The sequence below is a fragment of the Streptomyces sp. f51 genome (assembly GCF_037940415.1).
In the GTDB taxonomy this organism is placed as follows: Bacteria; Actinomycetota; Actinomycetes; order Streptomycetales; family Streptomycetaceae; genus Streptomyces.
The window spans coordinates 7,035,772-7,093,442 of the sequence record NZ_CP149798.1 but is presented as its reverse complement, the minus strand read 5'-3'; the positions used below and the strand labels follow the sequence as shown (position 1 = coordinate 7,093,442).

36 protein-coding genes (2 of these 36 only partly in view) are annotated in these 57,671 nt (G+C 72.4%); 15 read left to right on the top strand and 21 right to left on the bottom strand.

The window, feature by feature from the left end:
* Positions 1 to 8: the end of a hypothetical protein gene (locus WJM95_RS30695; protein WP_339135960.1), read on the top strand. 1,222 nt of this gene lie to the left of the window's left edge; the window shows 8 of its 1,230 coding nt (coding positions 1,223–1,230); its start codon lies beyond the left edge, outside the window; it ends in the stop codon at positions 6 to 8.
* A gap of 57 nt (positions 9 to 65) precedes the next feature.
* Here WJM95_RS30695 and WJM95_RS30690 read toward each other — a convergent pair whose 3' ends face one another.
* From WJM95_RS30690 to WJM95_RS30680, 3 genes are all read right to left on the bottom strand, one after another.
* Positions 66 to 383, bottom strand: coding sequence for an antibiotic biosynthesis monooxygenase (locus tag WJM95_RS30690; protein WP_339133632.1), 318 nt, complete (start codon positions 381 to 383; stop codon positions 66 to 68).
* 48 nt (positions 384 to 431) lie between these two features.
* Positions 432 to 1,430: a type I glyceraldehyde-3-phosphate dehydrogenase gene (gene gap / locus WJM95_RS30685; protein WP_339133630.1), complete on the bottom strand. Its 999-nt coding sequence runs from the start codon at positions 1,428 to 1,430 to the stop codon at positions 432 to 434.
* A 107-nt stretch (positions 1,431 to 1,537) separates the two neighbouring features.
* A complete protein-coding gene (locus WJM95_RS30680) occupies positions 1,538 to 2,524 on the bottom strand; it encodes a helix-turn-helix domain-containing protein (protein ID WP_339133628.1) in 987 nt (328 codons plus the stop codon).
* Positions 2,525 to 2,601: 77 nt separating this feature from the next.
* Between WJM95_RS30680 and WJM95_RS30675 the strand changes: the two genes are divergently transcribed.
* The 5 genes from WJM95_RS30675 to WJM95_RS30655 all read left to right on the top strand — a co-directional run bounded on the left by WJM95_RS30675 (position 2,602) and on the right by WJM95_RS30655 (position 12,065).
* Complete coding sequence (locus WJM95_RS30675; RefSeq protein WP_339133626.1) at positions 2,602 to 3,777, top strand: epoxide hydrolase; 1,176 nt, start codon at positions 2,602 to 2,604, stop codon at positions 3,775 to 3,777.
* Positions 3,778 to 3,862: 85 nt separating this feature from the next.
* Complete coding sequence (locus tag WJM95_RS30670) at positions 3,863 to 7,366, top strand: AAA family ATPase (protein WP_339133624.1); 3,504 nt, start codon at positions 3,863 to 3,865, stop codon at positions 7,364 to 7,366.
* Between the two features lie 109 nt (positions 7,367 to 7,475).
* Positions 7,476 to 7,979, top strand: a complete 504-nt coding sequence (locus tag WJM95_RS30665) for a hypothetical protein (protein ID WP_339133622.1) — start codon at positions 7,476 to 7,478, stop codon at positions 7,977 to 7,979.
* Positions 7,980 to 8,397: 418 nt separating this feature from the next.
* Complete coding sequence (locus WJM95_RS30660; protein WP_339133620.1) at positions 8,398 to 11,304, top strand: hypothetical protein; 2,907 nt, start codon at positions 8,398 to 8,400, stop codon at positions 11,302 to 11,304.
* A gap of 200 nt (positions 11,305 to 11,504) precedes the next feature.
* Positions 11,505 to 12,065 carry a potassium channel family protein gene (locus WJM95_RS30655; RefSeq protein ID WP_339133618.1) on the top strand — a complete coding sequence of 187 codons (561 nt, stop codon included), beginning with the start codon at positions 11,505 to 11,507 and terminating at the stop codon, positions 12,063 to 12,065.
* Between the two features lie 79 nt (positions 12,066 to 12,144).
* Here WJM95_RS30655 and WJM95_RS30650 read toward each other — a convergent pair whose 3' ends face one another.
* Positions 12,145 to 12,471, bottom strand: coding sequence for a carboxymuconolactone decarboxylase (locus WJM95_RS30650; protein WP_339133616.1), 327 nt, complete (start codon positions 12,469 to 12,471; stop codon positions 12,145 to 12,147).
* Between the two features lie 233 nt (positions 12,472 to 12,704).
* Complete coding sequence (locus tag WJM95_RS30645) at positions 12,705 to 15,092, bottom strand: excinuclease ABC subunit UvrA (RefSeq protein ID WP_339133614.1); 2,388 nt, start codon at positions 15,090 to 15,092, stop codon at positions 12,705 to 12,707.
* A 238-nt stretch (positions 15,093 to 15,330) separates the two neighbouring features.
* On the opposite strand from WJM95_RS30645, the gene nhaA reads away from it, so the two are divergent.
* Complete coding sequence (gene nhaA / locus WJM95_RS30640; RefSeq protein WP_339135958.1) at positions 15,331 to 17,232, top strand: Na+/H+ antiporter NhaA; 1,902 nt, start codon at positions 15,331 to 15,333, stop codon at positions 17,230 to 17,232.
* A 2-nt stretch (positions 17,233 to 17,234) separates the two neighbouring features.
* Here nhaA and WJM95_RS30635 read toward each other — a convergent pair whose 3' ends face one another.
* The 4 genes from WJM95_RS30635 to WJM95_RS30620 form a co-directional block, all read right to left on the bottom strand.
* On the bottom strand, positions 17,235 to 18,146 hold the full coding sequence (locus WJM95_RS30635; RefSeq protein WP_339133612.1) for a DJ-1/PfpI family protein: 912 nt from the start codon (positions 18,144 to 18,146) through the stop codon (positions 17,235 to 17,237).
* Positions 18,147 to 18,156: 10 nt separating this feature from the next.
* Positions 18,157 to 18,756 carry an isochorismatase family protein gene (locus tag WJM95_RS30630; protein WP_339133610.1) on the bottom strand — a complete coding sequence of 200 codons (600 nt, stop codon included), beginning with the start codon at positions 18,754 to 18,756 and terminating at the stop codon, positions 18,157 to 18,159.
* 240 nt (positions 18,757 to 18,996) lie between these two features.
* Complete coding sequence (locus tag WJM95_RS30625) at positions 18,997 to 19,344, bottom strand: metalloregulator ArsR/SmtB family transcription factor (protein ID WP_339133608.1); 348 nt, start codon at positions 19,342 to 19,344, stop codon at positions 18,997 to 18,999.
* Entirely contained in the window at positions 19,341 to 19,787 is a 447-nt protein-coding gene (locus tag WJM95_RS30620) for an SRPBCC domain-containing protein (RefSeq protein WP_339133607.1), read from the bottom strand. The genes WJM95_RS30625 and WJM95_RS30620 overlap by 4 nt, the downstream gene beginning before the upstream one ends.
* A gap of 279 nt (positions 19,788 to 20,066) precedes the next feature.
* Between WJM95_RS30620 and WJM95_RS30615 the strand changes: the two genes are divergently transcribed.
* The 5 genes from WJM95_RS30615 to sulP all read left to right on the top strand — a co-directional run bounded on the left by WJM95_RS30615 (position 20,067) and on the right by sulP (position 26,984).
* Complete coding sequence (locus tag WJM95_RS30615) at positions 20,067 to 20,519, top strand: phospholipase (protein ID WP_339133605.1); 453 nt, start codon at positions 20,067 to 20,069, stop codon at positions 20,517 to 20,519.
* Between the two features lie 455 nt (positions 20,520 to 20,974).
* Entirely contained in the window at positions 20,975 to 21,478 is a 504-nt protein-coding gene (locus tag WJM95_RS30610) for a hypothetical protein (protein ID WP_339133603.1), read from the top strand.
* Positions 21,479 to 21,520: 42 nt separating this feature from the next.
* Positions 21,521 to 22,486 (top strand): polyphosphate kinase 2 family protein, encoded by a 966-nt coding sequence (locus tag WJM95_RS30605; RefSeq protein ID WP_339133601.1) that lies wholly within the window; start codon positions 21,521 to 21,523, stop codon positions 22,484 to 22,486.
* A gap of 1 nt (position 22,487) precedes the next feature.
* Complete coding sequence (locus WJM95_RS30600; RefSeq protein WP_339133599.1) at positions 22,488 to 25,211, top strand: HAD-IC family P-type ATPase; 2,724 nt, start codon at positions 22,488 to 22,490, stop codon at positions 25,209 to 25,211.
* Between the two features lie 96 nt (positions 25,212 to 25,307).
* On the top strand, positions 25,308 to 26,984 hold the full coding sequence (sulP, locus tag WJM95_RS30595) for a sulfate permease (RefSeq protein ID WP_339135956.1): 1,677 nt from the start codon (positions 25,308 to 25,310) through the stop codon (positions 26,982 to 26,984).
* A 91-nt stretch (positions 26,985 to 27,075) separates the two neighbouring features.
* Here sulP and WJM95_RS30590 read toward each other — a convergent pair whose 3' ends face one another.
* Positions 27,076 to 29,595: a SpoIIE family protein phosphatase gene (locus WJM95_RS30590; RefSeq protein WP_339133597.1), complete on the bottom strand. Its 2,520-nt coding sequence runs from the start codon at positions 29,593 to 29,595 to the stop codon at positions 27,076 to 27,078.
* Between the two features lie 247 nt (positions 29,596 to 29,842).
* On the opposite strand from WJM95_RS30590, the gene WJM95_RS30585 reads away from it, so the two are divergent.
* Entirely contained in the window at positions 29,843 to 31,912 is a 2,070-nt protein-coding gene (locus tag WJM95_RS30585) for a SpoIIE family protein phosphatase (RefSeq protein WP_339133596.1), read from the top strand.
* 2 nt (positions 31,913 to 31,914) lie between these two features.
* Here the strand turns inward: WJM95_RS30585 and WJM95_RS30580 are convergent, their stop codons facing one another.
* The 10 genes from WJM95_RS30580 to WJM95_RS30535 form a co-directional block, all read right to left on the bottom strand.
* Complete coding sequence (locus WJM95_RS30580; protein ID WP_339133595.1) at positions 31,915 to 32,790, bottom strand: YhjD/YihY/BrkB family envelope integrity protein; 876 nt, start codon at positions 32,788 to 32,790, stop codon at positions 31,915 to 31,917.
* A gap of 294 nt (positions 32,791 to 33,084) precedes the next feature.
* Positions 33,085 to 35,178, bottom strand: a complete 2,094-nt coding sequence (locus WJM95_RS30575) for a SpoIIE family protein phosphatase (protein WP_339133593.1) — start codon at positions 35,176 to 35,178, stop codon at positions 33,085 to 33,087.
* 178 nt (positions 35,179 to 35,356) lie between these two features.
* Positions 35,357 to 36,556, bottom strand: coding sequence for a beta-1,3-glucanase family protein (locus WJM95_RS30570; RefSeq protein WP_339133592.1), 1,200 nt, complete (start codon positions 36,554 to 36,556; stop codon positions 35,357 to 35,359).
* A gap of 126 nt (positions 36,557 to 36,682) precedes the next feature.
* Positions 36,683 to 37,960 carry a family 16 glycosylhydrolase gene (locus WJM95_RS30565; protein WP_339133590.1) on the bottom strand — a complete coding sequence of 426 codons (1,278 nt, stop codon included), beginning with the start codon at positions 37,958 to 37,960 and terminating at the stop codon, positions 36,683 to 36,685.
* Between the two features lie 331 nt (positions 37,961 to 38,291).
* Entirely contained in the window at positions 38,292 to 40,046 is a 1,755-nt protein-coding gene (locus WJM95_RS30560) for a hypothetical protein (protein WP_339133588.1), read from the bottom strand.
* A 216-nt stretch (positions 40,047 to 40,262) separates the two neighbouring features.
* Positions 40,263 to 44,087 carry a S8 family serine peptidase gene (locus WJM95_RS30555; protein WP_339133586.1) on the bottom strand — a complete coding sequence of 1,275 codons (3,825 nt, stop codon included), beginning with the start codon at positions 44,085 to 44,087 and terminating at the stop codon, positions 40,263 to 40,265.
* 206 nt (positions 44,088 to 44,293) lie between these two features.
* On the bottom strand, positions 44,294 to 45,457 hold the full coding sequence (locus tag WJM95_RS30550; protein WP_339133584.1) for a serine/threonine-protein kinase: 1,164 nt from the start codon (positions 45,455 to 45,457) through the stop codon (positions 44,294 to 44,296).
* A gap of 276 nt (positions 45,458 to 45,733) precedes the next feature.
* Positions 45,734 to 48,550: a hypothetical protein gene (locus tag WJM95_RS30545; RefSeq protein WP_339133582.1), complete on the bottom strand. Its 2,817-nt coding sequence runs from the start codon at positions 48,548 to 48,550 to the stop codon at positions 45,734 to 45,736.
* Positions 48,551 to 48,694: 144 nt separating this feature from the next.
* The gene (locus WJM95_RS30540; protein ID WP_339133580.1) at positions 48,695 to 51,646 is read right to left on the bottom strand and encodes a hypothetical protein; all 2,952 of its coding nucleotides are present in this window, start codon (positions 51,644 to 51,646) and stop codon (positions 48,695 to 48,697) included.
* 181 nt (positions 51,647 to 51,827) lie between these two features.
* The gene (locus WJM95_RS30535) at positions 51,828 to 53,285 is read right to left on the bottom strand and encodes a lipase family protein (RefSeq protein ID WP_339133578.1); all 1,458 of its coding nucleotides are present in this window, start codon (positions 53,283 to 53,285) and stop codon (positions 51,828 to 51,830) included.
* 689 nt (positions 53,286 to 53,974) lie between these two features.
* On the opposite strand from WJM95_RS30535, the gene WJM95_RS30530 reads away from it, so the two are divergent.
* Positions 53,975 to 55,195, top strand: a complete 1,221-nt coding sequence (locus WJM95_RS30530) for a carbohydrate-binding protein (RefSeq protein WP_339133577.1) — start codon at positions 53,975 to 53,977, stop codon at positions 55,193 to 55,195.
* A 268-nt stretch (positions 55,196 to 55,463) separates the two neighbouring features.
* Positions 55,464 to 56,285: a maleylpyruvate isomerase family mycothiol-dependent enzyme gene (locus tag WJM95_RS30525; RefSeq protein WP_339133576.1), complete on the top strand. Its 822-nt coding sequence runs from the start codon at positions 55,464 to 55,466 to the stop codon at positions 56,283 to 56,285.
* 28 nt (positions 56,286 to 56,313) lie between these two features.
* Here WJM95_RS30525 and WJM95_RS30520 read toward each other — a convergent pair whose 3' ends face one another.
* On the bottom strand, positions 56,314 to 57,671 hold the 3' portion of the coding sequence (locus WJM95_RS30520; protein WP_339133575.1) for a glycoside hydrolase family 15 protein. The gene runs 535 nt beyond the window's last position; only the last 1,358 of its 1,893 coding nucleotides appear in the window; the start codon falls outside the window, past its right edge; its stop codon occupies positions 56,314 to 56,316.

Below are 57,671 nucleotides of genomic sequence, written 5' to 3'. Positions count from 1 at the left end.
TCCCGTGACGGAACCCGCCCCGCACCTGACCTACGGTGCGGGGCGGGTTCCGTTCCCTGCGGGTGTCACACGTTCTTCGGCGCCGCCTGCTGCACGACCTCGAACGACCAGACGGAGGATCCACTGGCGGCGGGCTTGGGACGGTCGCCGCCGCCCTGGTGGGCCGACTTCATCGGACCCTCCATCCACGCCTGGAACGACTCCTCGTCACGCCAGCGCGTGTACACGAGATAGTCGTCGGTCCCCTCGACGGGACGGAGAAGCTCGAACCACTCGAAGCCGTCCGAACTCTCCACGGCACCGGCACGCGAGGCGAAGCGCTTCTCGAGGGTCTCCCGCTGCTCGGCGGGCACGGTCAGGACGTTGATCTTGACTACGCTCATGAGTCCATCCTGCCGCACCGCCGCCGGCGCCGGGCCCGGGCCCCTGGTTCAGCCCGTGGTCAGAAGCTGGAGTGTGTCGATGACGCGGTTGGAGAAGCCCCACTCGTTGTCGTACCAGGCGACCACCTTGATGTGGCGGCCGTCGACGCGGGTGAGGGCCGAGTCGAAGATCGACGAGGCCGGGTTGCCCGTGATGTCGGAGGAGACGAGCGCGTCCTCCGAGTATTCGAGGACGCCCGCGAGCGGGCCCTCGGCCGCGGCGCGGTAGGCCGCGAGGACCTCGTCGCGGGTCACGTCACGGGCCACGGTGGTGTTGAGCTCCACGATCGAGCCCACCGGGACCGGCACCCGGATCGAGTCGCCCGACAGCTTGCCGTCGAGGTTCGGCAGCACCAGACCGATCGCCTTGGCGGCACCGGTCGTGGTCGGCACGATGTTGACGGCGGCGGCACGGGCCCGGCGGGCGTCACGGTGCGGGCCGTCCTGGAGGTTCTGCTCCTGGGTGTAGGCGTGGACCGTCGTCATGAAGCCGTGCTCGATCCCGGCGAGCTCGTCGAGCACCGCGGCCAGCGGGGCGAGCGCGTTGGTCGTGCACGACGCGTTCGAGACGATCGTGTGCAGGGCCGGGTCGTAGGCGTCGTTGTTGACACCGAACGCCAGCGTCACGTCGGCGCCGTCCGCCGGGGCACTGACGAGCACCTTCCGGGCGCCGGCGTCCAGGTGCGCTCCGGCCGCCTTGGCCGAGGTGAAACGGCCGGTGGCCTCCAGTACGACGTCCACGTCGAGCTCGGCCCAGGGCAGCTGCCCCGGTTCACGCTCGGCAAGCACCTTGATGCGCCTGCCGTCCACGACCAGGGTGTCGCCGTCGACGGTCACCGGGCGGCCGAGCCGGCCGGACGTCGAGTCGTAGGCGAGCAGCCGCGCGAGGGCGGCGGGCTCGGTCAGATCGTTGACGGCGACGACCTCGAGGTCCGTGTCGCGTTCCAGCAGGGCGCGCAGAACGTTGCGTCCGATGCGGCCAAATCCATTGATGGCGATACGTGTCATGAGTGATGTCCCTTCGGCTCCCTCCCAGACTCGCGCGCGGCGCCGGGCGGTGACAGCGGCGAGATCGCCATGGTCCGCAAGGATCGCGCCAGCCGGTGGCGGGCCGTCTACTCGCCCTGGGTGAAGGTGCGCCGGTATTCGCTCGGGGAGGTGCCGAGGATCCGGTGGAAGTGCAGCCGCAGATTGGCGCCGGTGCCGAGGCCGACACCCGCGGCGATCTGCTCGACGCTCCACTGCGAGCGCTCCAGGAGCTCGCGGGCCATGTCGATGCGGGCCCGCATGACCCACTGCATGGGCGTGTACCCGGTGTCCTGCGCGAAGCGGCGCGAGAAGGTGCGCGGTGACACGGCCGCGTGCTGGGCGAGTGCCTCCAGGGAGAGGGGTTCGCCCAGCCGGTGCAGGGCCCATTCGCGGGTGGCGGCGAACCGTTCGCCCAGTGGTTCGGGCACGCTGCGCGGCACGTACTGCGCCTGGCCGCCGCTGCGGTAGGGGGCCGCGACCAGACGGCGGGCGGCATGGTTCGAGGCGGCGACTCCGAGGTCGCCGCGCAGGATGTGGAGACACAGGTCGATGCCGGAGGCGGCGCCGGCCGAGGTCAGCACGCTCCCCTCGTCGACGAACAGGACGTTCTCGTCGACGTCGACGAGCGGGTGCTTCACGGCGAGCGCCCGTGTGTAGTGCCAGTGCGTCGTGGCGCGCTTCCCGTCGAGCAGTCCCGTGGCGGCGAGCGCGAACGCGCCCGTGGAGATGGCCGCGAGCCGCGCGCCGCGCTCATGGGCCCCGATCAGCGCGTCGACGACGGCGGACGGCGGGTCCTCACGGTCCGGGTGCCGGTAGCCGGGGACGAAGACCAGTTCGGCCCAGGCGAGTTGGTCGAGGCCGTGGGCCACGTGGTACGAGAGCCCGTCGCCGCCGGTGACGAGACCGGGTTCCGCGCCGCACACCCTCACCTCGTACGGCATGCTCGCCCGGGTGGTGAACACCTGCGCGGCGATGCCGACATCGAGGGGCTTGGCGCCTTCGAGCACGAGAACGGCGACGCGGTGCAGGGGAGATGGCGGCACGTTCCGAGGGTACGCGGAGGAGCGGGCCATGATCGATCGACGTGCTCGCACGGACACCGGGCGCCGCTTCCGCCGGGCCGCCCGGCCGGCTCCCTAGGATGCGGGGCATGTCCGACGTCCCGCCCCGCCCCACGCCGTTCATCGCGCGGACCGACCCGGCCGCGCTCGACGACCTCCGCTCACGGCTGCGCGCCACACGCTGGCCGGACGCCCCCGAGGACGCCGGGTGGTCGCTGGGGACCGACGTCGGGTATCTGCGCGAGCTCGTCGCCCACTGGGCCGACGGGTTCGACTGGCCGCAGCGGGAGGCGGAGCTGGCCCGGCTCCCCCGCTTCCGCGTCCGGCTCAACGGTCTGGGCATCCACTACGTGCACGCACGGGCCGTCGCGCCGACCGGCCCGGTCCTGCCGCTGGTGCTCAGCCACGGCTGGCCGGACTCGTTCTGGCGCTACACGAAGGTGATCCCGCTGCTCACCGATCCGGGCGCGCACGGCGGCGATCCGGCCGACGCCTTCGACGTGATCGTGCCCGACATGCCCGGCTACGGACACTCCGACCGCCCCGCGGGACCTCCGCTCGACTCGATCGCCGTCGCCGGCCTCTGGGCCGGGCTCATGGACGTGCTCGGGTACGAGCGGTTCGGCGCGGCCGGCGGTGACATCGGCAGCCACGTCAGCCGCTATCTCGCGCTGGACCACCCCGACCGCGTCGTGGCCGTCCACCGCATGGACGGGGGCCTGCCCGTCTTCGGCGGGGACCCGGCCGACCTCACGCCCGAGGAACGCGCGTGGATGCGGGGCGCGGCGGCCTGGGGCGCCACCGAGGGCGCGTACGCCGCGATGCACCGCACCAAGCCGCAGACGGCCGCCGTGGGCCTCAACGACTCACCGGCCGCGCTCGCCGCCTGGATCGTGGAGAAGCTCCGGGCCTGGAGCGACTGCGACGGAGACGTCGAACGGGCCTTCACGAAGGACGAGATCCTCACGAACGTGACGCTCTACTGGCTCACGGGGACGATCGGCTCGTCGATGCGCATGTACCGGGCGAACGGAGCGATCCCGCCGGCGCAGCTGGCCCGCCGGGTCGAGGTGCCCTCCGGATTCTCGCTGTTCCCGGGCGACCTGGTGCGTCCGCCGAGGGCGTGGCTCGAACGCACGACGAACCTCGCGTACGTCTCCGAGCCTCCCCGCGGCGGGCACTTCGCCCCGTTCGAGGAGCCCGGGCTCTACGCGGAGGAACTGCGCGCGTTCTTCCGCCCGTACCGGTCGGCCGGGGCGGACTGACACCGTTCGCGGCGCGGCCTCCGCGCGCCCTGCCTACGCTCTACAGGAGGGCGCTGCGGAGAAGGTACCGACAAGGACGGCTGCCATGGCGACGGGCTTCCCGTTCGTGGGACGCGAGGACGTACTCGGTGAGCTCCTGGAGGCACGGGAGCGCGCCGCCGCGGGCCGGGGCGGACTCGTCACCCTGACGGGGGCGGCGGGGGCGGGCAAGACCCGCCTCGCGGAGGAGGCCGCCGCCCGCGCCGAGGGCTTTCGCACGGTCTGGACCTGGTGCCCGCCCGACGCCGTCGAGCACGCGCTCAGACCCTGGTCACGGCTGCTGCGCGACCTCGTCGTGGGCGATGAGCGCTGCGGCCGGCTGGTCGCCGCCTCGCCCTGCCTGAACGCCGTGCTGGACGGGTCGGCGAGCGGCGGGCTGCCCGGGACGGACCCGGGGGCGGCGCGGCTGCGGCTGGCGGGGGACGTCTCCGAGATCCTCGCGACGGTGGCACGGCGGCGGCCGCTGCTTCTGGTCCTCGACGACGTCCACGCGGCCGACGCCTCCTCGCTGCGGCTGCTCCTGGAGGCCGCGGACGCCGTACGCGGGGCCCGGGTCCTGCTGCTCGCCACGGCCCGCGACGACGACAGCGCCTGGCAGGACCGCGTCTGGGCCCGTGCCCAGCTGTCGCGCCGCGGGAGCGCGCTGCCGGTGGGACCGCTCCGGGACGAGGACGTGGCGGCCCTGCTCGACGCCGCCACGGGCGGCACGCCCACGCCCTCGGCCGTGCGGGCCCTGGCCCGGTACACGGGCGGTGACGCGTTCTTCGTGACGGAGCTGCTGCGGTCAGGCGGCCGTCTCGACGGGACCCGGTCCGGGGCGACGGAGGTCTCCGTCCGGGTCAGGGACGCGGTCCGTGCCCGTACCGCCGGACTGTCGCCCCGCGCCGCGCGGTTGCTGGACCTCGCCTCCCTGCTGGGAACACGGTTCCGTCTCGACGTGCTCGCGGAGGCGGCCGCCGAGCCGCTGGACCAGGTGCGCGCCCTGCTCGGGGAGGCGGAGGGGGCCGGACTGCTGACGGAGGCCGGGGCGGACGAGGGACGGTTCCGGCACGATCTCCTGCGCGAGGCCCTGTCCGGAAGGCCGGCACCCGCCGAGCGGGCCGGCCTGCACCGCACGCTCGCGGCCGTTCTGGCCGAGCGCGCCGGGCGCGGCCGTGCCACGGGCCCCGCCGAGATCGCGCACCACCTCCTGCTCTCCGGCCCGGAACACGCGCGCGAGGCCGCCATGTACTGCCGGGAGGCCGCCGAGGGCGCCGCCGCGCTCCTCGCGTTCGAGGAGGCGGCCCGCTGGTACGAGAGAGCCGTGGGGGCGTACGGGGCCGCCGGTGCCGACCCGGCGGACGATCCGGGAAACGGTGATGGGGGCGAGGCGGCCGGCCGGGGGCCCGGTGTCGCCGGGGAACTCGTCGAGGCGCTGCTCGGGCTCGGGGCCGCGCGGTTCGGGTCCGGGGACTGGGCGGCGGCCCGTACGACGCTGCTGCGCGCCGCCGCGCTCGCCCGCCGGGCGGGCCGGCCCGATCTGCTGGCGCGGGCCGCGCTGGGCCTCGGCACGGGTCCCGTCGGCTTCGAGGTCGACGTGGCCGACCGCGAGCAGGCCGACCTGCTCGGCGAGGCACGGTCCGCTCTCGCGGGCGATCCCGGGCACGCCGGGCTGCGCGCTGCCGTCACCGCGAGGCTGTCCCTCGCGGCGGCGCTCCTCGCATCCGAGGAACAGCGCGTCGCCCTCGCCACCGAGGCGGTGGCCACGGCACGCGAGGTCGGTGACCCGGCGACCCTCGGTCCGGCACTCGCGGCCCTGTGCGACGCCCGGCCAGGTCCCGACCACTGCCGGGAACGCCTCGACCGGTCCCGGGAGATCATCGCCCTGGCGCGCGCCGGGCGCGACCTCCCGCTCGAACTCCTCGGCCGACGGCTGCGGTTGGTCGCGCTGATGGAGACGGGCTCGTTCGCCGGGGCAGACTCCGAGGCGACGGCGTACGACACCGCGGCGCGGCCGCTGCGACAGCCGCTGTACGCGTGGTACGTGCCCCTGTGGCGCGGCACCCGGGCACTGATGGAGGGTCGCTACGGCGACTGTGCCGCCGCTCTCGACGAGGTGGAGGCACTGGGCGTCGCCGCGGGCAGCCCCAACGCCGCCCTGCTCGCCCAGACACAACGCTGGTGCCTGCTCGCGGAGACCGGCGACATGGCCGGCCTCCAACTGCTGCGCGAACGGGCGCCGTTGGAGCGGATGCCGGGGGTGTGGCCGCGCGTCACCCTGGCGCTCATCGCGGCGCAGCTGGGACATCAGGAGGAGGCGTCCCGCCGCCTGGCCGGGGTGCTGCCCTCGGTCGTCCGGGCTCCGCGGGACAGCGAGTGGCTGCCGATGACGGCGCAGGCCGCGGAGACCGTCGGCGCGGTGGGCGCCCATCCCGCCGCGTCCCGGCTCTACGACGCCCTGGCTCCGTACGCGGGCCTGTTCGTGGTGGAGGGCATCGGCGCGGCGATCCGGGGCCCGGTCGACCGCCATCTGGCGCTGCTGGCACGGTCGTCGGGCGACGACGCTGCGGCTCGCCGACACCGCGAGCGCGCGGTACGGGCCGCCGCGGAAGCCGGAGCGATGGCCCTCGCGGAGCGGATCGCGGAGGAGACGCCGGGGACGGCGGGGACGGCGGGGACCGCCTCGAAGGCCGGGGTGCCGGAATCGGCAGGGGCGCCAGGGGTGCCGGGGACGGGAAGGGCAGCGGCAGCGGGGGCGCCGGGGACGGGAAGAGCAGGGGCTGACGGGATGGGAGCGGCCGGGGCAGCCGGGGCTGACGAGACAGGAGCGGTCGGAGCAGCGCGGACCGCCGGGACGGGAGCGGCCGGGGCCGTGGGGACCGCCGGGACGGAAGCAGCCGGGGCCGTGGGGACCGCCGGGGTGGGAGCGACCGGGGCCGTGGGGACCGCCGAGGCGGGAGCGGCGGGGCCCGCCGCACCCGGGCGCCGGTCTGAACCTCCCCCGCCCGCACCGGAGTTCCGCCGCGAGGGGCCGTTGTGGCATCTGGTGTACGCGGGCCGGGAGGCCCGCCTCCCCGACAGCAAGGGCCTGCGCGACATCGCGGTGCTCCTCGGCCGCCCGGGCATCCCGGTCCCCGCGACCGACCTGGCCGCACCCGGCGGTACCGCCGGGGACGTCGGTACGAGCGCGGGCGACCTGCACGCTCCCGGCGATCTGGGCGAGGTCATCGACGCCACCGCGCGTGCCGCGTACCGGCGGCGGCTGCGGGAGCTGGAGGGAGAGGCCGAGGCCGCCGACGCGAGCGGCGACGCGGTGCGGTCGCGCCGGATCGCGGAGGAGCGGGACGCGCTCGTCCGTCAGCTGTCCGCCGCCTACGGCATCGGCGGCCGCGTCCGCCGCGCCGGTTCCCCCGCGGAACGCGCCCGTACTGCCGTGACCGCCCGCGTCCGCGCCGCCGTCCGCCGTGTCGCGGCGGCGCACCCGCAGCTGGGACGCCACCTGGAGACCGCCGTACGCACGGGCACCCTCTGCGTCTACGAACCGGAGACCCCGCCCGCCTGGCGCCTGTGAGCCGGGGCGGGGTGAGCCGTGGGCTCACATCGTGCCGTCCGGTCTCACGCCTCAGGAGAAGAGGCGCCGTACGGAACCGGGTACGGCCGGAGTACGAAGGGTGGACGTCATGCCGCACACAGCCGAAGCGGAGACCGAGCAGAGGGTGATCGAGGGCCGGTACACGGAGGCCGGGCCCGGCGCCGTCCCCGACGGGACCAGGAGCACTCCCGACGCCCTCCGGGCCGAGCAACTCGCCGATCTCTTCGTGGAGTTCCTGCAAACCAACAGTGCTCCTGAAGGGCTGTTCACGGACGACGTGTTCGTGGACCTGACCCTGCCGCAGTGGCGGCTCCAGACGGTCGGCCGCGACAACCTCGTGGCCCTGCGCCGCGGCAGCCATCCCGCCCTCGGGACGGTTCCGCGCCACCGCGTGGACGTCACCCCGACAGGCATGGTCATCGAGTTCGAGGAGCGCTGGGAGGACGCCGATGGCAGCTGGTACTGCCGCGAGATGGTGCGGGCCGAGGTGCGCGACGGCTCGATGAGCGAGGTGTCCGTCTACTGCACCGGCGACTGGTCCCCCGAGGTCCAGAAGGCGCACCGCCGCGAGGTGAAGCTGATCCGGCGGTGAGAGTGAGGACGAGGGGCCGAGCGGCGGGAACCGGGCGGCACGGGGCGCTCCGACCGGCCCCGGCCCCAGTTCCAAGCCTCCCGGCCCCTCAGCTCCCCAGCCCCTCAGCCCCTCACCCCTCAGCTCCCCAGCTCCCCAGCTCCCCAGCTCTCCACAAAGATGCCTCAGGCGACTCATGCGACCTACAACCAGTCGCCCCTCGCCTCTTGATCATGATGTCTCGCCCTGATATTCATGATCACACCTTGATCACATGATCTTCACATGCAGGTGACTTGAGAGAGCCCTTGAAGCCCCGTCCTTCCCCCGCGAAACGGTGAGCACCGCCCGCTCCCCACGCGACACCCACCTTCACATCTGCTCGCCTGTTTCCACCGAGGAATCGATGCCTGCCTTCTGCCCGCATTGCGGCGGCTCCGTGACCGACGAAGCGCGCCACTGCGCTTCGTGCGGCCGGCCCACGGCCGCTCCGGCACCCGCTCCGTCCCCGGCGACGCCGCCGCCCCTTCCTTCCTCGCCGCCCGCCGTGCCGGGCACCGCGCAGGCTCCGGGAGCCGCGAGCGCGGCACTGACGCGCCTGCTGAAAGGCGACTGGATCGGGCCCGCCCGCATAGCCGCCCTGCCGACGGCCCTCCTTCTGCTGCTGTCCCTGGTCCTGGCGTCGACCACGGAGGACATCCCCTTCGGCAGCGCCTTCCCCACCGCGCTCGCCGTCGTCCTGTCCGCCCTCGGCGGCCACCCGGGACTGAACCTGTCGGAGCGGGGCTCGACGCCGCTGGCGTCACTGGAACTCTCCTTCATGCCGCTCGGAGTGACGCTCCTGTGGGCGGTGGCCCTCTGGTTCGGTGCCCGGCTGTACCTCCGGGGAGCGGCCGCCGCCGGACGGCACTTCGACACCGCGGAATCCCTGCTGCTCGGCGTGCGCGGTGTGCTGTCGGCCGTACTCGGATCCCTCCTGCTGGCCTGGGCCGCCGGTACCTCGGTCGACCTTCCGCCGTCGGACTCGTCCGACGCGTCGGCGGCCTACCTGATGCGCTTTCTCGACCTTCCGGACGTCACGCTGTCCGTGACCAACTCCCCACTGCGCGCGGCCTGGTGGACCTTCGTGCTGGCATCCGTGGTGCTCCTTCCCACCCTGTGCCGGACGGCGAGAGCGGTCTGGACCGCCCGTCGGCCGGTCCTGGGCCACTGGCTCCGCGCCGCACGCGGGGCGGCAATCGCGCTCGCCGTGCCGCTCGCCCTGGGCGGCCTCTTCTCGGTCGTGTTCCTGGTCTCCGAGGACGGCTTCTCCGTACTCGTACCCGCGCTGCTTCTCGCCCCGAACCTCGCCGCGACCCTTCTGGCCCTGGGCTCCGGAGCGTCGGTGGACTTCGCCGACACCCTCGTCCTCACGGACTCCTCGTCCTCGTCCTCGTCCCTTTCCCTGTTCGCGCTCCACGACCTCAGCGGGTGGGTCTGGCTGTCCATGCTGCTCGCCGTGGTGGCCGCGGTGGTACTGGGCGGGGGTGTCCTTCGTGAGGCGGAGCGCCCCGCCGCCGCCCTGCGCGCCATGGTGTGCTTCGTGGCGGGGTTCCTGCTGCTGGCCCTGATGGCGGGCGTCTCGGTCGAGTTGTCGTCCGAGGTCGACGATTCGTCGTTCCTGGCCGCGGCGTTCGGTGAACTGAACCTCTCGTCGGCGGACGGCGGCACGCTGTCGCTCGGGCTCGGCATCCCCACCGTCCTGCTCGCGGCGGCGATATGGGCCGCGCTCGGCGCGTTCGGTGTACCGGCGGTGGCCGACCGCCTCGGCATCACGCGCCTGGACGTGTCCGCGCTCTCGGCTCTTCGTGAGCGCCTGAGCGCTCGGCCCGGACACGCTCCGGCCGCCGTGACCACGGTCCCCGCCCCGGTGTCCGTGCCGGTGCCCGTTCCCGTCGCCGTCACTGCCGCTGTCGCCGCCGCTCCGGCCGGCGCCGTGGAGGAAGTGGCGCGCGAGGCCGTGCCCCCGCAGCCGGAATCCGCCCCGGCCCAAGCCCCGGCCCAGCCCGCCACCGCCGAGGACCCGACCGAGCGGACCGAACCGGCCGAACCGGCCGAACCGAGCGATTCGGTGGACGAGCCCGCCGAACCCGACGCCGAGCCGACCCAACCGGCGGACGAACCGACTCAACCGGGGGACGAGCCCGCCGCACCGACGGACCAGCCGACCGACTCGACGGACGAGCCCGCCCCACCGGCGGAGAAGCCGATCGAGCCAGGAGCCGTACCGACCGACGCGACGGACGCAACGGACGCGACCGACTCCACGGACGAGCCCGCCGGACCCGAAGCCGAACCCGCCCACCCGGCAGAGGCGGCAGAGGCGGCAGAGGCGGCCGCCGAGCCGACCCCCACCACGGTCGACCTGCCCGTCGACGCCCCCGCGGCACCGCCCGCCGAGGCACAGGACCACCCCGTGGAGAACGCCGCTCCCCGGCCCGTGGCTCCCCCGGCGCAGGCACCCCCTGCCGCCGCCTTCGCCCACCTGCCGACCGGCAGCATGGCGTACCCCGCCGCCGGGCAGCAGGCCGTTCACGCCCCGGTGCCCCAGATCCCGCACGCCCCCGCGCCGCAGCCCGGGCGGCGCAGAATCGGCTGGGGTGTCGTCGCGGTGACCCTGGTGACGAGCGCGGTCCTCGCCGGAGGCCTGACGGCGGCCGGGATATGGCTGACCTCCGACCGGTCGGCCTCCCCGGCGCACACGACGCGCGCGACCGGCGACGCCGTGCCCCCGGCGGCCGGCGCTCCTTCCTCGTCGTCGGCGCCGGCCCCGGTCGATCCCTCCGCACCGTCCGGCTCCGAAGTGTCGCCCTCCGCCTCGCAGTTGTCGCCGAAGGACATCGCCAGGCAGGTGGACGGTCTGCTGGAGGAGAACGCCCCTCAGCTCGGACGCGTGGGGAACGCCATCACCGCGGGCAGCAGTTGCTCGCACGGCGCGAAGCCCGTCGAGGACGCGCGGGAGGAACTGCTGGAAGTGGCGGTGAAGCGCGACGACCTCGCCCGGCGGGTCGACCTGCTGGCACCGCAGGCCGACGGCGAGCTGGCCGAGGCTCTGGGCGACCTGTCGACGGCCTGGACCGCGTCGGCGAAGGCCGACCGGGGCTACGCGTCCTGGGTGTCGCAAACCGTCGACTACATCAACGAGTTCGGCATCATCGGATGCGGGCACAGCGAAACGCGCAACCTCGGCGACCTGCCCACGACCCACGATGCCGAGGCGACCGCGGCCAAGCGCGACTTCGCGGCCCTGTGGAATCCCATCGCCCGGCAGTACGGCCTGACGGAGAGGGACCCCGGCAGCATCTAGGGAACCGACCCCGGTCGGACGGCGGCGCATCGCCCACACACCCGTGGGCGATGCGCCGCCGTCCTCGTCCCGGGCCATGACACCGCCATCCCGGTGACCACGTGGTGCGCCTGCGGCCCGAGGCTCCCGTTAGCGGCAAGGCTGGAGCCACGAGCCGGCACGGTCGCTCGGGTGGTGGCAGAAGGCGGCGGGGCGGAACGGTGGGCAGGAGTTTCTGGAGGAACCATCGCGAGGCGATCCGCTCGACCCTGCGATCGCTGCTGACCTCGGCCGTCCTCGTGACCCTCTATTACCTGCTCCCGCTCGACAAGGCATTCACCCCGACCACCGTCGTCGCCCTCGTCGGCGGCATCGCGGCGGTGGCCCTGCTGCTGGCCTGGCAGATCAGGGAGATCACCCGGGCGGCGCGGCCCGAACTGCGCGCCATGGAGGCGCTGGCGACGAGCGCGCCGCTCTACATGCTCCTGTTCGCGACGGTGTACTACGTGATGGAGCGCAGTGCGCCGGGCAGCTTCAGCGAGACACTGACACGCACCGACGCCCTGTACTTCACCGTGACGGTCTTCAGCACGGTCGGATTCGGGGACATCACCGCGCGCAGCGAGACGGCCCGGGCGCTGGTCACGGGGCAGATGGCGGTGAACGTCCTGCTGATCGGTGTGGCCGCCCGGCTCCTCGTGTCGGCGGTCCAGCAGGGCAGACAGCAGCAGGGCGCGGTGGAGCCCGGCGCGCGGGGCGACGGGCTCCCGTTCGAGAAATGATCGAAGGCCGGTCGGGGCTCTCGGCGGGTGAGGCGCAGGTCCGGCCGTCACATCCCCGCCTGCCCGGCGACGAGTGGGCCTAGCCCTCGGCCTCCAGCTCCTGCTCGGCCACCGCGATCGCGATGCCGAAGGCCGTGGCGATGTTGCCGGCCGCCGTCATGACACGGGCCGTGCCGACGATGGGGGCGATGGCCACCAGGACGTCCTGGACCTGAGCCATGGTCAGATCGGCCTTGATGGCGGGGTCGATGTGCGCGAGGTAGGAGATGGGGGGCGCGTCGGAGGCCGCGAGCGCGGCGATGCGCGTGAGGAGAAGCTGGTCAGGGGGCAGTTCGCAGCGCTCGACTGAGTCGACGGTCATGGCGGCGATGGTGTCGAGAACAGGGGTGTCGGATGCTGTGGTCATGATGGCCGGCCTCCTGATGCGATGACGGGCGCCGAGGGCCGAGGAAGGCGCTGTCCGCGGACGCCACTGTGTGCGTCAACCGTAGGTGCGATTCGGACGGGGCGCGCGCGGAGCCGCCGGGGGCAGGAGCACCCGGGTCCGCGCACGTCGGCCGGGCCTTCGGTGTCCGTGCCCGGGGTCGCAGGGGCGGGTTCCGGTCGCTGCCGGAACCCGCCCCGCGTCACGCGGTCCCGTCAGGCGCCGACGTACGTCGCCAGGTGTTCGCCGGTGAGGGTGGAGCGGGCGGCGACGAGGTCCGCCGGGGTGCCCTCGAACACGAGCCGGCCGCCGTCGTGGCCGGCTCCGGGGCCGAGGTCGATGATCCAGTCGGCGTGGGCCATGACCGCCTGGTGGTGCTCGACGACGATGACGGACTTGCCGGAGTCGACGAGCCGGTCGAGGAGTCCGAGCAACTGCTCGACGTCGGCGAGGTGCAGGCCGGTGGTCGGCTCGTCGAGGACGTACACACCGCCCTTGTCCGCCATGTGCGTGGCGAGCTTGAGCCGCTGGCGCTCGCCGCCGGACAGCGTGGTGAGCGGCTGCCCGAGGGTGAGATAGCCGAGTCCGACGTCGGCGAGGCGGGCGAGGATGCGCTGCGCGGCGGGCGTGTGCGCCTCGCCTTCGCCGAAGAACTCCGCCGCCTCGTCCACCGACATCGCGAGGACCTCGCTGATGTCACGGCCGCCGAGGTGGTACTCCAGGACGGAGGCGTCGAACCGCTTGCCCTCGCAGTCCTCACAGGTGGTGGCGACACCGGCCATCATGGCGAGGTCTGTGTAGATGACGCCGGCGCCGTTGCAGGTGGGGCAGGCACCCTCGGAGTTGGCGCTGAACAGCGCGGGCTTGACGTCGTTGGCCTTCGCGAAGGCCTTGCGGATCGGGTCGAGCAGACCGGTGTACGTCGCCGGGTTGCTGCGCCGCGAACCGCGGATCGGGGCCTGGTCGACCGACACCACGCCCTCGTCGGTGGGGATGGACCCGTGGACCAGCGAGCTCTTCCCCGAGCCCGCGACACCGGTGACGACGACCAGCACCCCGAGCGGGATGTCGACGTCCACGTCCCGCAGGTTGTTCGCGGACGCGCCGCGGATCTCCAGCGTGCCGGTGGGCTCGCGCGGTGTCTCCTTGACCTTGGCCCGGTCGTCGAAGTGGCGGCCGGTGACGGTGTCGCCCTTGCGCAGTTCCTCGACCGTGCCCTCGAAGCAGACGGAGCCGCCGCCCGTACCCGCGCCGGGGCCGAGGTCGACGACATGGTCGGCGATCACGATGGTCTCGGGCTTGTGCTCCACGACCAGCACCGTGTTGCCCTTGTCCCGCAGCCGCAGCAGCAGGTCGTTCATCCGCTGGATGTCGTGCGGGTGCAGACCGGCCGTGGGCTCGTCGAAGACGTACGTGACGTCAGTGAGCGAGGAGCCGAGGTGGCGGATCATCTTGACGCGCTGTGCCTCGCCGCCGGACAGCGTGCCCGCGGGGCGGTCCAGGGCGAGGTAGCCGAGGCCGATCTCCACGAACGAGTCGAGGGTCTGGCGGAGCGCGTCGAGCAGCGGCGCGACCGAGGGCTCGTCGAGGCCGCGGACCCATGCGGCCAGGTCGCTGATCTGCATGGCGCAGGCGTCGGCGATGCTGACGCGCTTGATCTTCGACGCACGGGCGCCCTCGCTGAGCCGGGTGCCCTCGCACTCGGGGCAGGTGGCGAAGGTGACGGCGCGGTCCACGAACGCGCGGATGTGCGGCTGCATCGCCTCCTTGTCCTTGGAGAGCATCGACTTCTGGATCCGCGGGACGAGCCCCTCGTACGTCATGTTGATGCCCGCGATCTTCATGCGGGTCGGCTCGTGGTGGAGGAAGTCGTGCAGCTCCCGCTTGGTGTACTTGCGGATCGGCTTGTCCGGGTCGACGAAGCCCGACTCCTTGTAGAGCCGCATGTTCCAGCCGTCGGAGCCGTACCCGGGGATCGTGATCGCGCCGTCGTTGAGCGACTTGGAGTCGTCGTAGAGCTGGGTGAGGTCGATGTCGGAGACGGTGCCCCGGCCCTCGCAGCGCACGCACATGCCGCCGGTGCGGTTGAAGGTCGCCTTCACGGCCTTCTTGGCGCCGCGCTCCACGGTGATGGCGCCGCTCGCGCTGACCGAGGGAACGTTGAACGCGTACGCGCTGGGCGGCCCGATGTGCGGCTTGCCGAGCCTGCTGAACAGGATGCGCAGCATCGCGTTGGCGTCGGTGGCGGTGCCGACGGTGGAGCGGGGGTCGGCGCCCATCCGCTGCTGGTCGACGATGATCGCGGTGGTCAGTCCCTCCAGGACGTCGACCTCGGGCCGCGAGAGCGTGGGCATGAACCCCTGCACGAAGCTGCTGTAGGTCTCGTTGATCAGCCGCTGCGACTCGGCGGCGATCGTGTTGAACACCAGCGAGCTCTTGCCCGAGCCGGACACCCCGGTGAACACCGTCAGCCGGCGCTTCGGGATGTCGATGCTGACGTCCTTGAGGTTGTTCTCGCGCGCGCCGAGCACCCGGATCAGATCGTGGCTGTCGGCACCGTGCGGCGCGGACGACCGCGGGTCCGTCCTCGTGGCCTTGCTCATCGTCTCTCCATCTGTCGGGCGGGGCCGCCTTCGCGGGCCCCGCCGGCATCGCCTGCCCCGATCCAACCAGCTTCGCCCGGCGCGCCGGGGGCACCTTGCGCCACGCTAGGCGAGACAGGGCCGTCGGCGCTTCTCCCATCCTGACCGGTCCGGGTGCCCGTCAGCCGCCCGGCCGCGGACAGCCGACCGCGGTCGCGTGGGGAAGTGCCGGATCCGGGGCGAGAATCGGAGAGTGACCATGCCTTCCGACGCCTCGCCCCTGTCCGGCAGGACCCAGTGCGGCAACCGTGCCCGCAGCCCGTTGCACGCGTTCCTGCGGACGGAGACGGGCAGCGCCGCCGTGCTGCTGGCCGCCGCGCTGCTGGCGCTGGCCTGGGCCAACATCGGTCCCGGCACGTACGAGAAGGTGTGGAGCACCGAGCTGTCGGTCCGTGTCGGGTCGGGCGGGGTGTCGATGGACCTGCGCGCGTGGGTGAACAGCGGACTGATGACGCTGTTCTTCTTCGTCGTCGGTCTTGAGGCGCGGCGCGAGTTCGACCTGGGCGAGCTGCGGGAGCGGCGCCGGGTCACTCTGCCGCTGCTGGCGGGGCTCTGCGGCATGGTCGTCCCCGTCGTCGTGTACCTGGCCATCACCGCGGGGCACGGCTCGGCGGCGCACGGCTGGGGTGCCGCCATGTCGACGGACACCGCCTTCGCCCTGGGCATGCTGGCCGTCTTCGGATCCCGGTTGCCCGGCAGCCTGCGGGTCTTCATGCTCACCATCGCCGTCGTCGACGACTTCCTGGCCCTGGCCGTCGTCGTCTTCGCCTACAGCGACACCATCGCGCTGCCCGCCCTGCTGACGGCGCTCGGTCTGTTCGTGGTCGTCCTGGTGCTGCGGCGCACGATCGGCGCGCGCTTTCCATCCTTGTACGGCGTGCTTGGCGTGGCGATCTGGGTGGCGCTCCTGAAGTCGGGTGTCGACCCCGTGGTGACGGGCCTGGCGATGGGCATGCTGACCTACGCGTACGCGGCCGACCGCGGCGATCTGGAGCACGCCAGCCGGCTCTTCCGGCGTTTTCGCGAGCAGCCGACGCCGGAGCTGGAGCGCACGGTACGGCGTGGTCTGGCCTCGACGCTCTCCCCGAACGAGCGGCTCCAGCAGATGTTCCATCCCTGGACCAGTTACGTGATCGTGCCGCTGTTCGCGCTGGCCAACGCCGGGATCACCCTGAGCGCGGGTCAGCTGGCGCACGCCTTCACCTCCCCCGTCACCCTCGGCATCCTCTTCGGCTATCTGCTCGGCAAGCCCGTCGGCGTCATCGGCGGCACCTGGCTGACCACGCGCGCCGGCCGGGGACGGCTGCACCCGCCGGTGGGCTGGGGCGCCATCACCGCGGGTGGCACGCTGGCCGGAGTGGGCTTCACGGTGGCTCTGCTGATCGCGTCGCTGGCCTTCGACGGTGACCGGCTGGCGCAGGCGAAGATCGGCATTCTGACGGCGGTCGCGGGCTCGTTCCTGCTCACCTGGGTCGTCACCCTGGTGCTCGGTGCCCTCTCCGGGCGCTCCCGGGCGCTGGCGCTCCTCGGCACCGCCCGGGCGATCGTCGATCTGAGCGAACCCGTCGACGTGGAACGCGACCATGTGCGCGGGCCGCTGGACGCCCCGGTGACCCTCGTCGAGTACGGGGACTTCGAGTGTCCGTACTGCGGTCTGGCCGAGTCCGTGGTCCGTGAACTGCTCGCCGACTTCGGTGACGTCCGCTATGTGTGGCGCCATCTGCCGCTCACCGATGTGCACCCCAACGCCCAGCTCGCCGCGCAGGCCGCCGAGGCCGCGGCACGGCAGGACCGTTACTGGGAGATGCACGACCTGCTCATGGGGCACCAGGGCGATCTTGGGCCCAAGGACCTGTTCCGGTACGCGGCCGCGCTGGGCCTTGACAGCGGCCGTTTCCGCGAGGATCTGCGGGGCGGGGCGGCAGCGGCCCGGATCGCGATGGACGTCGAGTCGGCCGACCTCAGCGGTGTGTCGGGCACGCCGACGTTCTTCGTCGACGGCCGCCGTCACTACGGCGCCTACGACATCGCCTCCCTGACCGCGGCCGTGCGGGCCGCGCGCCAGCGGTCGACGCTCACGGGGGCGGGACAGGAGCCCTGAGTTCAGGCGGCGCGCGCTCGCAGGCGGCGCAGCATACGGGCGTCCTCGAAGCCCACCGCGCGGGCGGCGGCGTCGACGGTGACACCGTGGCTGATGAGGTGCTCGGCCCGCTCCAGACGCAGGGACTGCTGGTAGCGCAGCGGTGTGAGGCCGCCGGTGGCGCGGGCGAAGAGGCGGGTGAGGGTGCGTTCGCTCACGCCCACGGCCGTGGCCAGTTCCGGCAGGGGCAGCGGGCGGTCGAAGCGGGCGTCGAGCAGGTCCTGGGCGCGGTGCACGGTGTCGTCCAGGTGGGACCGGTGCCGGAGCATCGCGCTGGCCTGGGGTTCGTGGCCGTTGCGCCGTGCGTAGACCACCATGTCCCGGGCGACCTGCGCGGCCACCGCCGGGCCGTGCCGGGTGGCGATCAGGTGCAGGGCCAGATCGATCCCGCTGGCGATGCCCGCCGAGGTGACCACCCGGTCGTCCTCGGTGTACAGGACGTCGCGGATCACGGTCGCCTTCGGATGGCGGCGGGCGAGTTCGTCCTGGACGTCGTGGTGGGTGGTGCACCGGCGGCCGTCGAGCAGCCCGGCCCGGCCGAGCGCGTCGGCTCCCGCGCAGACGCTGGCGACGGTGCCGCCGCGGGCGTGGTGCTCGCGGAGGACCCGCAGGCTCTCCTCGCCGACGGGAGGCCCGTCGGCGAGGGTGGGCGCGCGCCAGCCGGGTACGACGATCAGGTCCTCGGGGCCGAGGTCGGGCCAGTCGGTCCCGGCCAGCAGGGGCAGTCCCTGGGCGGTCGTGATCCGGGGCCGCTCGGCGACGTAGTCGAGGGTGTAGGGGTGCCCGAAGTCTGTGGCCGTGGAGAAGACCTGCGCGGGTCCTGCCAGGTCCAGCAGATGGACTCCGGGCACCAGGAGGAAGACGATGTGGCTCACGATCCGGTCATCATGCCCGAGAGGCGGCTGAGGTCTCCAGCTCTGCGACCGTGGCGATGGTGGCGAAGCGTCCGGCCAGGGCGTACTCGGTGCGCCTGATGATGTCTTCGGCGCTCAGGGTGCGGGGGTCGGCCAGCAGTTCCGCCACGCTCCGTCCCTCGGGGGCGTCGCGGTGCGGGATGGGGTTGGTTGCGGTGGCGTCGGTGACGAAGGTGACCTGGTAGCCGAGGTCGCTCGCGAGGCGGGTGGTGGTCTCGACGCACTGCTCGGTGCGGATCCCGCAGATGGTGAGTTCGCGGACACCGCGCTCGGTGAGGAGCTGCTGGAGGTTGGTGGTCGTGAAGGCGTTGTGCGAGGTCTTGTGGATCAGCGGTTCCCCGTCCTGGCGCGTGAGCTCGTCCATGAGCCGGACGTGGCCGAGGGCGGGGTCGAAGACGCCGTCGCTGCCGGGCTCGGAGTGCAGGACCCACACCACCGTGTCCCCGGCCCGCCGGGCGAGCCCGACGAGCCGGTCCACCTGGTGGGCGATCTTCGGGTCGGAGATGGTCTCCCACAGGGGGTGGGCGCGAAAGGATTCCTGGACGTCGATGACGATCAGTGCTCGGGTCATGCCCCCACTCTGACCGTCCCGCGCACCCACGGGACAGACCGCATCGGGTCCGGGTACGGACCGATCCGGTCATGGGCGGGACCGGTCCCGGATCCGTCCGGGTGACGGCCCCGAGATCCCGGCGGCGCGGGCCGGGCCACCGGCCGGACGCCGTCCGGCCGACAGGACATGGGCCCATGAACATGGGGGCGCCCCACACACATGTTCAGAGGGACGAGACAGGGACATGGCACAGGGCGGTCACTCGCGTGACGCCCGTTCGGTCGCCTCGGCGATGTGCTTGATGTGGGCCAGGCGTCGGTCCCAGTCGGCGGCGAGGGCGGACATCCAGCGGGCGGTGGCGTTCAGGGCGGCCGGGCGTACGGCGTACCGCACCTCGCGCCCCACGCGCTTCCCGGTGACGAGTCCGGCGGCGTCCAGCACGGCGAGGTGTTTGACCACCGCCTGCCGTGACACGGGCAGTTCCTCGGCCAGTCGCGTGGCCGTGACCTCGCCCCCGGCCGCCAGCAGGTCGAGCAGCCGACGCCTCGTCGGGTCGGCCAGCGCGGCGAGGACGCCGTCGACCTCCTCGTACCGGTCCCCGGTCACACCGACGGCTGGGCCGCGCGCTTCCTGAACGCGTCCAGGACCTGGGGCCAGCCGTCGCTGTTGTCCTCGTGGGCCTTGCGCCGCAGCTCCTCCGACCCGGTCAGGGCCGCGAAACCGCTCTCGACGACCCGGAGCCTGGTGCCCGCGCCCTCCGGGATCAGGGTGAACTCGACCAGCGTGCTGTTGCCGTCGCTCAACTCGGCTCCGGGGAACGCGCTGGCCCAGCGGTAGGCGACGTAGGTGGGCGGCTCGACCTTCTCCACCCGCACGGGGAACTCGCCGTACCGGGGGTTCTTCACCACGGTCGACTCCCCCTCCCTGCCCGCCTCGGTGCGCGGGTCGGCCTCGTCGGCGACCCAGAACCCGGGCACGGCCACGAGCGGCCAGACCTTCTCCGGCGGCGCTTCGATCAGGGTCTCGCGTTCGATCCGGTCCTCGGACATGAGGATCACTCCTTCACAGCGGCCAATGACGCAACTCCAGGGTTGCACGACCAGCACGCTATCGCAACCTCTAGGTTGCACGTTGGAGCGAGGGGCGGGAGTACACATCCAGCCATAGGCGGCCATGGTGGTCGCGGACCTGAAACATGACACCCCAACTCCCGCGAGTTAATTGATTGTTGGGGTCCAGACACTAGGCAAGAGGGGTCGCCGTGCCGATCATCTTTGTCATGAACCTGCTGCCCGATGGGCGGGTCGCAGCCTCATGGAGGTGTTGGGATGCACCGAAGACTCGCCACCGGCCTCGCCGCCTCGGCCATGGCCCTCGTCGCCGTCACGGCGACCGCTACAGCCGCTGACGCCGCCCCGGCCGACAAGCCCCAAGTCCTGTCCAACTGGACGCAGACCAGCGCGTCGAGCTACAACACCTGGGTGGCCGCCCGCGCCAACCAGGCCGCCTGGTCAGCGTATGCGTTCGACTGGTCCACCGACTACTGCTCCGACTCGCCGGACAACCCGTTCGGCTTCCCCTTCGCCACCTCGTGCGCCCGGCACGACTTCGGCTATCGCAACTACAAGGCCGCCGGCACCTTCAGCGCCAACAAGCCGCGCCTCGACAGCATGCTGTACGCCGACCTCGAGCGGGTCTGCGCCAACTACAGCGGCGTCACGAAGGGAACATGCGACAGCACCGCGTGGACCTACTACCAGGCGGTCAAGGCACTCGGCTGACGCACGGCACTTGTCTGGACAACACCCTTCATGGTGCGAGCGGTTGACGCCATGTGTCCACCCGCGTCACCGATGTGACGCGAGCCAACCCGCCCGCACCGGGACATCACGCGCTCCGCGCCGCCCGCCCCGCCCACCCCGGCCACACCCCCGTTCCCGTGTCGTCCCTCTCCACCGGACCACGCGGGCGCGGAGCACGGCCATGGGTACGGGCCGGGTGGCGCGGACGGCCGCGCCTCCCGGCCCTTCGGGGCTCCGCGAGACGCCGGGCCCCGAGGGCCGCGGGCCGGAGCGGATCGCCCGTGAGGCGGTTTCGACCGACCGGTCCCAGAATGAGTGGGACGGCCTCGTAACCCGGCCGTCGAGCCGTCTCGGGGCAGCCGGATCGTGACCGTGGGCCTGGCGGTCCTCGCCCCTTGAGGCTCGGGACTTGCGAGCGCGCGGGTGGTCGAACGATGAAGACGGACGAGCCGGCAGCCACGGCCGACGAGAGCGGAGCAGCAGGCGCGACGCGTCGCGCCCCGGCCCGGCAGGCGGACACCGTTCCCCCCGCGCCGCCGACGGCTCCCCAGGACGTCCGTGCCGACGAGGGGGTCGCCCTCCTCCGTCTGGCGGCCAGGCTGAAGGCCGCGTACCCCTCGGTAGACCCGTCCGTGGTGGACCAGGTGGTCGCCACCGCGCGCGGCTCCTTCCGGCAGGCGAAGGTCAGGACGTACGTGCCGATCCTGGTCGAGCGCAGGGTCCGCGCGCTGCTCTCCGCCCTCGAATCCGAAGGGACCGCCCCGGCGCCGACGGCAGCGGGCGGCACGGGGGCCGGAGGGACGAGCACGCCGGGAACGGTGGAGCAGTCCGCCGAGCGGCCGCGGCGCTCTCCCCTGCTGGGCCGCTTGATCCCCGCCAGGCTGCGGCCCGCGCCCGCGTCCGCCTCCGACCTGGGAGGTGTCGGTGAGGGCCCATGACCGTGCGGTGCTCACCGTGACAGGAGAAGGGGCGGGGTCGTCATGACGGATGCCAGGGCCGAGCGTGTCGCGAAGCTCATCGAACCGCTGCGGGTCGAGCCCGGGTCGCGGGTGGACCTGGGCGAGGACTTCGACCCCCGGTACAAGGGCGGCCTGAAGAAGAAGCAGGGGGTGGAGCTGCTGCGCGCGGGCGTGTCGCTGCTCGCCGAGTACCAGGAGAGGCTGGCCGCCCAGGACACGTACGGCGTACTGCTGTGTCTTCAGGCGCTCGACGCCGGCGGCAAGGACGGCACGATCCGGCACGTCATGAGCGGGGTGAACCCGCAGGGCGTCAGGGTCAGCAGCTTCAAGCAGCCCTCCGCCGAGGAGCTCGACCACGACTACCTGTGGCGGTACGCCGCCAGGCTGCCCGCCCGCGGCGACATCGCGATCTTCAACCGTTCGCACTACGAGGAGGTGCTCGTCGTCCGGGTGCACCCGGAGGTCCTCGACCGGCAGCGGTTGCCGGCGGAGGCGCTCGGTCCTGACCTCTGGGAGCGCCGCTACCGGGCCATCAACGACTGGGAGCGCTACCTGACCGACAACGGGTTCAAGGTCGTCAAGGTCTTCCTGAACCTGTCCAAGGAGGAGCAGCGCACCCGGTTCATGAAGCGTCTTGACCTGCCGGAGCGGAACTGGAAGTTCTCCGCGGCCGACGTCCGCGAGCGCCGGCGGTGGGACGACTACCAGGAGGCGTTCTCCGAGATGCTCTCGCGGACCAGCACACCGTGGGCGCCCTGGTACGTCGTCCCCGCGGACCGGAAGTGGTTCGCGCGCATCTCCACGGCGGCGATCCTGGCGCACACGCTGATGGACATCGATCCCGCCTACCCGGTGGTCGGCAAGGCGGCGCGCAAGGAACTCCGGGCCGCACGGCGGGAGTTGGAGGCCGACGCTCCGAAGGGTGCGCCGGCCGATCCGTACGCGGCGCGGCATCGAGGCACGACCGGACCAGGATCGGAGAGCTGAGATGGCGATGCAGTCGAGCGGCCCGAAGGCTCCGGAGCGTGCCGCTCCGGAGCTCTGGTACGCGCGTGACCCGCTGGACGTCGCCTCGGCCTTCGGTGTCGACCCCGCGTCCGGACTCACCGCGGCCCGGGTCGCCGAACTGCTGGCCGAGAACGGGCCGAACGCGCTGCCGGAGGAGAAGCCGAAGCCGGCCTGGCGGCGGTTCGCCGAGCAGTACCGCAGCTACATGCAGATCGTGCTCGTGGTGGCCGCGGTCGTCTCGCTGGCCATCGCGGAGTGGACCACGGCGATCCTGCTCGTCCTGCTGACGCTGCTGAACGCGGTCGTGGGCCTGCGGCAGGAGGGGAAGGCCGAGAGCGCGATGAACGCGCTCCAGTCCATGCTCACGGCGACGGCCCGGGTGAGGCGTGAGGGGAACGAGTCGGAGATCCCGGCGGAGCAGGTGGTGGTGGGCGATGTCCTGCACATCTCCGCCGGGGACCAGGTGCCGGCGGACGGGCGGATCATCGAGGCCCACGCGCTCCAGATCGACGAGTCGGCGCTCACCGGCGAGAGCGTCCCCGCCTCGAAGGACGCCGCGACCCTGCCGAAGATCGTGCTGGGCCCCGGCGATCAGTCGAACATGGCGTTCATGCACACCCCGGTGACCCACGGCAGCGGTCTCGTGGTCGTCACCGGGACGGGTGAGGGCACCGAGCTCGGCAAGATCTCGGAGATGCTGTCGGCGACCGAGAAGGAGGAGGCGCCGCTCACCAAGGAACTGGACACGCTGACGCTGTGGATCACCGCCGCGGCCGGCCTGACCATGATCGTGATGTTCGCGCTGGGCCGCAGCCGCGACCAGGCGTGGGACGCCCTGTTCGTGAGCGCCGTCTCGCTGGCCATCGCCGCGATTCCCGAGGCCCTGCCCACGGTGACCCAGGCGATCCTGTCCGTGGGCAGCCTCAATCTGGCCAGGCGCAACGCGATCGTGAAGGAGCTGCCGTCCGTCGAGACCCTGGCGTTCACGTCGGCGATCAACTCGGACAAGACCGGCACCCTGACGATGAACCAGATGACGGCCGTCGAGGTGGTGACACCCTCCGACCGCTACACCGTCTCGGGCACGGGCTACGGCCTCGAAGGGCGGATCCATCACGCCGCCGGCTCCTCCGCCGGCATCGAGGAGGCGATCCTTCCCTACCTCGTCGCCAACGACGGCAAGCTGGTGGACGGCGAGGTCGTGGGCGATCCCACCGAGGGCGCGTTCCTGGTGCTGGCCCACAAGGCCGGTCTTGACATCGAGGCCACCCGGGAGCGGCTGCCCCGGCTGGCCACGCTGCCCTTCGACCCGACGTACAAGCTGATGGCCACCTTCAACTCCACCGTGGACGCGGGCGGGCGCCCGGTGGTGCGCTGTTTCGTCAAGGGCGCGGCCCCGGCGGTCCAGGCGCGTGCGACGAGCGCGCTGTCGGGTGGCGCGACGGTTCCGTGGGACGCGGAGCTCGGCCGGCGGGCCGACGAGCAGGGCGAGCGCATGGGCGGGGAGGGACGCCGGGTGATGGCGGCGGCCACCCGGGACCTGGACCCGGCCGCGTTCGATCCGGACGGGGACCTGCTCGGCTATGTCACCGGGCTGCGGATGACGAGCCTGGTCGGGATGGTCGACCCGCCGCGTGAGGAGTCCAAGGCGGCGGTGGCCAGTGCCCAGGCGGCCCACATCCGGGTCCGCATGGTGACCGGGGACGATGTCACCACGGGTGCCGCCATCGCCCGGCAGCTGGGGATTCCGGGCGAGGCCGTGCTCGGCGCCGACTTCGCCGCGCTGCCGGAGAGCGAGCGGCTGGCCCGTATCGACGGCATCGGCGTGGTGGGGCGGGTCGCGCCCGAGCACAAGGTGCTGCTCGCGGACACGCTGAAGAAGAAGGGCGCCGTCGTCGCGATGACCGGCGACGGTGTCAACGACGCCCCCGCCATCAAGGCCGCCGACATCGGCATCGCCATGGGCAGCGGTACGGACGTGGCGAAGAACGCGGCCCGGATGATCCTGTCCGACGACAACTTCACGACGATCGTGTACGCCGTCGAGCAGGGCCGCAAGCTCTACGACAACCTCACCAAGTACATCCGGTTCGTCCTGCTGCTGCTGGTCACGTTCGTGCTGACCTTCCTCGGGGCGACCATCTTCAACATCGCGGCCGGTGAGCCGTTCACCCCGCCGCAGGTGCTGTGGATCCACTTCGTGGTCAACGCCTCGTTCGGCTTCGCGCTCGGCTTCGACCAGGAGAGCGCGGGGCTGATGCGGCGCAGGCCGCGGCCGCGGGGGGAGTCGGTGCTGACGCGGCCCGTCATGGTGACGGTGGGCCTGAGCGGACTGGCGATCACGCTGATCCTGCTCGGGCTGATCAAGCTGGGCGAATCCCACTACGACAGCGTCCGGATCGGCAGCTCCATCGCGTTCACGGCGTTCGCGCTCTGTCTGATCGTGGCCGCGTTCGAATGCCGCAGCGAGACGGACTCGGTGCTGACGCCGAGCACGTTCGACAGCAAGCAGATGAACTGGACGGCGCTCGCCCAGTTCGTCCTCGCGGTCGCGGTGACCCAGCTGGACGGGTTCCGCCGCATCCTCGGCACCACCGAGATCGACGCGCGGCAGTTCGGCTGGGCCCTGCTGTCCGCCGTCGCGTTCCTGGTCGTGTGGGAGGTGGGCAAGTTCCTGGCCCGCAGAGCCCGGCGTACCGACTGACCGCACGGGCCCTGTCCATGGACCCGCCGCCACGATCCGAAGGACTGGCCCGTGTCGAAGCACCACGGCACTCCGGGCGGAGGGTGGCGCATCCCTGTGCCGGCGCTGCCGGGGGTCCCGGTGCTCAGGCACTACCGGCGGAGCTGGCTGCGCGGCGACCTGCTGGCCGGGGTGACGGTGGCCGCCTATCTGGTGCCGCAGGTCATGGCGTACGCCAGTGTCGCCGGGCTGCCGCCCGTGGTGGGTCTGTGGGCGATCCTGCCCGCCATCGTGCTGTACGCCCTGCTGGGTTCGTCGCGGCTGCTGTCGGTGGGGCCCGAGTCGACGACGGCGCTGATGACCGCGACGGTCGTGGGACCGCTCGCCGGCGGCGATCCGAAGCGGTACGCGGTACTGGCCTCGGCGCTCGCCGTCGCCGTGGGCCTGATGTGTCTGGTGGCCTGGGCGGCCCGGCTCGGCTTCGTGGCCGATCTGCTCTCCCGGCCCGTGCTGATCGGCTATCTGGCGGGCGTGGCCCTGATCATGATGGTGGATCAGCTCACGAAGCTCACCGGGGTGCCGACGGAGGGTTCGGGGTTCTTCCCGAAACTGGCCTCCTTCCTCGGCAACCTGGACGAGATCCATCCCGCCACGGTGACGTTCAGCGCGGCGGCCCTGGTCGTGCTGTATCTGGCCACGCGCTTTCGCTGGCGCGTCCCGGGGCCGCTGCTCGTGCTGGTCGCCGGTACGGCCGTGGTGGCGGCCTTCGGCCTCCAGGACCACGGCATCGCGGTGATCGGGGAGATCCCGGCCGGACTCCCCCGCCCGGACTTCCCGCCGCTCGACACCCTGCCCCAGCTGCTGCTGCCCGCGGTCGGTGTCCTGCTCGTGGGCTACACCGACTTCATCCTGACCGCGCGCGCCTTCACGGCCGAGGACGGCGGCAGGACGATGGACGCGAACCAGGAGCTGCTGGCGCTGGGCGCGGCGAACCTCGGCGCGGGCACCCTTCAGGGGTTCCCGGTCAGCAGCAGCGCCAGCCGTACGGCACTCGCGCAGTCCACGGGCGCGCACACCCAGGCGTACGGGCTCACGGCCGGAGTGTCCGTCCTCGCCGTCCTGCTCTTCCTGAGTCCCCTGCTCACCGACACGCCGTCGGCCGTCCTCGGCGCGCTGGTCGTCTACGCGGCGATCCGGATGATCGACCTGGCCGGGTTCCGCCGCCTCGCGTCCTTCCGGCTGCGCGAACTCCTGCTGGCCGTCGGCTGTCTCGTCGGCGTCCTCGCCCTCGACATCCTGTACGGGGTGCTGGTGGCCGTGGGCCTGTCGGTCGCCGAGCTGCTGAGCAGGGTGGCCCGCCCGCACGACGCGGTCCAGGGTCTGGTGCCGGGTCTGGCGGGCATGCACGACGTCGACGATTTCCCGGACGCCCGCGTGATCCCGGGTCTGCTGGTCTACCGCTACGACTCCCCGCTGTTCTTCGCCAACGCGGAGGACTTCCGGCACAGCGCCCTGGACGCGGTGGCCGAACAGGAGGTCCCCGTCCGGTGGTTCGTGCTCAACGCCGAGGCCAATGTCGAGGTGGACATCACCGCGCTCGACTCGCTGGACCAGATGCGCCGTGAACTCGGCGAGCGTGGCATCGAGTTCGCGATGGCCCGGGTCAAGCAGGATCTGCGCGACGATCTCGACGCCTACGGTCTGAGCGAGTCCGTCGGCGAGGACCGGATCTTCCCCACGCTGCCCACGGCGGTCGCCGCGTACCGCTCCTGGTGCGACGCCGAGGGCGGCTGACCCGGGCGCCGAAGGCCGCTGCCCCTGGCGCCGAGGGCGCCCGACCCCGGCGCCGAGGACGGCTGGCCTCGGCGCCCGGGGCGGCTGCGCCTCAGGGGATCTCCTGCTCCGCCCAGATGATCTTTCCCTCCGCCGTGTAGCGGGCGCCCCAGCGGTGGGCGAGCTGGGCCACCAGGAACAGGCCCCGGCCGCCCTCGTCCGTGCTCCGGGCGTGTCTGAGCCGTGGGGCGGTGCTGCTGGCGTCGGAGACCTCGCAGGTCAGCCGGGTGTCGCAGAGCAGGCGCAGCCGGATCGGGGGGACGGCGTAGCGGATCGCGTTGGTGACGAGTTCGCTCACGATGAGCTCGGTGGTCATGGTCAGTTCCCCGAGTCCCCAGCCTTCCACGGCGCTCGTGGCGCGGGCCCGCAGCTCGGAGACGGCGGCCGGGTCCACCGGTACCTCCCAGGAGAGGACATGGTCGTCCCCCAGGCTGTGGGTGCGGGCCAGGAGCAGGGCGATGTCGTCGGGCTGGGGAACGGGCACGAGCTGCCGTACGGCGGCCGCGCACAGCGCGTCGAGATCGGGGTCGGGCCGGGCCAGCAGCTCCCCCAGCTGGGCCATGCCGAGCTCCATGTCGTAGTGCGCTCCCGCCACCAGGCCGTCGGTGTAGAGGCCGATGAGGGTGTTCTCGTCGAGTTCGACCTCCCGGCTCTCGAAGGCCATCCCGCCGAGGCCGAGCGGAGGGCCGGCAGGCAGCTCCGGATAGGAGAACTGGCCGTCGGGCGCTACGAACACGGGGGGCGGATGACCGGCCCTGGCCATCGTGCAGCGCCTGGTGACGGGATCGTAGACGGCGTAGAGGCAGGTCGCGCCGAGGAAGGACGCGGTGGTGCTCCGGACGGCCTCCTGGTCCGTGGTGCGCCGGGCCGCCTCCTGGTCCGTGACGGTTCCGTCGGCCCGCTGTTCCTGGGTGCGCTCCTCGCTGAGCCGGAGCACGAGGTCGTCGAGGTGCGCCAGCAGTTCGTCGGGGGGAAGCTCCATGTCGGCGAGGGTCTGCACCGCGGTGCGCAGCCGGCCCATGGTGGCGGCGGCGGTGATGCCGTGGCCGACCACGTCGCCGACGACCAGGCCGACCCGGGCTCCGGAGAGCGGGATGACGTCGAACCAGTCGCCGCCGACCCCGCCGCTCGGGTCCGCGGGCAGATACGACGAGGCCACCTCAAGGGCCGTCCCGCCCGACAGCGCGTGGGGCAGCAGACTGCGCTGGAGGGTGACCGCCGCGGTGTGCTCGCGGGTGTAGCGGCGGGCGTTGTCGACGCACAGCGCCGCGCGTGCCACCACCTCGCGGGCGAGCAGGACGTCGTCGGGCTGGAAGGAGACCGGGTTGAGCGAGCGCAGGAACGTGGTGAGTCCGAGGGCGGTGTTGCGCGCCCGCATCGGCACGGAGATGAGGGAGTGGAGGCCGTACCGGCGGATGCTGGCCGCTCTCGCGGGCTCCTCGGCGATCCACAGGTCGTCGTCCGGATCGAGGACCGGGATCAGGACCGGCTCGCCGCTGGTGAGCAGCAGCACGTCGTGGGGCGGCGGGAGGAAGTCCGCCCGGTCGCCGACGCGGGCCACGGCCTCCGGGCATCCCTCCCGTACGGAGCTCATCCCCGCGCGCCGCATCATCGGTCTGGCGGGCGCTGGACCGGCGTCCGAGAGCCAGGCGCCGTGCCCCTCGGTGCTGAGGACGGACTCCAGGAGGTCGACGATGACGAAGTCGGCGAACCGCGGGACGGCGAAGTCGGCGATCTCCTGGGCGGTGCGCATGACGTCGAGGGTCCCGCCGATGGTGGTCCCGGCCTCGTTGACCAGCGACAGGAGCTGCCGGGCGTTCCAGCGTTCGGTGACGTCCAGGACCATGTAGCAGACGCCGGTGTAGGAGTTGTCGACCCCGAGCAGCGGGAAGAAGGAGGACGAGTAGGCGTGCCGGCGGTGGGGGTCGGCCCAGCTCCATCCCAGGTACTCGTAGTCGATCATCGGTTCGCCGGTCGCGAGGACCTTGCGCATCAGTCCCTCGATGGTCTCCGCCTGGAGTCCCGGCAGCAGTTCCGTCAGCCGCCGTCCGAGCCGCTGGTCGCGGGGCACACCGCCGAGGTGTTCGAGGGTGTCGTTCATCCAGACGTAGCGCAGCTGGAGGTCGAGCACCGCCATGCCGACCGGCGAGCGGGTCAGGAACCCGTCGAGGAAGGACGGGCCCACCGTCCACTGCCGTCTGCGGTCCCGTGCCGAGATCAGGAAGCACTCGCTGCCGCCGATGCCGAAGGAGGCGGAGACCCGCAGGTCCACCTCGATGTGCCGGCCGTCGCGGTGCAGCAGGGGGGCGCGACCGCTCCAGCCCACTCCGCCGCGGCAGCGCTCGGCGACCGCCGCCACCCGTGAGGGGTCCCTGGGCATCGCGAGCAGCCGGGCGGCCGGGGAGCCGACCGTTTCGGCGGCCGGGTGCCCGAGGAGCGCCTCGGCGCCCCTGGTCCAGCCGATCACGACCCCGTCGGCCGACACCACGGCCGCCGCGTCGGTGGACGCGTCAAGGGGACCGCCCGGTCCTTCGGACACGGGCGCGTCGGAACCTTCCTGAGCAGAAACCATGAAGCTCTCATCCTCTACAGGACCATGTTCCTGCTTGTCCGCCCGATGTGCAGGCCCGGCGGGCGATCACCGCCCGGGGGCGGTCAAGGACGCCCACTCCTTGAGCCTGAGCATGCCAACGAAGGCGCCTGGAGTGGGCAAGCCCGTGGGCAGGGCGCAGCATGGAAGGGCCGGGCTCGGCACACAGGTGCCCGGCGGCGGCCACGGAGCCCGGCACACCACGCCGGCCGGTGGAGGAGGGCCAGGTATGACAGCCGAGTCCACGCAGTCCGAGGGCGCGGGCAGCCACGACCCCCGAGCGACCCGGCCGACCGGTCTGCTGGACGTGCTGCGTGTGGGCGCGCTGGTCCTCGACTCCGACGGACGCATCGTGTTCTGGACCCCCCAGGCCGAGGAGCTCATCGGGTACACGGCGGAGGAGGCCCTCGGCAAGTACGCGGCGCGGCTGATCATCCACCCGGAGAACCTCCAGTCCGTCAGCGAGCTGTTCGCCGACGTCCTGGAGACGGGGCGCAGTTGGGCGGGCGCGTTCCCGATCCGGCACAAGGACGGCAGCACCCGTCTCATGGAGTTCCGCAACATGCGGCTCCTGGACGACCACGGGGACGTCTACGCCCTGGGCATCGCGGCCGACCACACGCTTCTCCAGCGCGTCGAGACCGATCTGGCGCTGTCCGAGCAGCTGATCAACCAGTCACCCATCGGGCTGGCCCTGATGGACCCCGACCTGCGCTATCTCATGGTCAACCCGGCCCTGGAACGGATCGACGGCATCCCCGCCGAGGACCATGTCGGCCGGCATCTGCGCGAGACCCTGCCGTTCCCCGACGTGGACACCGTCGAGTCGGCGCTGCGGCAGGTGCTCACCACCGGCACACCGCTGCTCGACCAGTACCACGTGGGCCGCCCGCCCGTCGATCCCGAGCACGAACACGCCTGGTCCCTGTCCTTCTACCGGCTGGAGGATCCGGGCGGGCGGGTCCTCGGGGCGGCCGCCTCGGTCGTCGACGTGACCGAACGCCACCGGGCGGCGGCCGAGGCCGACCGCGCGCGGCGCCGCCTCGCGCTCGTCGCCAGTGCCTCGACCCGGGTCGGCACCACCCTGGAGGTGGAGCAGACCGCGCGTGAGCTGGCGGACATCGCCACGCCCGAACTGGCCGACGTGGTCGCGGTGGACGTCCTCGACTCCGTCCTGGCCTGCCGCCCCAGGCGCCAGCCGGACAACGGCCCGGAGTTCTTCCGCGCCCTCGCGCTCAAGGCGTCGCACCCCACCGTGGCCCTGCGCGCGGCCGATCCTCCGGGCGACCTGGCCACGTACGACGGCGACCGTCTGGTGACCCTGTGCGTCCACACCGGCAGGCCGGTCCTGGTGCGGCACGTCGACGAGCGCGATCTGCCGCGGATCGCCCGCGACGCCGAGGGCACGGCCCTGCTGGCGCAGGCGGGGGTCCACTCGTATCTCGCGGTGCCGCTGATCGCGCACGGCGAGGTGCTCGGCGCGCTCGACCTCAAGCGCACCCGCAATCCGCTCCCCTTCGACGAGGACGACGTGGTCCTCGCCGGTGAACTGGCCACCCGTGCCGCCGTGGCCATCGACAACGCCCGCTGGTTCCAGAGCGTGCGCAACACCGCCGTCACGCTCCAGCGCAGCCTGCTGCCCGAGCACCCCCCGCATCTGACCGGCCTGGAGGTCGCGTCCCGCTATCAGCCGGCCCAGTCCACCAGCGAGGTCGGCGGCGACTGGTACGACGTGATCCCGCTGGCCGGCGACCGGACCGCGCTGGTCGTGGGCGACGTCATGGGCAACGGCATCGACGCGGCCGCCACCATGGGCCGGCTGCGCACCGCGACCTGCGCCTACGCCGACCTCGATCTCGACCCCGGGCAGGTGCTGCACCACCTCGACAAGATCACGTGCGATCTGGAGCACTACATCGTGACGTGCCTGTACGCCGTGTACGACCCGCACAGCAGACAGTGCCGCATCGCCAACGCCGGACACATGCCGCCCGCGCTGGTCCGTGACGGCGCCGCGCCCGAACTGCTGAACCTGCCCACGGGCGCTCCCCTGGGGGTCGGCGGCATCGCCTTCGAGACCACGACGGTCGAACTCAACCCCGGTGATCTGCTGGTCCTCTACACGGACGGTCTCGTCGAGACCCGGCTGCATCCCATCGACGTGCGGCTGAACCTCCTGCTGTCCTTCCTCGAAGAGGGGAGCGGTCCGCTGGAGGAGATCTGCGACCTGCTGCTGTACGGTCTGCGCAACTCCGACGACCACGACGACGTCGCCCTGCTCGTGGCCCGCGCGAAGTAGCCCTACGGCTCCTTCGCGCCCTTCGCGTCCTTCGCCTCCTTCGCCTCCTTCGCGCGACGGCGGGAGGAGACCTGTTCGCGGGTGGTGCGCCAGCGCAACCTGGCCTGTTCGACGACGCTGTCCCATTCGCGGCGGACCTCGTCGTCCGAGGGCCGGTCGCCCACGCGGATCCGGTCGAGTTCGTCACGCATCTCGCGTCCGAGGGCCGCCGAGGCGACCATCACGAACATCGCGGCGAACAGCGCCGAGATCATCGCGAAGACGGCGCCGATCGCCCCGTAGCGTCCGGCGTAGGAGTTGAACAGGCGCGGCAGGTAGACGGACGCGCCCACCGAGTAGAGCGCGGTCAGCACGGCGGCCGTGATGCCGAACGGCAGCAGGTCGCGCCAGGAGATCCGCTTCGCGGACAGCGTCCAGCCGCTCCAGACCAGGAAGGCCACGCTCACCGGGATCTCGCACGCCGAGGCCACCACCCCGAGCTTGCTCCCGCCGAGGAGCGTGTGGAGCCACCCGGTGACGACCGCGTAGCCGCCGAGCCCGAGGATCCACCACAGGCCGTTCCTGGTGTTGCGCACGCTCAGCGGGGTCAGTTCCCATGTCTGCTCGAACAGCCGCTGCGAGGCCCGCGCGAAGCTCAGGACGGAGATGATCAGGAACAGGCTCCCGAAGACGCCCACGCTCGCGCTGGCGCTCTCCGCCGGGTCGAGGAGCGACTTGACCGCCTGGGCGCCCTGACCGGTGAGGCCGTAGCGCTGGACGATCCGGTCGGCGGCGTCGTAGTCCGAGAAGCTGCTCAGCAGGGCGCCGATGAGGATCGTGAGCGGGATGAGCGCGGTGAGGGCGCTGGACGCGAGGGCCATCGAGCGGTCGAAGCCCACGAGCTTCTGGAACCGGTTCAGGACGCGCAGCGCGAACGCGGGACGCAGCCAGAACGTCAGCGTCCTGACGAGGCGTTCGCGATTGATCCCCGCCGTCCTGTCCTCCGCAACCTCGGTCCCGGTATGGCGCTGCGAGCGTAACGGACGGCCCCGCGGCCCCGGCCCGGCGACACGGCGGACGGACGCGTCCGGGTGGACGACCGCGGCGGGGGCCGTCCGGTCGGCCCACGCCGACCGGCCGCCGTCACGCCGTCGCCGTCGCCGTCGCCCGGACGGGGCGGGCCCGCTCCGCGCTCATCCGTCCTCGGAGAGCGCGACCTCCGCCCAGATGGTCTTGCCGCGGTTCTCGGGCCGGGTGCCCCAGCGTCTGCTGACCTGCCAGGTGAGGTAGAGGCCGCGGCCGCCCTCGTCGACCTCCTCGGCGTGCCGGAGGTGCGGCACGGTGCTGCTGTCGTCGGTCACCTCGCAGACGACGACCTGGCCGTCGAGGATGAGCCGGACGTCGATGGGACCGTCCGAGTACCGGACCGCGTTGGTGACGAGTTCGCTCACCACGAGAGTGACCGTGAAGGCGTGCTGCCCAAGTCCCCACTCCTCCAGCGCGCGCTCGGTGCGGGCGCGGGCCTCGGAGACGGACGCCGGGTGGTTGGGCAGCGTCCACGAGGCGACCTGCTCGGTCCCCAGACCGCGGGTGCGCGCCAGCAGCAGGACCGCGTCGTTCTCCATCTGCTCCGGAGTCAGTTTGTAGAGCACCTCGTCGCAGATCTCCTGGAGCGGCCGGCCCGTGGGCTGCAACGCGTCGCCGACACGGCCCAGTTGCTCCAGCGGATCGTCGGACACCGCACGCAGCAGGGCGGTGTTGGACAGCAGCAGGAGGCTGCCCTCGGGGATCTCGAACTCGGCGGTGCCGTACTTCGCCAGGCCACGGCCGAGCGGCGGTCCCGTGGGGGTCACGGCGTACTCGACGGTCCCGTCGGGCAGGGCGAGCACCGGGGACGGATGCCCGGCGCTCGCGACGGCGCAACGGCGGGTGACGGGGCTGTACACGAGGTAGAGGCACGTGGTGTCCTGGCGCTCGTCGTCCGCCGGGGCGTCCCGGAACCGCGGCCGTTCGCCGTGCAGCCTGGTCACGAGGTCGTGCAGCCGTTCCAGTACCTCTTCGGGTGCCAGGTCGAGGACGGCCAGCGCACTGATCGCGGCCCGCACCTCGCCCATGGTGGCGGCGGCCTCCAGACCCCGGCCCGCGGTGTCGCCCGCCACCAGGGCCACCCGGGCCCCGGACAGCGGAATCACGTCGAACCAGTCGCCGCCCGCGCCCAGCGGGCAGTAGCTGTAGGCGGTCTCCACCGCACCGTGTCCGAGGACGCGGGCCGGCCGCAGACTGAGCTGGAGGATCCGGGCGGCCGACCGCTCCCTGGCGTACAGCCGGGCGTTGTCCAGGCACAGGGCCACGCGATCGGCGAGTTCGGCGGCCAGCGCGAGCTCGCCCTCGTCGAAGGGGTGGGGGGTGTGGTGGCGGTAGCAGTGGGCCACCCCGATCACGGATCCGCGGGCGACGAGCGGCAGCACGAGCAGGGAGTGCGCCCCGGCGTCGAGGAGCCGCCGCCCGCGCACCGGCTCCCGCGGCAGCCATTCCGCCTCGGGGTTCAGATGCTCCACCCTGCGCGGCCGGAGGTCGGAGAGGCACTGCGCGAAGGGTGTCGCGGTGGAGAGGCCGACCGCCTCGCCGACGGAGGGCAGGTACCGCTCGGCGTCGTGGGCACGGGAGCGGCGGCTCGTGCACCGCAGGGCCCCGTACTCCAGGACGGTGCCCGGCTCTCCGACCTCGCCCCGCAGGACCGAGTCCAGGACCTCGACCACCACGGTGTCGGCCAGCGCGGGAACCATCTCGTCGGCGAACTCCTGGGCCGTGCGGAAGATGTCGAGCGTCGTGCCGATGCGGCCGCCCGCCCGCTCCAGCAGGGCCAGACGGGCCGCCGACCGGGTCCGCTCCGTGATGTCCACGACCGCCGTCGCGAGCCCCAGGATGTCTCCGGCCGAGTCCTCCAGGCGGAAACAGGAGAGCGACAGGACGATCTCGGGCTGGTCGGGTCTCAGATGGCCGCGCACCTCGATGTCGAGCGCCGGCACGCCCGTCTCCAGCACCCGGAGCAGGATCGACTCGTAGTTCCCGGCGTAGAAGTCACCGGCCCACTCCCTGGGGTGACGCCCCAGGGCCTCCTCCAGGGCGAACGCCTTGACGAAGCGGGCCGCCGTGTTGAAACGCACCAGACGGAGCCGCGTGTCGAAGACGTGCAGCCCTACGGTCGACTCGGAGAAGAGCGCTCCGAGGACGGCCTTGTCCAGTTCCGGGTCCGGTCGGCCACGTCCACCCAACGATGCACCCATGACCCTTCCGTAGACCGTTGACCACCTAAACATTCCTGTTTGTCAGAGTTCCACCATATTCGCTCAGCGGTGACGCGCGACCGGAGCGCGGCGCGGCCGGCCCTCGCGCGACCGTGCCCGTGCCGTTCACCGGCCCGGATCCGGCGCCCCGCCCGGCCGGGGCGGGGCGCCCTCGGCCCTAGAAGGGCGACAGGGTCAGACGGATCGCCTTGGGGGCGGTGTCCTGGATGAAGGACGCGAAGTCGGCCACGTCGTCGAAGGCGAAGCCGTACGCCTTGCCGTCCTTGGTGGCCGCGTGCACGGCCTTGGAGTAGTGGTTGGTGAGCTTGGTCCGGTAGAAGTCCGCCGCCTTGGTCGTCGGCTGCGCCGGGTTGCTGAGCAGGGTGGTGCGGTTGAATCCGGCGCCGAGCACGGCGGCCACCGGTCCGGTGGTGCCGTCGTTGGGTGCGGCGAGGGTGCCGTCGCAGAACAGGACGTCACGGGTGGAGGGCTTGGCGAACGAGACGGAGGCGGGCCCCGTGAAGGTGAACCTGCCCCCGCGCACCCGGCCGGTGAACGTGCCCGCGTTGGTCTTCACGGTCAGGTTCTTGCCGGTGTACGTGCTCCACACCTGGTCGATGTACGGGGCGAGGTAGTCCTTGGCGAACAGGCCCGCGTCCAGGCCGTGACCCGGGGCGATGATGCGGGTGTCGCCGACCACGAGGGGCGCGAAGTCCGCGTTCCGCTTGATCGCGGCGAACGCGGCGGCCCGTCCGCCGTCCCGGACGGTGCCGGTGGTCTGCTGCTTGGCCCCGGTCAGCTGGATGTTCATGGGCACGCTGAACATGTCGACCATGGTGGTGTTGCAGAACATGCCGGCCGCGTTGAAGGTGAACTCGGCACAGTCGTGCAGCACCCCGAAACTGGGGTCGGACTTGACCCAGCCGGCCGGGAACTGGAGGGCCGCGTTGCCGTTGCCGTCCTTGACCACCTTGAGCTTCAGTTTCGCGCCCAGCGACACATAGATGCGGCCCGACATGAACGGGAGGCTGAGCTTGGTCTCCCCGCTCTTGGCCAGCGTGAGCGCGTAGTCGGTGAATCCGTTCGCGCCGTTGTCCGAGAGGGCGATCGGCGCGAGCCGTCCGTCCTGGGTGACCCGGACCTGCTTCCCGTTCTGGTTGCCGACGATGTACACGTGCACCGACGCGTTGCCGAACGAACCGCTGTTGTTGACGATCGTCAGCGGGAGCGAGCCGGCGGCGGCCTTGGTGGTGGTGTTCGTCTGGCCGGCCATGGCGTACGGCGCGATCGCCGCGATGGCGGGTGCCGCGACGGCCGCGCCGCCGAGGGCGAACAGCGTCTTGCGACGGGTCAGGTTCCGCTGGTGACGAGCCGTCATGAGGTGCGTGCTCCTTGGTGCTTGTGCCTCGGAGAGGCGGTGGGGGATGTCAGGAGGGCCGAGGGTGGGATCAGCCAGGGTCGGGGTGGAGTCGGAGGCCTTCCGACGCGGGCGAGGTGAGCTCGGTCAGCCGATGGCCCATTTCTGGTTGGCCGACGCGGCGCAGGTCCAGATCTGGAGCCGGGTGCCGTCCGCCGAGGAGTTGTCCTTGGCGTCCAGGCACTTGCCCGAGCCGGTGTTCGTCAGGGCGCCCGCGGAGTCGAGGTTCCACTGCTGCGCCGGTGTGCCGTTGCAGCCGTAGAGCTGGACCGGGGTTCCGTTCTCGCTCGACGCGGCCCGTACGTCGAGGCACTTGCCCAGGGCCCGTACGGTGCCGTCCGCGCCGACGGTCCACTTCTGGGCGTCGGCGCCGTTGCAGGTGTGGAGCTGGATCGGCGTCTCGTCGGCGCTGGAGGCACCGGCCACGTCGACACACATGCCGCCGATGCCCTTGATGGCGCCGGTGGTGCCTGTTCCGGTGGCGGGCTTGCCGCCGTCCGCGGCGGTGACCCGCACGTAGTCGACGGTCATGGTCTGCGGCAGCGAGGTCGAGGAGTCCGGGCTGCCGGGCCAGTCACCGCCGACGGCGAGGTTCAGGATGACGAAGAAGGGGTGGTCGTAGACCCACTTGTTGCCGTTCACGTCGGCGGGCGTGCGGGTCTCGTACGCCTGCCCGTCCACGGACCAGGTGATGGCGGTGGGGCTCCAGTCGACCGCGAAGACGTGGAAGTCGTCCGCGAAGGCCCTGCCGTTCGGCAGCGTGTACGCGGCGCCGATGCCACCGGCGCCGGAGTACCCCGGACCGTGGATGGTCCCGTGCACCGTGCCGGGTTCCTTGCCGACGTTCTCCATGACGTCGATCTCGCCGCTGTTCGGCCAGCCCACGCTGCCCAGGTTGTCGCCCAGCATCCAGAAGGCCGGCCAGACACCCTGCCCGCGCGGCACCTTGATACGGGCCTCGAAGTGGCCGTACGCCTGGGTGAAGGCCTGTGCGGTGTTGAGCCGGGCCGAGGTGTACTGACAGGTTCCGTTCCAGCACTGGAGGCCGCCGTCGCCGTTCTTGCGGGCGGTGATGACCAGGTGGCCGTTCCCGTCGAGGGCGGCGTTGTCGGTGCTCTTCGTGTAGTACTGGAGCTCGTGGTTTCCGTTGCCCGAACCACCCGTCTCCAGCGTCCACTTGGCGGAGTTCGGCGCGCTTCCGGCGGCTCCGTCGAACTCGTCGGACCAGGTCTGCGAGGCCGAGGCGGCGTGGGCCCGGTTCGCGGCCGGACCCGTGGCGGTGAACAGGACACCACCGGCGACGCCCGTGGCGAGCAGCAGCGCGAGCCCTCCGAGGGACCAGCGGCGTGCGCGATGAACAGCCATGACTGAACACCTCTTGTCTGTGCGGCTGTGGGGAGTGTGAACCGGTGCGGCGCCCGCGTTCGCTGTCCTGGCGAGTGAGGGGATCCCCTCGCTGAGAGCGCTCTCCGCGAGTGGTGGGCGACACCGGTGGGCCCCGATGCTACGCACGAGTTGTTGAGTGGCCAACCGCCGTCGGCAACCTCACATCGCTCTGACCTGGGGTTACTTGGCGAAGCCCGGCGCACCCGTGATTGCTTAAGACGCGTTTAACCCGCACTTAAGAAGGGGTGTTCCACTTCCGCGCCTCGATGCGCCCGGGATGTCGCGGATCGGCCCGATCGGCCGCCGATGCTCAGTTCGCGCCCGGTCGTCGCTCCCCGCTCACGGCCGCGGACCATCGGTAGACGAAGGTCGGGAAACCCTGCCCGGTCGCCCGGGTCCAGGCCGGCAGGACCGTCTCCGGGTGTTCCGCGCGGGCGTCCGCGAACGAGGAGACACAGCGCGCGTGGACGTCCGCCTGGTCGGTGCGGCGGGTGAGCGCGAGCAGCGAGCGCAACGCGGCGACGGCGTCGTCGGCCCGGCCGTCGGCCAGCCGGACCTGGGCCTCCGCGTCGAGCGTGATGGCGAGACCGAGACGCGCGGCGGCCAGGGAGGCCGCGTAGCGGCTGGCCTCGGGGCCCGACGACTCGTCGAGGAGGATGGACTCCGACTCCGTGTAGCAGGCGACGGCCGCCCCGTGATCGCCCGCGCCGCGCAGGGCGCGGCCGAGCGTCCGCAGGCGGCGTGCCGTCAGGGCGTGGTGGGCCGACCAGTCGGACTCGGCCAGACGGCGGGTGAGGGCGACCGCCTCGCGCGCGGCCCCGACCGCGCCCTCGGGGTCTTCGTCCTCCAGCCGCGACTGACTCAAGTCCGCCAGTACGCGGGCGAGTCGCGGCTCGTGGGCCGCGGGTTCACGGTCCGCCGTACGCCGGTACACGGCCACGGCGCGCTCACCCGCCAGGACCGCGCCGTGCCGGTCGCCCGCCGCCGTGTGGCAGTCGACGAGCCGGTCGAGGCAGACGGCGAGGAGAGGGTCGTAGACGTCGGGGCGCTCCGCGGCGAGGGCGGCGGAGAGGTCGGCCGCCTCCCGCCGGGCGGTCAACTCCGCAGTGTGATCCGCCAGTTCGCCCAGCTGATCACCCAGGCGATCGAGCGCCATGACGAGCAGTGGCTCACCCGTCTCCCTGTCCCGGGCCGCCAGGGTCCGGGCCTCGGCCACGGCCTCCGCGGCGGTGGTCCGTGCCGCCGGCAGGTCTCCGGTCACGTGCAGACAGCGGGCCAGGTTCGCGAAGAGCCGCACCCGCAACGGCCGTACGATCTCGGGCGCGACCCGCACCATGATCGGGTCGGCGGCGTCCCTGGCCTCCCGGCCGACGGACAGCGCCTCTTCGTAACGGCCCAACGCCTCGAGCCCCGCGGTGAGTTCGCACAGGGCGCGGACGCGTACCAGAACCGTGTGGCTCAACTCCCGTACGGACATGTCCCGCAGCAGGGCGACGCACTCCTCGTACGCGGTCACCGACTCCTCCGTGCGGTGCAGGGCGGCCAGCACCAGCGCGTAGGTGCGCAGCGCGCCCGGCAGACCGCCCAGGGTCCGGTCCCGCCGGGTGGGGACGAGAAGGCGGTAGGCGGCCACGCACTCCCCCGCCGAGCCCAGCGCGTCGTCCAGCCGTGCCAGGCCGAACCGTGCCTGCGCCTGGAGATGCAGCCCGAGGGCCCGCTGCGCCGGCGGCCACCGCGCGCCCGGTACGGCCGAGGCCGCGTCCAACGCCGCGCAGGCCTGTTCGCAGCGATTCATGAGCACCAGCGTGTGGGCGTGCAGGACCAGACTGCGGGCCAGCAGGTCCCGGTCCCCGGGCCGGGCGCCCGGCGTCCCGGCCAACGCCCGGTACACGGCCGTCGCCTCCTCGGCCCAGGCCAGCCGGCGCCACGGCGGGGGCGGCCGCAGCAGCACCCACTGGGGGGCCACGCAGCGCAACAGCGCCGCGCCGTACAGCCGTCGCCCCGGTCCGGGGCCGAGCCGGGCCGCCGCTCGCGACAGCGGCAGCAGTGCACGCACCAGGCCCATCGGCGCCTCCCGTCCGGGATCCTTGTCCAAAGGACGGCCGAACGTCCGTATTGGTTGCCCGGCCGGCGCGAACGCGGTGCGCCCAACCGGATGCCGGGGTCGGCGCCGTCGAAGGCGGGGCGCCGGCCGGGGAGTTCACGGCGACGGAGGCCGTCGCCCCGTCGTCGCACGCGGGCGGCGATGCGACGGCTCGGGGCGGCGGCCTCCGTACGCGGACTACTTCAGACCGTAGGCGCGGATCACCTCCTGGGTGATGCGGTTGCCCGCGTCGTCCCAGCCCTCGGCCCTCAGCGACACATAGCCGTGGTGCGGCGCCGAGTAACAGGCCGTCCAGGTACCGGACTTGCCCTTGGCCTCCACCGGGGTCCAGGTCGTGCCGTCGTCGTAGGAGACCGACAGCGTCGCGCCCTGGATCGTCCCGGCCCCGGCCGCCCCGGCGAGGTGGTGCGGGGTGAGCCGGAGCGTCTGGCGGCCGCCACGGGCGTCGCCCGCCAGGTCCGTGTCCACGCCGTAGTCCATCTGGAGCACCGGCACCCGGTCGATCACCGTCGGGTCGGTGACCGGGGCGGATGCGACCTGCCACACCGTGTGGGTGTGCGGGGACAGGCGGTAGGTGTCCGCGTCGCGGTCGGCGGTCAGGTCGAGGGTGTAGACCGACGGGGTGGCCGGCGGGCGGGTGATGGTGGTGGCCGACGAGTTGACGCTCTTGATCAGGGTGCCGTCCTGGTAGACCTTCAGGCTGGTCGTCGCCGGACCGCTGGGCTGGATGACGCCGCCGTGGCCGTCACCGCTGTCGGACCAGGGCTGGATGTTGAACGCGAGCGAGGTCTTCTGGCGCTGCGACCACCAGTAGGTGCCTCCGTTGGCGGGGTGCGTCACCGGCTTGAACCAGTCGCGGACCTGGAACGAGCCGGGCTTGTACGTGGTGCGCGTGCTCTGGCTCGACAGCAGTATTCCCGGCCCGGTGCCGGAGGTCTCCACCCACTGCGTCCCCTCCTGCGCCGAGACGTAGTCGGTACGGGTCGCGGGCATGTCCTGGCGCAGCAGGTACCCGGAGCCGTACTTGCGGTACGGACGGAAGCCGGACCGCCACTCGCCGCTCTGGGTGGGCGTGGCGCCGTGGAACCGCATCTCCACCGTGGCCAGTTCGGCCGGGCGGGGACGGTAGGCCAGCCCGGTGGACGGGATCTGGCCGGGGTGCGGGTCGGACAGGTCGTAGACGTAAGGGGAGTTGGGCACGCCCTCGACGTCCAGCCGCAGCCGGCCGCGCCTGGCGTCGGCGATCAGCGGGGCGCCGTTGCGGGCGGTCACGGAGAACACGGGCACGCTGCCGCCGACGGACTCGATCAGCTTGCCCGGCCGGTCGTCGACGACGAGCAGCAGCGCGGCCCGGGCGTCGGCCGCCGCCTGTGCACGCTGCGCGCCGGTGAGCGCGTCCGCGCGGGTCACCAGCGCGACCTTGCCCTTGACGTCGAGGCCCGCGTACTCGGCGGCGGTGCCGGTGCCCGCGTACACCGCTCGCAGACGCCTGTCCCCGTCGTAGCGCGCGGAGCCCGCCTGGGCGATGACCTGGACGGGCCTGCCGTCGTCGGTGACGGTGAGCAGCGGCAGGGCCTTGCGCCAGCGGGTCTCGTACTCGAAGGTGCCCTGGGTCGTCCTGCGGGTGGGCAGCACGAACATGCTGTCGTGGGTGGAGGCGAGCAGATACTGCACCTCCACGACGCCCACGCCGTAGGAGTTGGCGGCCTGGCCGTCCGCGCGGTACCAGTTCATGGACAGGGCCCGGTCCTCGGTCCGGCGCGGGACCTCCGCGGTGACCTCACGGGTGCGGCTCGCGTCGAGGTCGACGTTCCGGTCCTGGTCGAGGACGACCTCCGGGTCGCCCATCAGCGCCATGCCGAGCGAGTCGGGGCCGTGGCTGCCGGGCACGTCCTGGTAGGTCAGGAGGCTGTAGGTGCCCTCGCGCATGCGCAGGTCCAGCTTGCCGCTGTCGTCGAGGGTCACGCTGTACGGGTCCTCGGTGCTGCCGAGCCGCTGGATCTCGACCCAGCCCGCGGCCGGGTCGCCGGAGCGGTCCTTCAGGGTGATGTGCAGGGTGTGGCGGGTGTCCTCCCGGTACAGGCCCACCTGGGTGCGGGTGAGCGTGGCGCCGGAGCCGTCCGTGGCGGTGATCCGGCCGAGGTAGCGGCGGCCGTCGGCGCCCAGGGCCGGCCTGGCGGTCGCGGTGACCGTGGCGGTGCCGTGCGCGGGCACGGTCACGGTGTCGGCGGAGAGGGTGAACATCCCGTCGGGGGCCGGGGTGCCCTTGCCCGCGGTCGGGTCGGTGTCGTACGGGCCGCCCGCGACGGAGGCGTTCAGCGCCAGGTTCAGTACGGCGTCGGTGTCGCCGGTGTTGGTGTAGGTCACCGTGCGGTCGACCGGCGTGCTGTCGCTGTGCGGCCAGGAGTCGATGCCGAAGTACGCCGAGCCGGTCGCGGTGACCGCGGCGGCGGTGGCGGCGGAGAGGTCGACGCGACCCGAACCCACTTGGTACGTCGTGTAGTTGGGCAGCTCCTTGGACGTGCTCATCAGCGCGTCCTTGAGCTGCCGCGCCTTCCAGTCCGGGTGCTCCTGGGCGAGGATCGCCGCGGCGCCCGCGACATGCGGGGTCGCCATGGAGGTTCCGCTCATCGACTGGTACCAGCCGGTGGCGGCGCTGCCGCCGGCCTTGGCCGCGAGGACGGCCACGCCCGGGGCGGAGATGTCGGGCTTGAGGGCGTAGTCGTTCAGCCGCGGGCCCTGGGAGGAGAAGGACGCGCGCTTGTCGTTGGCGTCCACGGCGGCGACCGTCAGCGCCTCGTCCGCGACGCCGGGGCTGCCCATCGACGCCTCGCCGCCGGAGTTGCCGGCCGCGATGACGAAGAGCGCCCCGGTCTCGTCGGTGAGACGGTTGACCGCCTGACTCATCGGGTCGGTGCCGTCGGACGGGTCCGAGGAGCCCAGGCTCATGCTGACGACCTTGGCGCCGTGCTCGGCGGCCCACTCCATGCCGGCGATGATCCAGGAGTCCTGGCCGTAGCCGCTGTTGGAGAGCACTTTGCCGATCATCAGGTCGGCGCCGGGGGCCACGCCCTTCTCGGCGCCGTCGGAGGCGGCCCCGCTGCCGCCCACGGTGGAGGCGGTGTGGGTGCCGTGGCCGTGGCCGTCGTCGGTGGTCTCGCCGGGGACGAAGCTCTGCGACGCGCTGATCCGGTCGGCCAGGTCCGGGTGGTGCGCGTCGGCGCCGGTGTCGAGCACGGCGACCTTGACGCCCTTGCCGTCGAGGCCCTTGCCCCAGGCGTCGGGCGCGCCGATCTGCGCGGTGCTGTCCTTCAGGGTCGCCTTGACCCGGCCGTCCAGCCAGATCTTGGACAGGCCCGCGCCGAGCCGGGGCGCGGTGGACGCCGAACCCTCCTTCAGGGCCCGCGCGGAGGCTCCGGTGGCGACGGTCGCGGGCGCGACGGATCGCCACACCTTCCGGGCCTGCTTCTTGGCGGCGCGCACGGAGGTGGCGTGGATGGCGGGCAGGTCGCGCACCCGGGTGGCACCGCCGGGTGTGGCCCGCGCGGAGGGCGCCGTCCCGGAGCCGTAGCCCAGGATCAGCGGGATGCCGTCGCTGTGGGCGTCGTCGTACCCCTGCTCGATCAGGGCGGTGACGTCGAAGAGGCGCCGGTCAAGCCGGTTCGCGGCCAGGTAGGGCAGCACTTCGTCCGGGTAGACGTAGAGGTCGCCCCCCACGGTCTCGGTGCGCACGCCTCCGAGGGCGCCGGCGGGGCGGGTCACATCGGCGGTCTGGCGGCCTCCGGCGAGGCCGTCGACACGTACGACGTCACCGGTGAGCAGGGTGACGGTGTGCTGCCCGGTCGCGGTGGTCGCGACGGGGCTCGCGTCCGAGGGAGTGGGGGGCGTGGCGGCCGCGGCGGTGCCGGGCGGCGCAGCCAGGGACGTCAGGACCGCGAGGGTGCCGACCGCGGCCGCGAGCGGCCTACGGCTGCTTCGGCGGAGAGGTATGCGGGAGATCATGCAGCGCTTTCTACCGGCCCCGGACCGGCACGGGGAACAGCCGCCCGATGGCACGAAAGCGCCACGTCTCACATGTGCCAGTTGGACGAACCCCCCACAAATACAGGGGAGTTATGTCATTCGGTACCTGCGGAGACCTTGTCCGCGACCGCCGCCGCGCCGGCCGGGGGCGGCCCCGTCGCACCCGGCCCCGGTCCCCCGCCGGGTCACGAGCCGGCGGGAGGACCTGCCGGCTCCGTGCCCGCGGGCGAGGTGCTCACCCCGGTGGTGGTGCCGGGCGAGGGGGTCTCGGCGGAGCTGCTGTCGGGCGAGAACACCGCCACGCCCACGAGGACGGCCAGCAGGAAGACCACGGCTCCGGCGGCGGCCTGCACGAGTCTTCGCCGTTCGGCGAGGAGTTCGGCGGCACCCGAACGCTGGCGCCGGCGCGACCGGTGGCCACCGCCCTGGATGTCCCGTACCACCGACGGCAGGGCGTACGTGGTCGCCGGGCCCACGGCCCCGAGACCCTGGCGGTGACGTCCCGGCTCCGGCATCGCGGCCGGGAGCGGCTCAGGGCGTCCCTGCCAGGCACCCGAGCCGTACCAGGCGGCCGCCTGGAGCGCGGTGGGCCGGTCCTCGGGCTGCTTCGCGAGCAGGCCGAGCAGGTAGTTCTCGAAGGCGGGCGGCAGATCGACGCCGAGTTCCCGCGGCGGGGTGGGGGTCGAGTCGAGGTGCTGGTGCAGGACGGCGACGGGGCTGCTCGCCTGGAACGGCGGGCGCCCGGTGAGGAGTTGGTACAGGACGCAGCCAAGGGAGTACATGTCGGACGGCGGACCGGCGGTCTTGCCGAGGGCCCGCTCGGGGGCGAGGTACAGGCTGGTGCCGACGATCTGCCCGGTCGCGGTCAGGCCGCCCGCCGGATCGTCCATGAAGCGGGCGATCCCGAAGTCGCCGATCTTGACACTGCCCTCGGCGTCCAGGAGCAGATTGCCCGGCTTGATGTCCCGGTGCACGATGCCCTGCTGATGCGCGGCCGCCAGCCCCGCGGCCGCCTCGGCCGCGATCCGCGCGACCCGGTCGGCGGGGAGCGTCCCGGCGCTGGTGAGGACCCCGGCGAGGCTGTCGCCCTCGACGAGTTCCATCACGAGGAAGAGCCGGTTGTCGTAGGCCCCGAAGTCCAGAACACCCACCACGTGGCGGTGGTTGAGCAGACCCGCGGTCTGGGCCTCCAGACGGAAGCGGGCCGCGGCCGTCGGGTCGGCGTCCTGGGAGAGAAGCAGTTTGACGGCCACGGACCGGCCGATCATCTCGTCGTGGGCCCGCCACACCTCCCCCATCGCGCCCCGCCCGAGAGTGGTCTGGAGCCGATACCGCCCCGCTATCAGCACTTGTGCTTCATCCTCACGCCGTTGGGGTTTCGTGGATCGCCACGGCTCGATGCCCTACCGAGCATGAGTGATCATCGGGGCGCCGCAGCAGGTTGAGCCTACTGCCAACACGACGGTGATCAGACGCGGTTCACCCCGGGCGGCGAGATCACGGAGAACCCTTCGCTGCGCCACCGGACTCTGACCGGACGTGACTCGGGAACCCCGTCACGGCACGAGACGGGTGCACCGGCCCACTCGACGAGCGGGCCGGTGCATCCACGAAGGCGCGCGGGTCTACGCCGGGTCGTGGACCGTGCCGGTGAACTCCGGGCCGTCGTGGCGCGTGCCGGTCTCCTCGTCGTAGACCCGCAGCCGCAGCCGTACCGTCTCGGCGGGCTCCGTCAGGGTGTCCGCCGCGATCGGGACGGTGATCCCGGTGCTCGTCCGGCCGGGCGGGACGTCGGCGTACAGGGAGAGCCCGCGCAGCCGGGACAGCGGCCGTGACGGCAGTGGCGCCTCGGCGGTGTACCTGGCCAGCCAGCGGGGGTCGACGTCGGTGGTGGACAGTTCGGCACCGGAGGTGACGGGCAGGACGACGACGTCGGCCGAGATCTCCACGTCGGCCGCCTCGGAGAGCGAGATCCGCCAGGTCAGGTTCCCGCCCTCGGCGGCCGTGGCGGCTGCCGGGGTCACCTGGACGGTGGGCGCGGGATCGTCGTTCCGTGCGGTGACACCGCCCCGGTAGGCACCGGTCACCGTGCCGTGGACCGCCTTGACGTACACGTCGTGGGCCACGTCGTAGCCGTAGCGCGTGTTGCCCCGGACCTCGACCTGCACCACCGGCGTCGGGCCGCCGGGCCGTACGGTCACCTCGCGCGAGGTGGTCCGGCCCGTCTCCGGATCGGCGACGAACAGCCGGACCGTGCCGCTCCCGTGCCCGGTGACCGTCACCGGCACCCGGTAGGTCCGCACGCCCGAGTCGCCCTCGGCGACGGCCGTCCGGCCGATGTCGACGCGTGCCAGGTCCGCGGCCCCGACCGCGGGGGTTCCGGCGCGCCATCCCCACGAGTCGACGAGCCACGCCTGTCCGGAACCGGTGCGCGGGACCATCTCCAGGGACTTCACCCGGTGCGGGTCGACTCCCGCGCGCAGGGCGGCGGTCAGCGGCAGCCGGACCTCCTGGCCCCAGTAGGAGGCGGTGCGGTCGGTCCCGGGCAGGCCGTCGAGGCGGACCCGCCCCAGCGTCGCCCGCCGTCCCGAGGTGTCGGTCAGGGCGATGTCGAGCCGGGTGTCCCTGGAGTTCGGGGGAACGATCAGGCGCAGCGCCAGCGCCGTGGAGCCGGCGAGCGACACGGGGCCGGCCGGCCGCACCCGGACCGGGGAGCCCGCGGCCGTCCAGCGCAGGGCCAGGGCACGCCGGCCCGGCTCCTTCGAGGGCGCCCACGAGGCGAAGTGCGGCGAGACACCGCTCCTGCCGGAGCCGAGGCAGGCCGCGGAGACGACCTCGGTCACCTCCTCGCAGAGCCTTCCCCCGTCGACGGACACCTGTCCGTCCGGCAGGAACGCCGGAGTACGGCGACCGCCGACCGCGTGGGTGAGCACGCGCGCGGGACCGGCGGAGGGGGCGCGCCGGCCCGAACCGTCGAGCAGCGGCCGTACGCGGTCGTCACCGGCGCCGAACAGCCGCGCGGCCGCGGCGATGTAGGTCGCGCCGGCCGTCTGCTGCTGACGGGCGGTCAACCTGGTCGCGGTGCCCGGGGAGCAGACACGGTCGGGGGTGTCCCCGCTCCAGAAGTCGTCCTCCGCCGGTGCCTGGGCCTGGCCCGGCGTCCATTCGCTGTTGAAGAAGTTGTGGTCGGCGCCGACCATGTAGACGGCGCTGTGCAGGGCGGCGCCGCGGCTGACCCCGCGGGTGGCGTCGACGTACATCTCGCCCTGGAGGTCGGACACGTCGCCGTCGCAGCCGGGCAGGATCGTGGCCGAGGGCACGTCCGGCGTGGGGTTCTGCCCGAAGAGGGTGGGGCCGATGAGGACGGTGCCGCGGATGTGCCAGCGCACCGGGCCGTGGTAGCCGTCCTGGTCGGCCGGGGCGCCGTACAGACTGTCCATGGCGGCCCGGTTCACGCCTTCGCCGCCGCGCGAGTGGCCGACGAGCAGGACGCGGGAGAGGTCCGCGGGGGCCGTGCGCCGCACGATCAGGGGCGCGGAGGCCGGGTGCGCGGACCAGTTCGCCCAACTCGCCAGATGCTGCCGTACGAGGGAGGACCGGGCCTGTGCGCCGCCGTCCTCCGCCGCGTAGTCCTGACCGTTGACGCCGTTGGCGGCGATGGACACCGTCACGTATCCCTGGGAGGCGAGCAGTCGCTGGTCGGCGAGATACCCCCGGTAGCTCGGGATGGGCCGGGCACCCGCGCGGCAGGGCCACTCCCCGCTGGTGTCGTGACCGCGGCCGGTGTAACAGGTGGCGTGGCGACCGTGCAGGAACAGGACCAGCGGCCGGTTTCCCGGGGCGTTCGTCGGGGCGACCACCACGGCGCGCATCTCCACGCGTGCGGCGAGGCCGGGCAGCCGCACCGAGGGGAGCTTGTAGTCGCCGGTGGCCGTCCGGTAGGAGCCCGGCCTGCCGGGGTCGACGGAGTTCACCGGTAAGCGGGTCGAAGGTCCGGCCGACAGACCGGGCCGTTCCCCGGGTCCGACCGGCGTGGCGGGCCGGTCGTGCCCGGCTCCCGCCGCGTCCAGGCGCCGTTCACCGGTCCGCGCCTGGAGGTCGGGCTGCCGGCCGAGTCGTGCCGGGCCGATGGTGAGCCGGAAGGTGCGGCCGTCGGCCGTGCCGACGGGACGGCCGAGGAACCGGTCCCCGGAGTAGAAGGCCACTCCCGAGTCGCTGACGGGCACCGGCCCGTCCGAGCGCCAGACCAGCTGCCGCGCCGCCTCCCGCCCGGTGACGCTCCACCCGGCCGGAAGCCCGCCGTCGGCGTCCGCGGCCGCGACCGGTCTCGCGGACCACGCGGAGCCCGCCGTGTTCTGTTGTGCCTGGGTCGTTCCTGGCGATCCCGCGGCCACCGCGATCAACACCGCAGCGGCCACACCTGTGCGCCGGACACGGAACAAGGTTCATCTCCTCCTGGTCGGCATGCGCCCCCGTCGCCCCGTTGGTCCCGAAGCGCTCCCCCGTCCCACGAGGACGGAGGAGAATGCCGGAGGGTTGCCTCCCTTCCGTGCCGTCCGTGTCCGGACGCGTGTCATGACGACCCGTCAGTCGTCCTCGGGGCAGTAGAAGTTGCCGGAGGGACCCCAGCGCATCACCGGCTTCTCCCGCGCGGCGACGGCTCCGCACGTCAGGTCGGTGATCCTGGTGCCGTCCGCGGTGATCTCGCGGATGTCGACCTCTTTGTTCACCGGGTACTTGTGTCCCTTGCCGAAGGTCATGATCCCCGACTCGCCCACGTAGTCGGTGACTCCGGTCGACTGGAGGAAGGTGACCACGGCGCTGGGGGTGAACTGCGGGTCGGTGACCGCGATGTCGTTCATCACCTTGAAGAAGACGTTCAGCGCGTCGTAGCCGGCGGCCGCGTCGCTGTCGGAGGACATCCCGTAGGCCTTGCCGAAATCGGTGGCGAAGAACCCCTTGGCCTCGGGCAGGCTGAACTGGTTGTAGAAGAGGCTGAGGGAGCCGTACTGCTGCGCCATCAGTTCCGGATGCAGCACCAGACTGGGAGCGGCGCTCTCGGCCAGCACGGCGATGCGGCCCTGGTGCGTACGGCACTGTTTGTCGTTCTGGAGGTAGTAGAACAGGTCGTACATGACGCCGGCCCGGCCCGCGTACAGGACGAAGCCGTCGGTCCTGTGGATCAGCGCGCAGACCCCGGCCGCCACGGAGGCCGTCTGGCTGTCGTTGCCCGATTCGCTGTACGGCACCGGGTAGACGGGACCCGCCGAACCGTAGGCGTCGGTGAAGCGCTTCCTCAGGTCCGCGCTGAAGTAGGTGTCGTGCGGGTCGAAGACCAGGACGGCGGCAGGGGCGGTGTGCCCCGGCGGGACCTTGGTCAGGTCCGCCAGCCGGGGTGAGCGCCGGGCGAAGGACGCCATGACGCGCGCGACCCGCGCGTCCGGCGCCGAGAGCTGGAAGTACGAGACCGGGGAGTCGCCCTCGACCATGGGCTGGCCGGAGACGCCGGTGCCGATGACCGTGACGCCCTGGGCGTCGAGTTCGACGGCGGCCTGGAGGGACTCCGGACGGCTCTGGGTGAGGCCGATGACGCCGGCGATGTGGTCCCGGTGGATGCGGTCGACGATCATGCGGGCCACGTCGACCCGGCTGTGGTTCGTCCTGTTGAGTCCGCCGCGCGATCCGAAGTGGAAGTACTCGCCCGAGTTGGCGACGAGCAGCCGGATCGGCATCTGGGACTTGAGGTTCAGGCCGTTCACCTGCTCCTGCGCGAGCAGGGCGCCCCGCAGCATCTGGAAGCCCGTGGGCACGGTCCGGCGTGAGGTGGAGCCGACGCTCAGCGGGGCGAAGAACACCAGAGTGCGATACGGCCCGGACCGGTCGACCTCGGCGTTCTGGCGGCCCAACCGGTCTTCGAGGGAACGGAGTTCGTCGGCGTACAGGCCGTGCGCGAGTTCGCACCCGTCCCTGCCGTCGGTGATCCCCACGCGTTCGCCCGTGTCGACCCGGGGACACCAGGTGTCGGCGGCGGCCACGGGCCCGGGCGCGGGGCCCGGCCGTGTCCCGCCGAGCCCGGGCACGCGCGTCAGTCCCGCGGCGACCACCGCCAGCACCGCCAGCACGGCCACGGCAGCGACACCGGGACGCAGCCAGTCGCTCCCGCGCCGTTCGCGGGAGCGCACGGTCCGCTGCACCGCGGGCCGTTCGGCGCTCGTCCCGTTGTCGGGCACCCGGGACAGCGGCACCGCGCGCACCGCTTCGACGGGCTGACCGCACGCGCCCGCGGCGAGCACGGAGGCCACCGCCTGCGCCGTCGCGCCGTAGGTGCTCGGGCGCGCGTTCTGGCTGGGGACGGCGGGCCGGGGCAGGCCGACGGCGTAGGGCGGGATGTCCGCCGTGGCGGCGCCCAGCACCAGCAGGGGGCAGGTCGCGGTCTCCTCGGCCACGGCGGAGAAGGAGTTGAGGAGTTTGCGGCTCGGGGAGCCGTCGCCGCCGACCGTCGGCAGGAGCAGGACGAAGGGCCATCGTCTGCGGGGCCTGCGCGCGCTCCACACCGGTGGGCGGGCGGCCCGCGTCAGATCGTGGATGAGCGCGGTCAGCAGGACCTGACGGACCACGGCCTCGTCACGGGCCGAGACGGCGGACACGGCGGACCTGGCCGAGGCGGCCGTGACTCCGGCGGCCGCGGGGGCCTCCCGGTCGGCCCGTTCCTGGGCACGGGAGCGCAGATGGGCGTCGCGCAGGGACAGGGCGGCGTTGAGGAAGCTGCGCCCGGGCTCGTCGAGCATGCCGCCGACCCACCGGAAGCGGGCGCCGCGGTCGACGCGTACGCCGTACGACCACCGCCACAGCCAGGCCAGCGGTGTGGTCACCAGTCTCGTGATGGCCGACCACTGCCGGGCGCCGAGTTCGTCGCCCAGGGCGGTGACCTCGGCGGCGAATCCGAACTTCCAGGCGTACTTGTCGTAGATCCGGTCGCGCAGCGCCCGCCGTTCGTCCCTGACGTCCCCGTCGACGATGGCCGCGCGCAGCACCGAAAGACAGGCGTCGAACTCCGTGAGCCGCAAGGTGCCGGAACCGTCCGGCATGGTGGCGCGCAGTTGCCTGGCGACCCGGTCCAGCAGGCGTACGTGGGGACCGTCGCCCCCTTCGGCGTCGTCCCCGGGATGGTCGCAGGCGAGCAGTTCCTCGTCGACGATGGCGTGGGGTGCGAGGCTGGCCAGGTGGCCCGTCTCGCCGCTGTTCAGGCGCACCAGGCGGTGGTGGTAGACGTGCACCAGGGCCGAGAGGGCCGGATCGGCCTCTCCCTGCTCGGTGTCACGTGCCGGGGCGCCGGTCGTGGTGGTGCCCGCCGCGGTCGGCCCGGCCTCGGGCTCGCGGGTGAGGAGCAGGGCGGGCAGCCGGTGTCTGGCGCTCTGCTGCCGGCGGTGGACGCCGGTCCTGCGGTCGACGACGTAGCGGTCGATCGCCCGGACGATGTCGTCGAAACCGCTGGGGAGGACGAGATCGTTCTCGTTCGTCCGATGGGGCTGCGGCACGCGGGTCCTCCCGGATCCTGAGAAACAGGAGGCGAGCCTAGGAATCTCCGGGTGTGTTCAGGATGCTTTGCCGCCAAAAGGCCCTCGTTGAGCGATGCCGACCGTTTGTCTTTCGGATCGGACACGCGCGGCCGGACGGGCCCGGCGCCGTGGGTTCGGCGCCGGGCCCGCACCGCGGGGGTCAGGGCTGGAGCGGCATGGTCCAGCAGTTGGAGGTGGCGCGCTCGCCGGCCAGGCGGTCGGTCAGCCAGGAGATGGCGTCGCCCTGGTCGGTGAGGAGGGGGGCCATGTGGTTGGTGAGCAGCTTGTCGCCGAGGTTCGGCAGGATGACGGCGTCGTAGGTGATGTCGGCGCCCTTGCGGCACCAGTCGACGGCGAGTTGACGTGCCTGGGCGTGCGGGACGATGTCGTCCTGGACGCCGGTGACCAGGCGTACGGGACTGGTCGGCTTGAGGTTGCCGATGCGCTGGTTGTCGAGCGTCCGCTGGAGTGCCGGTGTGTGCGCGACGAGTTGGCTGACGGACTCGCCGTCCTTCGTCCAGGACGTGCTGTTCTTGAACGCGTAGCCGAGGATCGCGTCGCCGACGCACATCGTGGAGAGGTCGTTCAGCGCGGCCCTCCCCGCGGCGTTGAGGTTCGCGTCGGCGACGGCCCGGAGGTCGGGGTCGGACTGGAGGAAGCCGTTGAGGGACCAGCCCAGGGCGCCGGCCAGCGCGCTGCCGTCGATGCCCTTGATGACCTCGGTGAGGTTGGCGGGCGGTGCGCCGGCGTAGGTGCCGGCCAGGGTGATGTCGGGGGCGTAGGTGGGCTGGAGTTCGGCGGCAGAGGCGCTGGCGCCGCCGCCCTGGCTGTAGCCGAAGAGGCCGACGGGCGAGGCGGAGGTGACCGACGCTGCGGTCAGCCCGCGGGCCGCGCGGACGGCGTCGAGCAGCGCGTGACCGCCGTCGAGGCGGTTGACGTACGTGTGGAGCCGGTCGGTCGCGCCGAGCCCGGCGTAGTCGGTGAGGACCACCGCCGCGCCGGAGGACAGGAGCCGGTAGATCGCGAGGTCCTCGTAACCGACCGAGACCGTCTGGCCGTTGAGGGTGATCGGGTGCTGAAGGCCCATGGAGGCGGCGCACTGGTCGCCCTGGCCCATGGTGCCGGGGGCCACGGCCACGAGGGGGCGCGGACCGTCGCCCTTCCAGTCGGCCGAGGGCTCGATGTAGGCGCCGGTCACGGCGACGGGAAGCCCGTTGGAGTCGGTCGACTTGTACATCAGGCGGGTCGCGGTGCCGGGGAGCGGACCGTCGAGGCCGGGCAGACTGAGCGCGAGCGGGAGGGGTTCGCTGCGGATCAGGGCGCCGTTGGCCGCGGGGAGGCTCGTGGGCGGGGTGTAGAACGCGGGGATGGTCACGCCGCGGGACACCACCGCGTCCGTGCTCGCCGCGGGGATCGCCTGGACGCTCAGACAGGCGAGGACCGCGATGGCGGTGGCCAGGAGCCGGCCGCCGTTCCGTGCGGCGGTCCGGGGGCTCGGGTTGGCGGACTGGCTCGTGGCGTGACTCGTTGCGTGGCTCGTGGCGGGCGGGAACTGCTGTGCGCGAAGGCGTCGGCCTGACGTCGTTCGTGGCACACGGGTGCCGTGGGGTCGTTGCATGCGGCTCACTCCTGCTTCGTCAAGACGTGGGGGTCGTGCGGGCGGCCGGGGGCGTCAATGGCGTGACGCCCGGTTCCGGCCGGGGAGCCGGCCGGGCCACCGGCGCGGGACAGCCGGTGACGTTCCGGGCCGGTGAGGGGGGAGGGCGGCACTCGGATCCGGACGCGGGCAGGGCGGGACCACGCCTGGCCGCGTCGCGGAGATGGACAGGACGAAGGCGCCGTCCGCGCGCCGTCGGCCGGGCAGCGCGTGGTACGGCATCGACCCGCGCGTCGTACGACGCCGGGCGAGGCGGTGCGGTGTGAGGGTTCTGTTCGGCGGAGCCCGAGGGCTCGTGGCTGCGGCTTCGCCGTCCGGCTCTGTCTCCCGTTGTTCCGTGCCGCCGTCTTGTGTCCGTGCTCGGCAGGGACGGACGTCGAAGTCCCGTACGACGCCCGTTAGTTACTCCCGAGTCATACTGGAGAGTAGGAGCGGATGTCACTCAGTGACAAGATGTCTGCGCACGTCATTTCCGGGCGTCCGGGCAGGACCTGGGGGCCGCGAGGGACCACCGGAACGCGGCGGGAACGGCCGCCGGGTAAAGACTTCGCCTGGTCTAGTCCAAAGACCCATTTGGTCTAGTCCAACATATTGACGTGATCGCGACAGAACCCGGAAGCTGGGGGCTCCCCCACCCCTCTGGAGGCACAGTGAGACGTCTTCGCGCAGCTCTCGGCGCGGCAGCCGCCGTGAGCCTGGCCGCGGTCGGCACGACCGCCCTGGTCGCGGGCAGCGCCTCGGGCGCGACCACCGCGCTCAGCAACCGTTGGTACGCCGCCGCCCCCTATCTGATGCCGCTGGACAACGACCCGCCGGACGCGGCCGCCATCATGGACGCGACCGGGCTCAAGGCGTTCCAGCTCGCCTTCGTCCTCGCCCCCAACGGCGGCGGCTGCTCGCCCACTTGGGGCGGCACGGCCGCGGTTTCCTCGGACACCGCCGTGCAGTCGGTCATCAACACCATCCGCGCCAAGGGCGGCGACGTCTCCATCTCGATCGGCGGTTACGGCGGCACCAAGCTCGGCCAGACCTGCTCGGACGCGGCCGCCACCGCCGCCGCCTACCAGCAGGTCATCACCAAGTACGGTCTGCACGCCATCGACTTCGACCTGGAGGAGCCGGAGTACGAGAACACGGCGGCCATCAAGAACGAGATCGGCGCCGCCAAGATCCTCCAGCAGAACAACCCGGGTCTGTACGTGTCCGTCACCACGGCGGGAACGGCGGACGGAACCGGCTGGTTCGGCAAGCAGATGCTGCTGGAGGCGAAGTCGCAGGGCTTCACTCCGAACAACTTCTCCATCATGCCGTTCGACGGCGGCTTCAACGGCGCCGCGTCCCAGACCAGCGCGCTCGCCGGCTTCAACTCGATCCTCCAGTCGACGTTCGGCTGGGACCAGGCGACCGCGTACGCCCATGAGGGCTTCTCCGGGATGAACGGCCGCAGCGACAGCGGTGAGTACTTCTCCCAGGCCGACTTCCAGACCGTGCTGGACTTCGTCACGAGCCACAACATGGACCGCTTCACCTTCTGGTCCCTCAACCGGGACCGGCAGTGCTCCCCCGCCGACAACGGCGGCCGCACGTCGGGCACGTGCTCCAGCGTGGCCCAGAACTCCTGGGACTTCGCGAAGTACTCGGTGAAGTTCGCCGGCGCGACCCCGCCCACCGGCACACCGACCCCGACGCCCACGCCCACGCCCACGCCGCCGAGCAGCGGCTGCAAGACGGCGTGGAACTCGGCCACGGTCTACACCGCGGGCGACGAGGCCTCGTACAACCACCACAACTGGAAGGCCAAGTGGTGGACCCAGAACGAGACGCCGACCGGCGTCGACTGGGGTCCGTGGCAGGACGAGGGCACCTGCTGACATCCGACGGGGGCCGGACGGGACACACCACAGGTGTTCCGTCCGGCTCCATCGTTTTCCGGGCTCCCCCCGCCACTGGACATCGGCCCTGGGGCGAATGACCGCTTTGCCCTCGGCATCACGTCGTCCGCACACGTTCTCCCTGCTCAGGGTCTTGCCGCCGCCCGCGATGCCTGGTCTCCTGTACGACCGGTGTGCACATGGCGCCCCGCCGCACCAGGGCCGCCCACGGCCCGGTGGCGCGGGGCCCGCAGGAGAGGCGAACGACGTGGACTCAGTGACGGGGCGGGACCTGCGCGGGCCGCTGCCCGAAGGACTGGGTGCGGCGATACACGAGACCGCCGCGGAGATCGCCGCGCTCCTCTCGCCCGGCACCGACATGGCGCGCCGGATCCCCGGGGCCGAGTGGACCGTCGGCGAGGCGGCCGCGCATCTGGCCCTGGCCAACGAGCTGATGGCCCACATAGCGGCGGGACGGCCACGCCCCTACGGCGACGGCACGCCACAGAGTCTCGCCGAGGCCAACGAACGCTCGCTGGAGGAGTTCACCGAGCGGCGGGCCGAGCCCCTGGCCGCGATGATCGTCGAACACGCCGACGCCTGCGCCGAAGCCCTGGAGAAGGGCTCCCTGGAGGGGCCCGTGGTCACCCCGCTGGGCACGATGAGCCCACAGGAGCTCGGCGCGTATCTCCTCACCCACATGCTCGGCCACGGATACGACCTGGCCCGCGCCCTGGGGCGCCCGCACATGCTCGACCGCACCCGGGCCGCGCTGACCCTGCCGTTCCTCCTCAGGGCGATGCCGCGCGTGGCCGAACCGCGCAACACCGCCGGCATGAACGCCCGCTACGCCGTACGACTGTGGGGCGGCGGCGGGTTCGGCGTGACGCTGACCGACGGCGAGGTGAGCGTCGACGAGCAGCCGGTGGCCGGCCCGGACTGCACCATCTCGATCGAACCGGTCACCTTCCTGCTGATGGCGCTCGGCCGCCAGGGGCAGTTCGGCCCGATCCTGCGCGGCCGCATCCTCGTCCGGGGCCGCAAGCCCTGGCTCGCGCCCCGCTTCCCCGGTCTGTTCACCGCGCCCTGAGGAACGGCCGACGGCCCGCGCCGGGGTGTCAGCCCAGCCGTCGGTCGAGGTTGAACGCGGCGCTGATCAGGGCGAGATGGGTGAAGGCCTGCGGGAAGTTGCCGCACTGTTCGCCGGTGTGGCCGATCTCCTCGGCGTACAGGCCGAGGTGGTTGGCGTAGGTGAGCATCTTCTCGAAGGCGAGCCGGGCCTCGTCGAGCCGGCCCGCCCGGGTGAGGGCCTCGACATACCAGAAGGAGCAGATCGAGAAGGTGCCCTCCTCGCCCGTGAGGCCGTCGGGGCTGGTCTGCGGGTCGTAGCGGTAGACCAGGGAGTCGGAGACCAGGTCCTCCCCCAGGGCGTCGAGGGTGGCGAGCCATTTCGGGTCGGTCGGGGAGATGAACTTCCCGAGAGGCATCATCAGCAGCGAGGCGTCGAGGATGTCGCTGTTCTCGACCTGGGTGAAGGCGTTGCGCTCCTTCGACCAGCCCCGGCTCATGATGCGCTGGTAGATCGCGTCCCGGGCGTCACCCCAGCGCAGCACGTCCGCGGGCAGACCCCGGTGCCGGGCCAGCCGCATGGCACGTTCGATGGCCACCCAGCACATGACACGGGAGTAGAGGAAGGGTTTGCGGCCCCCTCGGGTCTCCCACACCCCTTCGTCGGGCTGGTCCCAGTGCTCGCACACCCAGTCGACCAGTCCGCGGATGTTGTCCCAGTGCGCGCTGGAGAGGGGCTGCCCCCACTTGTCGTAGAGGTAGAGGCAGTCGATCAGGGCGCCGTAGATGTCCAGCTGGAGCTGGCCGACGGCGCCGTTGCCGATCCGCACGGGAGCGGAGCCGCGATAGCCCTCCAAATGGGGCAGCTCGCGTTCGGGCAGGTCGCGGCGCCCGTCGATGCCGTACATGATCTGCAAGGGACCGTCGGGGCCGACGTCCTCCGGTATGCCCGTCTGGACGTGCTCGGACAGGAAGCCCATGAACGCCTCGGCCTCGTCGGTGAAGCCGAGGCGCAGCAGCGCGTACACGCAGAAGGCCGCGTCCCGGATCCACACGTAGCGGTAGTCCCAGTTGCGTTCGCCGCCGATCCGCTCGGGCAGGCTGGTGGTCGGCGCGGCGATGATGGCGCCCGTGGGGGCGTACGTCAGCAGTTTCAGGGTGAGGGCGGAGCGGTGGACCATCTCCCGCCAGCGGCCCCGGTAGCGCGACTGCGACAGCCAGTGCCGCCAGTAGCGCACGGTGGCCTTGAAGTCCCGCTCGGCCTCCGTCACCGCGCAGAATCGCGGGGCCACCTCGTCGGTGATCCGGTCCAGGGCGAAGACCGCCGTCTCCCCCTCGCTCAGCTTGAACAGCGACCACACGTCCTGCCCCGCGACCTCGATGGGCACCGTCGACGTGAGTGCCAGTC

Excerpts from the sequence above, each read along its gene's own strand:
- WJM95_RS30645 (WP_339133614.1), bottom strand. The coding sequence starts at position 15,092 with ATGAGCAAGGCCACGAGGACGGACCCGCGGTCGTCCGCGCCGCACGGT.
- WJM95_RS30670 (WP_339133624.1), top strand. The coding sequence starts at position 3,863 with ATGGCGACGGGCTTCCCGTTCGTGGGACGCGAGGACGTACTCGGTGAG.
- WJM95_RS30535 (WP_339133578.1), bottom strand. The coding sequence starts at position 53,285 with ATGCAACGACCCCACGGCACCCGTGTGCCACGAACGACGTCAGGCCGA.
- WJM95_RS30605 (WP_339133601.1), top strand. The coding sequence starts at position 21,521 with ATGACGGATGCCAGGGCCGAGCGTGTCGCGAAGCTCATCGAACCGCTG.
- WJM95_RS30630 (WP_339133610.1), bottom strand. The coding sequence starts at position 18,756 with ATGACCCGAGCACTGATCGTCATCGACGTCCAGGAATCCTTTCGCGCC.
- WJM95_RS30560 (WP_339133588.1), bottom strand. The coding sequence starts at position 40,046 with ATGGGCCTGGTGCGTGCACTGCTGCCGCTGTCGCGAGCGGCGGCCCGG.
- WJM95_RS30555 (WP_339133586.1), bottom strand. The coding sequence starts at position 44,087 with ATGATCTCCCGCATACCTCTCCGCCGAAGCAGCCGTAGGCCGCTCGCG.
- WJM95_RS30565 (WP_339133590.1), bottom strand. The coding sequence starts at position 37,960 with ATGGCTGTTCATCGCGCACGCCGCTGGTCCCTCGGAGGGCTCGCGCTG.
- WJM95_RS30600 (WP_339133599.1), top strand. The coding sequence starts at position 22,488 with ATGGCGATGCAGTCGAGCGGCCCGAAGGCTCCGGAGCGTGCCGCTCCG.
- WJM95_RS30675 (WP_339133626.1), top strand. The coding sequence starts at position 2,602 with ATGTCCGACGTCCCGCCCCGCCCCACGCCGTTCATCGCGCGGACCGAC.
- WJM95_RS30680 (WP_339133628.1), bottom strand. The coding sequence starts at position 2,524 with ATGGCCCGCTCCTCCGCGTACCCTCGGAACGTGCCGCCATCTCCCCTG.
- WJM95_RS30575 (WP_339133593.1), bottom strand. The coding sequence starts at position 35,178 with ATGGGTGCATCGTTGGGTGGACGTGGCCGACCGGACCCGGAACTGGAC.
- WJM95_RS30665 (WP_339133622.1), top strand. The coding sequence starts at position 7,476 with ATGCCGCACACAGCCGAAGCGGAGACCGAGCAGAGGGTGATCGAGGGC.
- WJM95_RS30615 (WP_339133605.1), top strand. The coding sequence starts at position 20,067 with ATGCACCGAAGACTCGCCACCGGCCTCGCCGCCTCGGCCATGGCCCTC.
- gap (WP_339133630.1), bottom strand. The coding sequence starts at position 1,430 with ATGACACGTATCGCCATCAATGGATTTGGCCGCATCGGACGCAACGTT.
- WJM95_RS30570 (WP_339133592.1), bottom strand. The coding sequence starts at position 36,556 with ATGACGGCTCGTCACCAGCGGAACCTGACCCGTCGCAAGACGCTGTTC.
- WJM95_RS30690 (WP_339133632.1), bottom strand. The coding sequence starts at position 383 with ATGAGCGTAGTCAAGATCAACGTCCTGACCGTGCCCGCCGAGCAGCGG.
- WJM95_RS30610 (WP_339133603.1), top strand. The coding sequence starts at position 20,975 with ATGAAGACGGACGAGCCGGCAGCCACGGCCGACGAGAGCGGAGCAGCA.
- WJM95_RS30585 (WP_339133596.1), top strand. The coding sequence starts at position 29,843 with ATGACAGCCGAGTCCACGCAGTCCGAGGGCGCGGGCAGCCACGACCCC.
- WJM95_RS30620 (WP_339133607.1), bottom strand. The coding sequence starts at position 19,787 with ATGTCCGAGGACCGGATCGAACGCGAGACCCTGATCGAAGCGCCGCCG.
- WJM95_RS30650 (WP_339133616.1), bottom strand. The coding sequence starts at position 12,471 with ATGACCACAGCATCCGACACCCCTGTTCTCGACACCATCGCCGCCATG.
- nhaA (WP_339135958.1), top strand. The coding sequence starts at position 15,331 with ATGCCTTCCGACGCCTCGCCCCTGTCCGGCAGGACCCAGTGCGGCAAC.
- WJM95_RS30590 (WP_339133597.1), bottom strand. The coding sequence starts at position 29,595 with ATGGTTTCTGCTCAGGAAGGTTCCGACGCGCCCGTGTCCGAAGGACCG.